At 40.1% G+C, this 57671-nt stretch carries 49 protein-coding genes and 1 riboswitch (2 of these 50 only partly in view); of the genes, 25 read left to right on the plus strand and 24 right to left on the minus strand.

Features of this window, described 5'->3' with window-relative positions:
* From AC0N32_RS04015 to AC0N32_RS04035, 5 genes are all read left to right on the plus strand, one after another.
* A protein-coding gene (locus tag AC0N32_RS04015; RefSeq protein ID WP_476392557.1) for a hypothetical protein crosses the window boundary here: on the plus strand, positions 1-689 show its 3' portion. 472 nt of this gene lie to the left of the window's left edge; only the last 689 of its 1161 coding nucleotides appear in the window; the start codon falls outside the window, past its left edge; its stop codon occupies positions 687-689.
* Between the two features lie 78 nt (positions 690-767).
* Entirely contained in the window at positions 768-1799 is a 1032-nt protein-coding gene (locus AC0N32_RS04020; RefSeq protein ID WP_476392558.1) for an AAA family ATPase, read from the plus strand.
* Positions 1800-1863: 64 nt separating this feature from the next.
* On the plus strand, positions 1864-2214 hold the full coding sequence (locus AC0N32_RS04025; protein ID WP_476392559.1) for a four helix bundle protein: 351 nt from the start codon (positions 1864-1866) through the stop codon (positions 2212-2214).
* 57 nt (positions 2215-2271) lie between these two features.
* The gene (locus AC0N32_RS04030) at positions 2272-3594 is read left to right on the plus strand and encodes a DUF58 domain-containing protein (protein ID WP_476392560.1); all 1323 of its coding nucleotides are present in this window, start codon (positions 2272-2274) and stop codon (positions 3592-3594) included.
* A 276-nt stretch (positions 3595-3870) separates the two neighbouring features.
* Positions 3871-4296 (plus strand): OsmC family protein, encoded by a 426-nt coding sequence (locus AC0N32_RS04035; RefSeq protein ID WP_476392561.1) that lies wholly within the window; start codon positions 3871-3873, stop codon positions 4294-4296.
* A gap of 71 nt (positions 4297-4367) precedes the next feature.
* Here AC0N32_RS04035 and AC0N32_RS04040 read toward each other — a convergent pair whose 3' ends face one another.
* Together AC0N32_RS04040 and AC0N32_RS04045 are read right to left on the minus strand one after the other, a co-directional pair.
* A complete protein-coding gene (locus AC0N32_RS04040; RefSeq protein ID WP_476392562.1) occupies positions 4368-6044 on the minus strand; it encodes a T9SS type A sorting domain-containing protein in 1677 nt (558 codons plus the stop codon).
* Positions 6045-6283: 239 nt separating this feature from the next.
* Positions 6284-8899 carry an MGH1-like glycoside hydrolase domain-containing protein gene (locus AC0N32_RS04045; protein WP_476392563.1) on the minus strand — a complete coding sequence of 872 codons (2616 nt, stop codon included), beginning with the start codon at positions 8897-8899 and terminating at the stop codon, positions 6284-6286.
* Between the two features lie 188 nt (positions 8900-9087).
* A riboswitch (SAM riboswitch) is annotated at positions 9088-9195 on the plus strand.
* Positions 9196-9252: 57 nt separating this feature from the next.
* Between AC0N32_RS04045 and AC0N32_RS04050 the strand changes: the two genes are divergently transcribed.
* The 8 genes from AC0N32_RS04050 (at position 9253) to metF (ending at position 20392) form a co-directional block, all read left to right on the plus strand.
* On the plus strand, positions 9253-10191 hold the full coding sequence (locus AC0N32_RS04050) for an alpha/beta fold hydrolase (protein WP_476392564.1): 939 nt from the start codon (positions 9253-9255) through the stop codon (positions 10189-10191).
* Positions 10192-10194: 3 nt separating this feature from the next.
* Positions 10195-11736 (plus strand): ACT domain-containing protein, encoded by a 1542-nt coding sequence (locus AC0N32_RS04055; protein WP_476392565.1) that lies wholly within the window; start codon positions 10195-10197, stop codon positions 11734-11736.
* Between the two features lie 119 nt (positions 11737-11855).
* A complete protein-coding gene (locus tag AC0N32_RS04060) occupies positions 11856-13016 on the plus strand; it encodes an O-succinylhomoserine sulfhydrylase (RefSeq protein ID WP_476392566.1) in 1161 nt (386 codons plus the stop codon).
* A 73-nt stretch (positions 13017-13089) separates the two neighbouring features.
* Positions 13090-14100, plus strand: a complete 1011-nt coding sequence (locus AC0N32_RS04065; protein ID WP_476392567.1) for a homocysteine S-methyltransferase family protein — start codon at positions 13090-13092, stop codon at positions 14098-14100.
* Positions 14101-14186: 86 nt separating this feature from the next.
* On the plus strand, positions 14187-15278 hold the full coding sequence (locus AC0N32_RS04070) for a fatty acid desaturase family protein (RefSeq protein WP_476392568.1): 1092 nt from the start codon (positions 14187-14189) through the stop codon (positions 15276-15278).
* 7 nt (positions 15279-15285) lie between these two features.
* Positions 15286-17946, plus strand: a complete 2661-nt coding sequence (metH, locus tag AC0N32_RS04075) for a methionine synthase (RefSeq protein ID WP_476392569.1) — start codon at positions 15286-15288, stop codon at positions 17944-17946.
* Positions 17947-17974: 28 nt separating this feature from the next.
* Positions 17975-19393: a Fic family protein gene (locus AC0N32_RS04080; protein WP_476392570.1), complete on the plus strand. Its 1419-nt coding sequence runs from the start codon at positions 17975-17977 to the stop codon at positions 19391-19393.
* Positions 19394-19432: 39 nt separating this feature from the next.
* Positions 19433-20392, plus strand: coding sequence for a methylenetetrahydrofolate reductase [NAD(P)H] (metF, locus tag AC0N32_RS04085; protein WP_476392571.1), 960 nt, complete (start codon positions 19433-19435; stop codon positions 20390-20392).
* A 30-nt stretch (positions 20393-20422) separates the two neighbouring features.
* On the opposite strand, the gene AC0N32_RS04090 is transcribed toward metF, so the two are convergent.
* A complete protein-coding gene (locus AC0N32_RS04090) occupies positions 20423-20920 on the minus strand; it encodes a hypothetical protein (RefSeq protein WP_476392572.1) in 498 nt (165 codons plus the stop codon).
* An 18-nt stretch (positions 20921-20938) separates the two neighbouring features.
* A complete protein-coding gene (locus AC0N32_RS04095; protein ID WP_476392573.1) occupies positions 20939-22138 on the minus strand; it encodes a hypothetical protein in 1200 nt (399 codons plus the stop codon).
* Between the two features lie 52 nt (positions 22139-22190).
* Here AC0N32_RS04095 and folE point away from each other — a divergent pair, with 52 nt between their 5' ends.
* The 7 genes from folE to AC0N32_RS04130 all read left to right on the plus strand — a co-directional run bounded on the left by folE (position 22191) and on the right by AC0N32_RS04130 (position 31286).
* Positions 22191-22856: a GTP cyclohydrolase I FolE gene (gene folE / locus AC0N32_RS04100; protein ID WP_476392574.1), complete on the plus strand. Its 666-nt coding sequence runs from the start codon at positions 22191-22193 to the stop codon at positions 22854-22856.
* Between the two features lie 171 nt (positions 22857-23027).
* The gene (gene cysS, locus AC0N32_RS04105) at positions 23028-24494 is read left to right on the plus strand and encodes a cysteine--tRNA ligase (protein ID WP_476392575.1); all 1467 of its coding nucleotides are present in this window, start codon (positions 23028-23030) and stop codon (positions 24492-24494) included.
* 253 nt (positions 24495-24747) lie between these two features.
* A complete protein-coding gene (locus tag AC0N32_RS04110; protein ID WP_476392576.1) occupies positions 24748-25914 on the plus strand; it encodes a T9SS type A sorting domain-containing protein in 1167 nt (388 codons plus the stop codon).
* A 123-nt stretch (positions 25915-26037) separates the two neighbouring features.
* Complete coding sequence (locus AC0N32_RS04115; RefSeq protein WP_476392577.1) at positions 26038-28689, plus strand: 4-alpha-glucanotransferase; 2652 nt, start codon at positions 26038-26040, stop codon at positions 28687-28689.
* Between the two features lie 136 nt (positions 28690-28825).
* Positions 28826-29821: a hypothetical protein gene (locus AC0N32_RS04120; RefSeq protein ID WP_476392578.1), complete on the plus strand. Its 996-nt coding sequence runs from the start codon at positions 28826-28828 to the stop codon at positions 29819-29821.
* Between the two features lie 180 nt (positions 29822-30001).
* Complete coding sequence (locus AC0N32_RS04125; protein ID WP_476392579.1) at positions 30002-30457, plus strand: hypothetical protein; 456 nt, start codon at positions 30002-30004, stop codon at positions 30455-30457.
* A 319-nt stretch (positions 30458-30776) separates the two neighbouring features.
* Positions 30777-31286 (plus strand): ferritin, encoded by a 510-nt coding sequence (locus AC0N32_RS04130; protein ID WP_476392580.1) that lies wholly within the window; start codon positions 30777-30779, stop codon positions 31284-31286.
* Between the two features lie 175 nt (positions 31287-31461).
* Here AC0N32_RS04130 and AC0N32_RS04135 read toward each other — a convergent pair whose 3' ends face one another.
* Positions 31462-34602 (minus strand): UvrD-helicase domain-containing protein, encoded by a 3141-nt coding sequence (locus AC0N32_RS04135; RefSeq protein ID WP_476392581.1) that lies wholly within the window; start codon positions 34600-34602, stop codon positions 31462-31464.
* A 181-nt stretch (positions 34603-34783) separates the two neighbouring features.
* On the opposite strand from AC0N32_RS04135, the gene AC0N32_RS04140 reads away from it, so the two are divergent.
* Both AC0N32_RS04140 and AC0N32_RS04145 read left to right on the plus strand, forming a co-directional pair.
* Positions 34784-35521, plus strand: a complete 738-nt coding sequence (locus tag AC0N32_RS04140; RefSeq protein WP_476392582.1) for a peptidase associated/transthyretin-like domain-containing protein — start codon at positions 34784-34786, stop codon at positions 35519-35521.
* A gap of 21 nt (positions 35522-35542) precedes the next feature.
* Positions 35543-36322 (plus strand): carboxypeptidase-like regulatory domain-containing protein, encoded by a 780-nt coding sequence (locus tag AC0N32_RS04145; RefSeq protein WP_476392583.1) that lies wholly within the window; start codon positions 35543-35545, stop codon positions 36320-36322.
* 15 nt (positions 36323-36337) lie between these two features.
* On the opposite strand, the gene AC0N32_RS04150 is transcribed toward AC0N32_RS04145, so the two are convergent.
* From AC0N32_RS04150 to AC0N32_RS04180, 7 genes are all read right to left on the minus strand, one after another.
* Positions 36338-36850 carry a GNAT family N-acetyltransferase gene (locus tag AC0N32_RS04150; RefSeq protein WP_476392584.1) on the minus strand — a complete coding sequence of 171 codons (513 nt, stop codon included), beginning with the start codon at positions 36848-36850 and terminating at the stop codon, positions 36338-36340.
* 2 nt (positions 36851-36852) lie between these two features.
* Positions 36853-37074, minus strand: coding sequence for a PspC family transcriptional regulator (locus AC0N32_RS04155; RefSeq protein ID WP_476392585.1), 222 nt, complete (start codon positions 37072-37074; stop codon positions 36853-36855).
* Positions 37075-37076: 2 nt separating this feature from the next.
* Positions 37077-38342 carry a DUF2851 family protein gene (locus AC0N32_RS04160; RefSeq protein WP_476392586.1) on the minus strand — a complete coding sequence of 422 codons (1266 nt, stop codon included), beginning with the start codon at positions 38340-38342 and terminating at the stop codon, positions 37077-37079.
* Between the two features lie 436 nt (positions 38343-38778).
* On the minus strand, positions 38779-39261 hold the full coding sequence (locus tag AC0N32_RS04165; RefSeq protein WP_476392587.1) for a hypothetical protein: 483 nt from the start codon (positions 39259-39261) through the stop codon (positions 38779-38781).
* A gap of 515 nt (positions 39262-39776) precedes the next feature.
* Positions 39777-40925 carry an N-acetyl-alpha-D-glucosaminyl L-malate synthase BshA gene (gene bshA / locus AC0N32_RS04170; RefSeq protein WP_476392588.1) on the minus strand — a complete coding sequence of 383 codons (1149 nt, stop codon included), beginning with the start codon at positions 40923-40925 and terminating at the stop codon, positions 39777-39779.
* Between the two features lie 18 nt (positions 40926-40943).
* Positions 40944-41582, minus strand: a complete 639-nt coding sequence (locus AC0N32_RS04175) for a hypothetical protein (protein WP_476392589.1) — start codon at positions 41580-41582, stop codon at positions 40944-40946.
* Between the two features lie 26 nt (positions 41583-41608).
* Complete coding sequence (locus AC0N32_RS04180) at positions 41609-43300, minus strand: glycoside hydrolase family 3 protein (RefSeq protein WP_476392590.1); 1692 nt, start codon at positions 43298-43300, stop codon at positions 41609-41611.
* A gap of 119 nt (positions 43301-43419) precedes the next feature.
* On the opposite strand from AC0N32_RS04180, the gene AC0N32_RS04185 reads away from it, so the two are divergent.
* Complete coding sequence (locus AC0N32_RS04185) at positions 43420-43935, plus strand: hypothetical protein (RefSeq protein ID WP_476392591.1); 516 nt, start codon at positions 43420-43422, stop codon at positions 43933-43935.
* Between the two features lie 73 nt (positions 43936-44008).
* On the opposite strand, the gene ribA is transcribed toward AC0N32_RS04185, so the two are convergent.
* The 8 genes from ribA to AC0N32_RS04225 all read right to left on the minus strand — a co-directional run bounded on the left by ribA (position 44009) and on the right by AC0N32_RS04225 (position 51037).
* A complete protein-coding gene (gene ribA / locus AC0N32_RS04190; RefSeq protein WP_476392592.1) occupies positions 44009-44605 on the minus strand; it encodes a GTP cyclohydrolase II in 597 nt (198 codons plus the stop codon).
* Between the two features lie 18 nt (positions 44606-44623).
* On the minus strand, positions 44624-45079 hold the full coding sequence (locus tag AC0N32_RS04195; protein ID WP_476392593.1) for a hypothetical protein: 456 nt from the start codon (positions 45077-45079) through the stop codon (positions 44624-44626).
* Positions 45076-45690, minus strand: a complete 615-nt coding sequence (locus AC0N32_RS04200) for a DUF4254 domain-containing protein (protein WP_476392594.1) — start codon at positions 45688-45690, stop codon at positions 45076-45078. Before AC0N32_RS04200 ends, AC0N32_RS04195 begins: the two co-directional genes overlap by 4 nt.
* A 15-nt stretch (positions 45691-45705) precedes the next feature.
* The gene (locus tag AC0N32_RS04205) at positions 45706-45912 is read right to left on the minus strand and encodes a twin-arginine translocase TatA/TatE family subunit (RefSeq protein ID WP_476392595.1); all 207 of its coding nucleotides are present in this window, start codon (positions 45910-45912) and stop codon (positions 45706-45708) included.
* A gap of 30 nt (positions 45913-45942) precedes the next feature.
* A complete protein-coding gene (locus AC0N32_RS04210) occupies positions 45943-47508 on the minus strand; it encodes a peptidoglycan DD-metalloendopeptidase family protein (protein WP_476392596.1) in 1566 nt (521 codons plus the stop codon).
* Positions 47505-48353 carry a lipoprotein insertase outer membrane protein LolB1 gene (gene lolB1 / locus AC0N32_RS04215; RefSeq protein ID WP_476392597.1) on the minus strand — a complete coding sequence of 283 codons (849 nt, stop codon included), beginning with the start codon at positions 48351-48353 and terminating at the stop codon, positions 47505-47507. Before lolB1 ends, AC0N32_RS04210 begins: the two co-directional genes overlap by 4 nt.
* A 113-nt stretch (positions 48354-48466) precedes the next feature.
* A complete protein-coding gene (locus AC0N32_RS04220; protein ID WP_476392598.1) occupies positions 48467-49483 on the minus strand; it encodes a sugar phosphate nucleotidyltransferase in 1017 nt (338 codons plus the stop codon).
* Positions 49484-49618: 135 nt separating this feature from the next.
* Positions 49619-51037 (minus strand): lipopolysaccharide biosynthesis protein, encoded by a 1419-nt coding sequence (locus AC0N32_RS04225; protein WP_476392599.1) that lies wholly within the window; start codon positions 51035-51037, stop codon positions 49619-49621.
* Positions 51038-51237: 200 nt separating this feature from the next.
* Between AC0N32_RS04225 and AC0N32_RS04230 the strand changes: the two genes are divergently transcribed.
* Positions 51238-52575 carry a dihydroorotase gene (locus AC0N32_RS04230; RefSeq protein WP_476392600.1) on the plus strand — a complete coding sequence of 446 codons (1338 nt, stop codon included), beginning with the start codon at positions 51238-51240 and terminating at the stop codon, positions 52573-52575.
* 106 nt (positions 52576-52681) lie between these two features.
* On the opposite strand, the gene AC0N32_RS04235 is transcribed toward AC0N32_RS04230, so the two are convergent.
* Positions 52682-53284, minus strand: coding sequence for an FMN-dependent NADH-azoreductase (locus tag AC0N32_RS04235; protein ID WP_476392601.1), 603 nt, complete (start codon positions 53282-53284; stop codon positions 52682-52684).
* 110 nt (positions 53285-53394) lie between these two features.
* Here AC0N32_RS04235 and AC0N32_RS04240 point away from each other — a divergent pair, with 110 nt between their 5' ends.
* Complete coding sequence (locus AC0N32_RS04240; RefSeq protein ID WP_476392602.1) at positions 53395-53778, plus strand: winged helix-turn-helix transcriptional regulator; 384 nt, start codon at positions 53395-53397, stop codon at positions 53776-53778.
* 112 nt (positions 53779-53890) lie between these two features.
* On the opposite strand, the gene AC0N32_RS04245 is transcribed toward AC0N32_RS04240, so the two are convergent.
* The 3 genes from AC0N32_RS04245 to AC0N32_RS04255 form a co-directional block, all read right to left on the minus strand.
* Complete coding sequence (locus tag AC0N32_RS04245) at positions 53891-54787, minus strand: helix-turn-helix domain-containing protein (RefSeq protein ID WP_476392603.1); 897 nt, start codon at positions 54785-54787, stop codon at positions 53891-53893.
* A 109-nt stretch (positions 54788-54896) separates the two neighbouring features.
* Positions 54897-55904, minus strand: coding sequence for an aldo/keto reductase (locus tag AC0N32_RS04250; RefSeq protein WP_476392604.1), 1008 nt, complete (start codon positions 55902-55904; stop codon positions 54897-54899).
* 256 nt (positions 55905-56160) lie between these two features.
* Positions 56161-57671 carry the 3' portion of a GH92 family glycosyl hydrolase gene (locus AC0N32_RS04255; RefSeq protein WP_476392605.1) on the minus strand. The gene runs 787 nt beyond the window's last position, so 1511 of the gene's 2298 nt are visible here — the last part of the coding sequence; the start codon falls outside the window, past its right edge — the gene reads right to left on this strand; the stop codon is at positions 56161-56163.

Raw genomic sequence — 57671 nt, forward strand, 5'->3', positions numbered from 1 at the left:
GGTTTACCTTTATAAAGCCCGGCGTTGAAGTACTGGGAAAAACCGTTGAAAAAAACAATTCCGATCAGGCCAATTTTATTAAAATTAAATTCGGAAAAGGAAATATATACGTTCACTGCGAACCGCTTTTTGTGACCAATTATTACCTTCTGAAGCGGGGAAATATAAAATATGCGCAGGATGTATTTTCATACCTGAAAGACCGGGAAACCGTTTGGTTCGTAGAAAGTGATGCAAAAGTGTCACAGTTTTTCCTGAGATTTATCCTTTCTCATGCTGCCTTGAAATATGCATGGTGGATACTCTTGGGCGGATTGCTTCTTTTCATTTTCTTCAATGCCAAAAGAAAGCAGCGTATTGTCCCGATCATAGAGCCTTTAAAGAATACATCCGTCGAATTTGTGAAGAGTATCGGCAACCTGTATCTGCAGGAAGGCGACTTTCATGATATGATGGCTAAAAAAGCCCAGTATTTCCTCAATAAAGTGAGAATGGATCTCCTGATTGATACCCAGCATCTGGATGAAGAGTTTGCGAAAAAACTTCAGCTGAAGACAGGGAAACCGGCAGATATGATCACCGAGGCCATAAACCTGATCAAAAAAGCACAGGATCCTTACGCCCAGGTAATGAAAGAAGATCTTGGCAAAATGAATACGTTACTCGACGAAATAATTAAAAAAATATAACAATCTGAAAATATAAAAATGTACCAATTCTCCTGATTGGTAAGTTGGTACATCGGTAAATTGTTAAATCATACATATATGGAAAATTTTGAAAACCCAAATACGGAAAACCAGAATCCTGTACCTCTTGAAAAAAAGGAAGATCAGTTTGAATCCAGGATTGATATGATAGAGCTTCGTACAAGCCTTGAAAAAGTAAAAGCAGAGATTTCAAAAGTCATCGTAGGACAGGAGAGTATGATCGATCATCTCCTGGCGGCGCTTTTGTCCAACGGGCATGTTCTTATCGAAGGGGTTCCGGGAGTGGCCAAAACCATTACCGCAAAGTTGCTTGCCAAAACCATAGATGTAGGCTTCAGCAGAATTCAGTTTACGCCGGATCTGATGCCTTCCGATATTTTGGGAACTTCTGTTTTCAATGTGAAAAACTCGGAATTTGAATTTAAACAAGGTCCTGTTTTTTCCAATTTTATTTTAATTGATGAGATCAACAGGTCGCCTGCAAAAACACAGGCTGCGTTATTCGAGGTCATGGAAGAAAGACAGATCACCATGGATGGCACCCGCTACCCGATGGATGAGCCGTTCCTGGTGGTGGCCACCCAGAATCCTATTGAGCACGAAGGAACGTACAGGCTTCCGGAAGCTCAGCTGGATCGTTTCCTGTTTAAAATAAACGTGGGCTACCCAGATCTTGCACAGGAAATCTCGATCATCAAAAATCAGCACGAAAGCAGGAATGAAGATAAAACAGAAGTCGTAAACCGCGTGATCTCCGCACAGCAGCTGAAAAACTACCATCAGCTCGTCAAAGAAATTATTGTTGAAGCACAGCTGATAGAATACATTGCCAAGATCATTGTAAACACAAGAGAAAACCAGTTTTTATACCTGGGAGCTTCTCCAAGAGCCAGTCTTGCCCTGTTAACCGCTTCCAAAGCCTTTGCCGCATTAAGAGGAAGAGATTTTGTAACGCCTGAAGATATCAAAGAAGCAAGCTATGCCGTATTGAGGCACCGGGTGATCGTATCGCCTGAAAGAGAAATGGAAGGCCTTACTGCAGATGAAATTATCAGACAGATTTTAGAAGGAATAGAGATCCCAAGATAGATTACAGGTTATAGGTTGTAGATCAAAGGTTGCAGTTTAAAGATTTAAGTTTTGCATTTTCAATATGGCTAATTTTAAAGAGCTTTTAGTTTGGCAGAAATCGATAGATTTTGTGACGGAAATCTATAACGCAACTTATGCTTTTCCAAAAGACGAAACATTCGGTTTACAATCTCAGATCAGAAGGGCTTCTGTTTCGATTCCGTCTAATATTGCTGAAGGGAATTCAAGAAGAAGCAAGCCAGATTATTTACAATTTTTAAAAATAGCAAGGGGGAGTTGCGCTGAAGTTGAAACACAGTTAATTATTTCCAGAAATCTTAATTTCCTAAATCCGGAAATCTATTTAAAGTTAAATCAGGATATTATTGAAATTTCTAAGATGTTGAATGGACTAATTAACTCCTTAAAATAAAGGAGCTGTAAACCAATTATACTGCTACCTGCAACCTTAAAACTTGTACCTTAAAAAATGAAAAACTTATACATCAATACCCGTTTTTTCTTTTCGCTCATTGTGGCGGGCATTCTCTATGTCTTTGCTTTTTTCTTCCCTTTTCTGATGTGGGCTGGTCATGTCGTGTTGCTGGTGGTTTTTCTGGCCGCCATGGTCGATTATCTTTTTATCTTCAAAAGGAATAAAGGGATTTCCGCCCAAAGGATCCTGCCCGAAAAGCTGTCAAATGGAGATGAAAATCCGGTGAAAGTCGACATCAAAAACAATTACGATTTTAAGATTAATGTGAAAGTCATTGATGAAATCCCGTTTCAGTTTCAGAAGCGCGATTTCCTGATCGAAAAACAGATTGCGCCGGGAAGAAATACTTTTTTTCAATATATCCTTGAGCCGAAAGAACGGGGAGAATACAATTTCGGAAGCCTCAACGTATACGTTTCTTCGCCATTGGGTTTTGTTTCCAAAAGATTCAGGTTTCAGAAAGACGCCAATCTGCCTTCTTATCCATCCTTCATTCACCTGAGGAAATATGAGCTGATGGCCATTCAGAGCGAGTTTTTATTAGGCGGAATTAAGAAAATCAGAAAGCTGGGGCATACCATGGAATTCGAGCAGATCAAAGAATACGTTCCCGGCGATGATATAAGAACCATCAACTGGAAAGCGACTTCCAAAACCAACCGGCTGATGGTAAATCAGTTCCAGGACGAAAAATCCCAGCGTATCTTTATGCTGATCGATACGGGGAGAACGATGAAAATGCCGTTCAAAGTCTTAAGCCTTCTGGATTATTCCATCAATGCGACCATGGCTTTATCCCATATTATCCTGAAAAAAGGCGACCGCGCAGGAATGATGACCTTCTCCAAAAAAACGGAAAATAAAATTGCGGCCGAAAACAAATCCGGTCAATTAAGGAAAATCTCGGAAGCCCTTTATAATATTAAAACAGATTTTTTTGAAAGCGATTTCAACCGCCTGTACCAGGACGTTAAGTATTCATTAAATCAAAGAAGCTTAATCCTCTTGTTTACCAATTTTGAAACGCTCGACAGCCTCAACCGTCAACTGAAATATCTTCGCGGAATTGCCAAAAACCATTTGCTGGTCGTGGTATTCTTTAAAAATTCCGAGCTGCAGAATCTGATCCATAAAAACCCTGAAAGCATGCAGGAAATCTATGATGAAATTATCGCAGAAAAATTTGAATTCGAAAAGAAACTGATCATTCAGGAGCTTAAGAAGTACGGCATTTACACGGTTTATACATTGCCGGAGAACCTGAATGTGGATGTTATTAATAAATATCTGGAAATCAAAGCCAGGGGGATTTTATAAATTGCAGTAGGCTGTAAGCAGTAAGCAGTAGGCAGTAAGCAGTGAGCTCTGGTCGGAAATTTTAGGTCTTACAGGGAAAAATTTAAGTCTTGAGGCTAAAGTTTTAGGTGTTTTGCCTAAAGTTTTGATTAAAATACATATAATTTTAATCATTGCACTTAAACTTTTTATAATAAGACTTAAAATCTTCATCAAATCACCTAAATGCCGGGTTCCGGAGTTTAATCATTTAGCATAAAGATATAATCGATAAACAGTAAGTAAAGCATACCAATAATGAAAATAACACTAAACCGAATCAACGACGATTTTTTATTTGAATGCACCAATTCCCAGGGGAACTCAATCCTTCTGGATAATACGACGCAGCCAGGCGCGAAAGGAGTTTCTCCGATGGAAAGCGTTTTAATGGCGGTGGCGGGCTGCAGCGGTATTGATGTGGTTTCGATCTTAAAAAAGCAAAGACAGGAAATTACAGGATTTAAGGCTGAAGTCGAAGGGGAAAGAATTCCCGTTGATGATGCAAAGCCTTTCAAATCGATGAAAGTGAAATTCTTCCTGGAGGGGAGTATTGATCCCAAAAAGGCATACAAAGCCGCTCAGCTCTCCTTTGAAAAATACTGCTCGGTTTCTAAAACGCTGGAGCCCAATGTGGAAATTGGGTACGAAGTGTATGTAAACGGAGAAATTGCAGAGGCATAAATTGAATTCAATTTAAAAGAAAACCCCGGTCAGACAGCTCTGGCCGGGGTTTTTGTATGAATGTTTAAATGCTACTTTTTAATCGTTTTCATGCTCTTTACAGAACCGTCTTTCATCGTTAAGGTAAGAATATACATTCCTGATTTTATTCCTCCTAAATAGATTGATGAAGAAGGGTTTTCAACCGTTTTTACGACAACTCCCGAAAGATCTGTGATCACGGCTTTTTTCACATTTTCTGCCTTTTCAAGATACAACGTATCCGCGAATGGGTTCGGGTAGGCGATTCTTTCTTTTCCTTTCGCCGCTACTTCGCTTGTCGCAAGAGATAATGGTTCTAAAGTAACCGTTACGGTGAAAGTATTGTTGTCAACTTTATTATAAGTCACGGTACAGGCTGATCCGCCATAGGTTCTCCATGCTCTCAGCTCGAAGTTTACGGTTCCTGTAAGGTCATTGGCGATCGTAAGTCCTGCCCTGTTGTAAGAATATGTACCTGAAGATTGTCCTGATCCGGAGGTGACAGAAGATTCCGTTGTGTTGTTTGTGGTACAGGCCAGAAGACTTCTCTGCTCACTCATCCACCCGTTTCCGGCTGTAGACATGTTATAAGAAACTGCAGTGGATTTTATTTTATATCCTGCCGGAACATTAATGCTTAGACTTCCCGCACAGTCTGTAGTCGATGAAGTGGTAACTCCCGAATTGTTAAATTGCGTATTGATATCTCCGGCTGTATAAACGGTGCTGATCTGCCCCGGTGTGAATTGTTTCATCTTCCAGAAGCTTTGGGAAGAGCCGCCACAGTTGGATCTGATCCAGATATAATAAGTCTGCGCGGTCGTAAGTTGGTCGAGCGTCACTGAAGTTCCTGAAGTTACATTGCCTGTTGGCGTTGTGGTTGCAGTAGGTGCCGTAGGAGAAGTACTGTAATAGTATTGATATCCTGAAGCCGGAGCGTTGGCCGGAGCTGTCCAGCTGATGGTTGCTTCAGTTGGGGTAGTCGTGGCGGTGATGTCGGTCGGGGCAGCACATGCATTATACGCATCTGCCGAAAAAGCAAAGATATTTGGGATTCCTCCTGTTCCTGTTTTAGTCACCGTTACACTTTGTACGCTTTTCGATTGGTTGGCAGCGCTGATGGGTAAAGCGATCTGGTATAATCTAGGATTCGTTCCGAAACCGGATTCCAGGTTGTCATTGTCTGTGTTGATCCTTCCGATACCCTGAATGGCATAGTTGCTTCCTCCGTACCAGTCGGAAATACTGATTCCTGTGAATGTTTCGGAGGTGCTATCGGTGAAATTTACGTCCACGTCTACCGTGCAGTCGCCGCTGCCTCCGGTGGCAAGCATATATACCGTAAGCGCCTGAAGGGGTGTTGAAAATACCAAAGTTCCATTATCACCGGCACCTTCCAGTCTCAGGGAATTGTTTGAGCTGTAAGGAGCCAGCTGGTAAGAAAGTCCCGGTGTTGAAGATACCACCGAATTAATAATACCACCAGTCGGTAATCCGTAGGTAAGAGGTGTACTTGTGGCGGTCAGCTGAAAATCTTGTGAGAGAAAAGCATAGTTCACTCCGTCAACGTCGTTGTTTGTGGAAGAGGCAGACGGGCCTACTCCGTTAGCAATGACATCGGCATTGAAGCCGCTTTGTACTGCCAACGGCTGATATTCCTGAGCTTTGAAATGTGTACATGCAGCCGATAATACCATAGCTGCAAGAGGTAGTAATTTTCCTTTCATAAAGTCTATTATTAGGTTTATTCAGCTAATATAAAGATTTTATTAATAGAAAATCATCATATAATGAAAATTAATATTAATTTTTTACATATATATAGAATAAAATGCTGTTTGTTTAATTTAAATAGATTCTGGCTATGGTATTGCTAAATATGTATTGAAATAATAAATAGGAAGTGTTTAATTTATAAAAAAAGCCTCTGCGTTGAGAGGCTTGTATTGGAATTTAAAATATATGTTTAAAGTGTCATTCTTGGTTTCATGAGCTTTGCTACGGTAGCGGTCCAGCCGGTCTGATGCGAAGCTCCGATCCCGCGGCCATTATCCCCATGGAAATATTCAAAGAAAGTAATATAATCCTTAAAGTTTTCATCATAATTGAATTTTGGATTGCCTCCGTTAAAAGCTCTTTGCCCGACATCATCTTTCAGGAAAATAGAACATAGCCTGTTGCTGATATTTTGTGCGACCTCATCAAGATTCTTTTTATTTCCGCTGCCAGTGGGAAGCTCAACTTTAAGGCTGTTGCCATAATAAAAATGGAATCTCTGTAAACTCTCAACAATCAGGAAATTGATCGGGAACCAGATCGGTCCTCTCCAGTTGCTGTTTCCGCCGAACATCCGGCTGTCGCTTTCTCCCGGGGTATAATAAACAACATTCTCGGTTCCGTGTACGGAGAATTTAAACGGATTTTCTTCGTATACTTTAGACATGGCACGAATTCCGTAATCGCTTAGAAATTCTTTTTCGTCCAGCATGCGGCTCAAAACTTTTGTTAGCCTTGTTTTGCGGAGAATGCTCATCAGATGTTTTCTTCCCTGGCCTTCCTCTTCCCAATGGGACACAAGTTTGGTCAGCTCGGGTTTATTTTTTAGGACCCAATCCATTCTTTCCACGAAATTCGGCATTTTGTCGAGCAGGTGATGATCGATGATTTCTACGGCAAACATCGGGATAAGTCCTACGATACTGCGGAGTTTCAAGGAGACACTATCGCCGTTTCCGAGCTGCAGGACATCATAGAAGAAGCCGTCTTCCTCGTTCCAGAGTCCTTTCGTTCCTTCGCCTAAATTTTCCATGGCCTCCGCAATATAAAGATAATGCTCAAAAAATTTAATCGCCATATCTTCATATACCTGATAATATTGGGCGAGTTCCATGGCAATACGCATCATATTCAGCGCATACATGGCCATCCAGCTGGTTCCGTCGGCCTGTTCAAGGTGCTGGCCGTCTTTCAGAATCATATTCCGGTCGAAAGCACCGATGTTATCGAGCCCGAGGAAACCTCCGCCAAAGATGTTTTTCCCGTTTTTATCTTTTCGGTTTACCCACCATGTAAAATTCAAAAGAAGTTTCTGAAATACTTTTTCTAAAAATAAAAGATCAGGTTTTCCGTTTTGTTTCTCATCAATTTTGAAAACCCGGAAACAGGACCACGCATGTACCGGCGGGTTTACATCACTGAGATTCCATTCATAAGCAGGGAGCTGCCCGTTGGGATGCATATACCATTCTTTCGTTAAAAGAAGAAGCTGTCCTTTGGCAAATTCCGCATCAATGATCGCATACGGCACACAATGGAAAGCCAGATCCCAGGTGGCATACCACGGATATTCCCACTTATCGGGCATTGAAATAATATCTTTATTGTGAAGGTGATTCCATTCGGTATTCCTTACGTAATGGTCAAAATCTCTGGGCGCCTCAAAATTTGGGTCGCCTTTCAGCCACTTTCCTACGTTATAATGGTAAAACTGTTTATTCCAGAGCAATCCCGCAAAAGCCTGCCTTTGCACATTGCGCTCATCATCATTTTGTACATCATTCTGAATTTCATGGTAAAATTCATCCGCTTCGGCAATTCGGGTATTGAAAATTTGATCAAAATTCTCAAACGGATCCTCCAGATCATCAGGAGAAAGCCTGAATTCAAAAGATTTTGAACTTCCTGCTCCAATAATTTCTTCTAAAAGAAATGCGGCTTTTGTTCCCCTTTTATCAGGATTCACGGTATTGCTGCCGTAAATGATATAGTCATTAATTCCGTCTTTGAAATAAGTGTTTCCGGGATAAGGTGCACCATAAAGTTTTGGAGTGTTGGTTTCATTTTCGCAAAAAACACTCTCGGCTTTAATATTTCCGGAATAAAACTTTTTAATGGAAATACTGTCGTGATGGATGTTGATACAGCCTTCCCGGGAAGTGCTGGTCTGTCCTTTATAGGTATTGTAGCCCCATTTCCAATTGTTTCTGAACCAGACCGTAGGTGCCACTACAATCGGCGCATCGATCTGGCTTCTGTTGCAAACCGTAACGCGGACTAAAAAATCATTGTGATCCGCTTTGGCGTATTCAATGAAAATATCGAAATATTCATCTTTGTCAAAAATTCCGGTATCGAAGATTTCATATTCCCGTTCCTTTTTACTTCTTCTGGCATTTTCAGCACGGATCTCATCATAAGGAAATTCGTTGATGGGATATTTGTACACCATCTTCATATAGCTGTGCGTTGGCGTATTGTCGAGGTAATAAAAGATTTCCTTAATGTCTTCGCCATGATTTCCCTGGGGATTGCTGAGCCCGAAGAAACGCTCTTTTACCATTTTGTCTTTTTTGTTCCAGAAGGAGAGGGCAAAACAGAAAATCTGCTTGGCATCAGAGATTCCGGCGATCCCTTCTTCTCCCCATCGGTAGGCGTAGCTTTCTGCGCTGTTGTGATTGGCAAAATTCCATGCATCGCCGTTTGGGCTGTAATCTTCACGTACATTTCCCCACTGTCGGTTGCTTACGTAAGGTCCCCAGTTTTTCCAGTCTGTATCTTGTAATCTTTGTTGTTCAGCAGTCATATTTCGTCACTTTTCATTACGAAGTTAGTTTTTTTGGGAAAAAATTCCAACTTCACTGATTTGAATTAAACTTAATGTATTTCTGCAAACAGCCTGCCGATAAGCATTTGCTATATTAAATTAAATTTTTATAAAATTTTAAAAGAAAAGTTTTATCTTTGCACCATTCGTTCATTCAAATATTGAAAATGTTATCAAGAAAGGTTGAGGGATTAGACCCTATGAAACCTTAGCAACCCTTTGCGCAAGCAATGAAGGTGCTACGTTCTACCAGAATTATTTTGGACAGATAACTTACTGAAGTTCTTTCAGCCATTTCCTGTGGCATTTTCAATTGTATTAAAATAATAGAATTGAAAGCAGAACTAAAACATATTAATTTGTCGTATCACACCCATTCCGGTAAGGAATACCAGATCCCGTTGAGCTATCAGCTTTTCGGGAAAGAGCTGTTTTCTGCGCCCATCATTCTGGTGAACCACGCGTTGACCGGGAATTCGGATGTTGCCGGAGAAAAGGGCTGGTGGAAAAACCTGATCGGTCCGGATCAGGTGATCGATACCGACCGTTATACGGTGCTTTGCTTTAATATTCCCGGAAACGGCTATGATGATTTTTTTATCGATGAATATGAAAATTTCACCGCTTCGGACATCGCCGGAATCTTTTTGAAAGGTCTTGAGATTTTAAATATTAACAGTTTACACGCCATCATCGGAGGTTCTCTGGGCGGCGGGATCGGCTGGGAAATGCTGGTTAAAAATCTGGAACTTACCGAAATTTTTATTCCGATCGCCTGCGATTTCAAAACTCATGACTGGCTTCATGCCCAATGCCTGGTTCAGAAATTTTTACTGAATCAGAACCATGAACCTTTGCAGAAAGCCAGAATTCATGCGATGCTGTGTTACCGTACTCCTGAATCGTTAAATGACAGGTTTAAAAACAGATACAATCAGGGAAAACAAAGGCTGGAATCGGAAGACTGGCTGATCTATCATGGCAATACGCTTAACGAAAGGTTTAGTTTAAAATCCTATAAGCTGATGAACCATCTGCTGATGAATATTAACGCGGAAGAATTAAAGCTCAAGAATATCCGGGCGCAAATACACCTGGTTTCAGTAGATACCGACTTATTTTTCCCCGCATCCGAAATCCGGATGTGCTTTCATAAGTTGAAAGAAAATAAAGAAGATGTTTTCTACCACGAAATAAAATCAATTCACGGGCACGATGCCTTTTTAATGGAATACGAACAATTAAATACGATCATAAAAAATATTTTGTAGAAGATGAAGAATAATGCAAACGAGATAAAATTTTTGAAGAACAGGTCCATCATCAAATTTGAAGGCGAGGATTTTCTTGGGGAAATCGGGATCGACGGACGGATTTTTAAAGCACTTACTTTAGCAAGGATCAGCGTGGGGGTCATTTCCCAGCAGGCGATTGAAAACGGGATTTCTATTCTGGTTCAGGAAAGCGATTCCGAAAAGGCAGTAAATTGCCTGATTGACGAATTTGAGGTGGAAAGAAAATCGGGGAAAGTGTCCCAGATTTATAGCATCAATAATGTATCGGTTATCGGTTTTGTGGCTGAAGATTTTAATAAAGTACTGGCAGAGCTTGCAAGAAATAATGTATTTCCGTTGCTTCTAAATCAGATCGCTGCGGAAAAGCGGGTGAATATTGTCGTAACCTCTTCTCAGGATGAAAAAGCAAAAAATATCATCGAATCTGAAATTTCCAAAAAGCCGAAAACCGTACATTTGGCGATTATCGGCCACGGAAATGTAGGAAAGACTTTAATCGAGCAGGTGCTGGAGTCTTCCGAAGAAATCAAAAGACGGAAAAAAATCGATCTGAAAGTGGTGGCCGTAGCCAACTCCAAAAAGATCGCCTTCAATAAAAAAGGATTCGGAACCAACTGGAGCGATGAGGTTTTAACGGCGGAAAATCCATCCAATGTTCAGGAGCTGATCACTTTTTCAAAGCAAAATCAACTGGAAAACTTAATTGTTGTAGATAATACCGCAAGCAAAGATTTCGTCCACAATTATCATGCGTTGGCCGAAAATGGTTTCGACCTGGTGTCTTCCAACAAAATATTCAACACCCTTCCCATCGAGGAATACCGTAAACTAAGATATACGTTGAACAAAAACAACAGGCGTTACCTGTACGAAACCAATGTAGGTGCAGGTCTGCCGCTGATTGATACCATTAAGCTTCTGCATCTTTCCGGGGAAAATATTACAAGAATCAAAGGGGTATTCTCCGGTACGCTGAGCTATGTTTTCAATAATTTTTCTTTAAGGGACGAAAAGTTTTCCACCATCATCAATGAAGCGTTGGAAAAAGGATATACCGAACCGGATCCAAGGGAAGATTTATCAGGAAACGACGTAGCCAGAAAGCTTCTCATTTTAGCGAGAGAATTGGATCTGATCAATGAATTCGATGATATCAACATCCAGAATCTCGTTCCCGAAAGCCTGCTGGATGTTTCAAAATCGGAATTTCTTTCAAGACTGAATGAGCTGGATGAGGAATATCAAAAGATCAAGGAAAATCAGGAGCCGGGGTATGTGTTAAGATACGTCGGGGATCTTCACGGTGACTTACAAAAAGACAAAGGCGAACTGGATGTAAACTTAATTTCCGTACCTGCAGGTTCCGCTTTAGGACAATTAAAAGGTTCGGATTCGATTTTTGAAATTTATACTGAAAGCTACGGCGAAAACCCGATTGTCATCATGGGCGCCGGAGCCGGAGCCAAAGTGACGGCAAGAGGCGTGTTCGGAGATATTTTAAGAGTAAGTGAAACGAAATAATAATTAATGTAACAATATAACAGTGTAGCAGTTTACCAATGATTTTGAATGTGATGCTTAGCTTATCCAGGCGTTTCATTGTTACATTGATAAACTGTTCCATTGGTAAATTTATCTCTATGGAAAATTTTGAAACCTTTGCCATAAGAACCCAGACGGAGAGAACGCAGTTTGATGAGCATTCTACACCGCTTTTCGTAACCTCAAGCTTTGTGTTTGAAGATGCGGAAGATATGAGGGCGAGCTTTGCCGAAGAAAAACCGAAGAATTTATACAGCCGTTTCTCAAACCCGAATGTAACGGAATTCACCGATAAAATCGTAAAAATGGAAGGGGCAGAAGCCGGATATGCTTTTGCGACAGGAATGGCAGCGATCTATTCCACTTTTGCCACCTTGCTGAATGCGGGTGATCATATCGTAAGCTGCCAGTCGGTTTTCGGTTCTACCCATACACTGTTCACGAAATATTTTCCGAAATGGAATATTGAAACCACTTATTTCAAAGCGGAAGATGCGGAAAAAGTAGAACAGTACATTCAGCCGAATACAAAAATCTTATATCTGGAAACCCCGACCAATCCGGCGATTGAAGTATTGGATCTGGAATATTTCGGACAGATTGCAAAAAAGCACAATCTTATTTTTATTGTGGACAACTGTTTTGCAACCCCTTATCTGCAGCAGCCGATAAAATACGGTGCCGACATCGTCGTGCATTCCGCCACCAAGCTGATTGACGGCCAGGGCAGAGTACTAGGCGGTGTCGCAGTCGGGAAAGCTGATCTGATCCGTGAAATTTATCTTTTTGCCAGAAACACGGGTCCGGCCATGTCACCGTTCAATGCGTGGGTTTTGTCTAAAAGTTTAGAGACCTTAGCGATTCGTGTAGAAAGACATTGTGAAAATGCCCTGAAAGTCGCTGAATTTTTGGAAAATCATCCAAATGTGGAACTGGTAAAATATCCTTTCCTGAAATCCCATCCGGGATATGAAATTGCCAAAAAGCAGATGAAACTGGGCGGAAACATTGTGGCTTTTGAAATCAAAGGCGGTATTGAAGGCGGCAGGAATTTTTTAAATAAAATTAAAATGTGCTCACTCTCTGCCAACCTGGGTGATACGAGAACCATTGTCACCCACCCGGCCTCCACAACGCATTCCAAATTAACGGACGAAGAGAGAAATGAAGTGGGGATCACGGCAGGATTGGTTCGCTGCTCGGTCGGTTTGGAGCATGTGGATGATATTATTGCGGATCTGAAACAGGCGTTGGATTAATTCATCACTAGGAATAGGCTTTAGCCCATTTTTAAAATCAACAAAACAAAACGGGCTTTAGCCTAAACATATAATGAAAAACTCAGAACAACTATACAAAGCACTATCCGAAAGGATTTTAATCCTCGACGGTGCTATGGGAACCATGTTGCAGCGGTACAAATTTGAAGAAGAAGATTACCGCGGCGAACGTTTCAAAGACTGGGAACATCCGGTAAAAGGAAACAACGATTTGTTATCCCTTACCCAGCCCCATGCCATTGAAGAGGTTCACAAAAAATACCTCGAAGCAGGCGCAGATATTATCGAAACCAATACCTTTTCCGGAACGACGATTGCGATGGCCGATTACCATATGGAAGATTTGGTGTACGAGCTTAACTATGAATCGGCAAAGATTGCAAGGAGAGCCTGTGATGAATTTACGGCAAAGAATCCTGACAAACCGAGATTCGTTGCCGGTTCCATCGGGCCAACCAACAGGACGGCCAGTTTAAGTCCTGACGTAAATGATCCCGGGTACAGGGCCATCACTTTTGAAGAACTGAGGGTAGCGTATAAACAGCAGTGTGAAGCATTGCTGGATGGAGGATCGGATATTTTGCTGGTGGAAACCATCTTCGATACCTTAAATGCCAAAGCGGCTTTGTTTGCCATCGATGAGATCCAGGACGAAAGAGATATCAGGATTCCCATTATGGTCTCAGGAACCATTACCGATGCATCGGGAAGGACCCTGAGCGGGCAGACGGCAGAGGCTTTTTTAATTTCCGTTTCCCATCTGAACCTGCTGAGTGTAGGCTTCAACTGTGCGTTGGGAGCCAATCAGCTGACACCATACTTGGAAACGTTAGCGCACAATTCGGAATTCCATGTTTCCGCATATCCGAATGCCGGATTGCCGAACGCTTTCGGGAAATATGACGAGACCCCGGAGGACATGGCCGGACAGATTAAAGAATATGCCGAAAAGGGCCTCATCAACATTATTGGAGGCTGTTGCGGTACCACGCCGGAGCACATTAAAGCCATTGCCGATCTGGTGGCGGAGTATCCGCCGAGAAAAGTAAAGGAAAATGTCTGAAATTAATTGATCTTTTGATGAATTAGTGAGCAAAAGGGAACAATTTTTACTGTTATATTTTATTCAGTCACACAAAATTAGATATAATGGAAAAACCTATTTACTTAAAAGATTCGGAAGATGCAAAATTGTTTAATGAACTAAGGAAAAAAGTGAACCGGAGAGTAGAAGCCATTCCTGAAAACCGCGATGTTTATATTCAGATCAAAGCAGTCATTCTGCCTTTGGTCTATTTCGGTTTATATGTATTTGCCCTTTTCAATGCAGACAGGCCATGGGTGTACATTTCAAGTTTTGTGCTGATGGGACTTTCCTTGGTTTTGATTTATTTGAATCTCATTCATGAAGCGGCACACAACAATATTTTTAAAAGCAAAAAACTCAATGGTCTCGTGCTGCAGATTTTTGATTTCGTAGGAGCCAATTCTTACATCTGGAAGAAAAGGCATATTGCGAGCCACCATGCGTATCCTAATGTTGACGGCTGGGATACCGACATCGAGCAGAGCGGATTGCTGCTGATCGTTCCCTGGATCAAAGCGAAAGGCATTCAGAAATACCAGCACCGGTTTTTCTTTCTGGTGTATCCGCTGTATTTATTCAACTGGATGTTCATCCGGGATTTCCGGGACTTTTTTGATAATGAAAGAGTAATCCTGAAAACACAGGGCGCGATTCCGGTAAAAGAAAAGGTTAAAATGGTGGCGTATAAGCTGTTTTATTTTTTCTACCAGATTGCCGTACCGATTCTGTTTTTTAAAGTTTCGATCGGGCTGGCTTTGGGCGCATGGTTTTTACAGGTGATTGCAGCGAGCATTTTTGCCCTGTTTGTCCTGTTGCCGTTGCATCCGCTTCCGGATAATGCTTTCCCGAAGCTGGATGAAAAAAACGGATTGCCATTCAGTTGGATCAGACACCAACTGGAGGTCACCAACGATCTAAAAGAAAATAACTGGTTTGTACGGAATGTACTGGGGAATTTCAACTTCCATGTGGCCCATCACCTGTTCCCGAATTACAGTTACGCTTATTATAATGAAATCACCGAGGAGATCGAGGAATTTGCCAGGGAACACAACCTGGGCTACAAACGGTTTCCGATGGTTACGGCTTTGGGCAAGCATGTGGATTTGCTCAGGCAGAATGCGAACAACGCATATTATATTTTAGAAGAATAATAAATTGATGAAATATTTAAGATTATCAGGGCTGGAGCCATTGATTATTACACCGGAAAGTAACTTTATCAACGTTGGGGAAAGAACCAATGTTGCCGGGTCCAAAAAATTTTTAAGATTAATAAAAGAAGAAAAATTCGGGGAAGCGCTCGATATTGCACGTCACCAGGTAGAGGGCGGCGCACAGATCCTGGACGTTAATTTTGATGACGGACTGATCGATGGGAAAGCTTCCATGATCAAGTTTTTAAATTTGATTGCTTCCGAGCCGGATATCGCCCGGATTCCCCTGATGATCGACTCGTCGAAATGGGAGATCCTGGAAGCGGGTTTACAGGTTGCCCAGGGAAAGTGTGTGGTGAATTCCATCAGCTTAAAAGGCGGCGAAGAAGAATTCATCAAGCAGGCCAAAGCCATTAAAAGATATGGTGCTGCCGTGATTGTCATGGCCTTCGATGAAGTTGGGCAGGCCGATACGTACGAACGGAGGATCGAGATTTCAAAACGGTCTTACGATATTCTGGTCAATCGTTTAAATTTCCCGGCGGAAGACATTATTTTCGATTTAAATATTTTCCCGGTGGCAACGGGAATGGACGAACACCGTCGGAATGCCATTGATTTTATCGAAGCGACGAGATGGGTTCGCCAGAATCTTCCTTATGCATCGGTGAGTGGCGGAGTTTCCAACGTTTCGTTTTCGTTCCGTGGAAATGATACCGTAAGAGAAGCGATGCACTCGGTATTCCTCTACCACGCCATTCAGGCGGGAATGAATATGGGAATTGTAAATCCGGCGATGCTTGAAGTTTATGATGAAATTAATAAGGAACTTCTGGAGTTGGTAGAAGATGTGATTCTTGACAAAAGAGAAGACGCTACCGAAAGGCTTCTGGATTATTCCGAAAAACATAAATCCGTTAAAAAGGAAAAAGTTGAGGAGCTGGAATGGCGTACGAAACCTTTACAGGAAAGAATCACCCATTCTCTGGTTAAAGGAATCGACCGTTTCATCGAAGAAGATGTGGAGGAAGCGAGGCAGCAGGCCGCAAAACCTTTGCACGTTATCGAAGTGAATTTAATGACCGGAATGGGCGTTGTCGGTGACCTGTTCGGAAGCGGTAAAATGTTCCTGCCGCAGGTGGTAAAATCAGCCAGGGTCATGAAAAAAGCGGTGGCCTATTTACAGCCGTTCATCGAAGCGGAAAAAGACGGGTCCAAACCGGCCAACGGGAAAATCCTGATGGCTACCGTAAAAGGTGACGTTCACGACATCGGAAAAAATATTGTGAGCGTGGTTCTGGGTTGCAACAATTATGAAATCGTGGATCTGGGCGTAATGGTTCCGGCGGAAAAGATCATTCAGACCGCCATTGAAGAAAAAGTGGATGTGATCGGACTGAGCGGACTGATTACGCCAAGCCTGGATGAAATGGTATACATTGCTTCGGAACTGGAAAGACAGAACCTTAGTTTCCCTCTTTTAATCGGAGGAGCAACCACCTCAAAAGCGCATACCGCTGTAAAAATCGATTTAAAATATAAAAATGCCGTAGTCCATGTAAACGATGCTTCCCGAGCCGTAAACGTGGTTAGTTCATTATTGGGCGACCGGAACAAAGAATATGTTGCCGATTTAAAGAACGACTATTCCGAATTCAGGGAAAAATTCCTGAACCGGCAGGTGGAAAAAGATTACGTATCTATAGAAGAAGCCCGTAAGGATAAATTCAAAATCGATTGGGAACATGAAGAAATCTTTACCCCGAATCAATTGGGAATTACGGTCGTTGAAAATCAGGATTTACGGGAGTTGCTGCCGTTCATCGATTGGTCGCCGTTTTTCAGAAGCTGGGACCTGCATGGCAAATACCCGAATATTCTGGAAGATGAAATAGTGGGTGCGCAGGCAAAAGAACTGTTCAAGGACGCACAGGTCATCCTGAAAAGAATTTTGGATGAAAAATTATTAACGGCAAAAGCAGTTTTCGGAATTTTTAAAGCCAATGCTAATGAAACTGATGATATTCTGATCTATGATGAAAATGATAATCAGCAGGTAAAATTCATCACTTTGAGACAGCAGGCACAGCGTTCCAAGGGAAAAGATTATCTGGCTTTAAGTGATTTTATTGCTCCCCAAAGTTCCGGAAAAACGGATTATATGGGAGCCTTCTGTGTAACCACGGGCTTTGGAACCGACGAACTCGCTGAAGAATACGAAAAAGCCAACGACGATTACAATGCCATTATGGTAAAAGCTCTGGCCGACCGTTTTGCAGAAGCCTATGCCGAATTTTTACACAAGAAAGTCAGAACTGAATATTGGGGATACGCGAATCAGGAAAACCTGACCAACGAAGAACTGATTGCAGAAAAGTATAAAGGAATCCGTCCCGCTCCGGGCTATCCGGCTTGTCCCGATCATCTGGAAAAGCATGCCATCTGGGATCTCTTGAAAGTAGAAGAACAGATCGGTGTCTATCTTACGGAAAGCCTGGCGATGTTCCCGACGGCTTCGGTTTCCGGGTATTACTTCGGAAGCCCGCACGCCAAATATTTTGGGCTGGGGAAAATTGCAGAAGACCAACTGAAAGATTATACGCAACGAAAAGGGATTTCTTTGCAGGAGGCGAGGAAATGGTTATCACCGAACTTAGCGGATTAAAATCTATTTTTGTAATTAAAATAGCATCATGAAAAATATCAAAATATTAGAAGGTTTAGCCGAAATACAATCTGTTGATGAACAAAAAAAGTTAATCGATGCACACCGCCCGTTTTCTAAAGAATTGGAAAATAAAATTTTTCAGAAATTAAAACTGGACTGGAATTATAATTCCAATGCTATTGAGGGAAATCAGTTGAGTTATGGAGAAACCGTTGCTTTTTTAAATTTTGGACTGACTGCTAAAGGAAAGCCTTTCAAAGATCATTTAGATATTAAAGGACACAATGAAGCGATAGGATTTATGCTGCAACTGATCAAAGAAGACCATCCGCTTTCAGAAAGTGATATTAAAGATTTACATAAAATCATTTTGGTTGAGCCTTATTATTCAACAACCGCTTCTCCTCAGGGAATCGAATTTCAAAAAGAAATAAAAGTTGGGCAATATAAAACCTCGCCCAATCATGTAAAAACGGTTTCGGGAGACATCCACTATTACACAAATCCGGAAGAAGTGGCTTTTGAAATGAATAATCTGCTGGAATGGTACCGGAATGCCGAAGAACAAAACCTTCATCCTGTAGTGATGTCCGCACTTTTTCATCACAAATTTACTTCCATCCACCCGTTTGATGACGGAAACGGCCGATTGGCAAGAATTTTAAGCAACTTTATTTTGTTAAAGCATCATTATCCTGTACTTGTTATCAAGAATAAAGAAAAAATTCAATATTACGCGGCTTTAAATATTGCCGATAATGGAATTTATGAAGATCTGGTAAAGCTGTTTGCTGAAAACATCAGTCTTAGTTTTAATATTATTCAGAAGGCTATTAATGGGGAAAATATTAATGAGCCGGATGATTTGGATAAAGAGATTGAGCTTTTTACTAAAGAAATGCATCTACAAAATGTTAAGACGGTAGATTTTGAAAAAGACAGAGACTTTTTGATTGATATTTATATAAAAGGATTTTTAGAGTATTTATTACCAAAATTGAATAAAATTGGAGAGTTGTTTCAAGAATTCTATATTAATTTTAATTCTGAACGTGAAAATTCTCGCAATTTTTCTGAAAAGATGATAAACTACACAACTGATTTTATCAATAATAATCTATATAAAATTAATAGCAGTCGATTTCATTACCATTTTTACTTTAATGAGATTATTAAAGGAGGGGAGCTTTTTGGAGGAGGGAAATACAGTTTAGGATTTTACATTGAATTTAATTTTAGAATTAAAAAGTTAGAAATAAAAGTAGTTAAACAAAATCCCAACTTTATAAATTATCAAAATCTTAGTACTTATGATTTGGCTAAAGTAACAATATTTTCAGAGGAACTTTTGTATACAGATTTTACACAACCAATTTTTGAGGAAATAACAAAAAATATCATTAACTATTTAATGAATGAAATAAAAAATCATTCTAAAAACTAATTCAAAAATCTTGAATGTTTTGAACACTGAACAAATAAAATGAAAATCACCGACCATATAAAGAACGCAAATGGAAAAACCTTATTTTCCCTCGAGGTTGTTCCGCCACAGAAAGGAATTGGAATTGAAGACCTTTACAGAAACATTGATCCGTTAATGGAATTCAAGCCGCCTTTCATAGATGTAACCACTTCAAGAGAAGAATATATTTACATCGACAAGGGAAACGGGCTGATGGAACGCCGGATCACCAGAATGCGTCCGGGAACACTGGGAATTTGCGCTGCCATTCAGCATAAATATAGCGTAGATACTGTGCCGCATCTGTTGTGCGGAGGATTTACCAAGGAAGAAACCGAATATCTTCTCGTAGACTGTATGTACCTGGGAATTGATAATGTGATGGCTTTACGCGGAGATGCGATGAAAGGGCACCAGTATTTTGAGCCGACTGCCGGCGGACATTCCAGTGCAATGGATCTCGTGCATCAGATCAATGATCTGGGAAGAGGGAAATATCTTCACAATCAGGATGAAGTCTGTGACGAACACAACAAATTCTGCATCGGTGTAGCTGGCTATCCGGAAAAACATATGGAAGCACCCTCCATGAACTACGACCTGAAATGGCTGAAGCAGAAAGTAGACGCCGGCGCAGATTATATCGTTACCCAGATGTTTTTCGACAATAAAAAATACATCGAATTTGTAAAAAAAGCCCGTGAAATGGGAATTACTGTTCCGATCATTCCGGGGATCAAACCGATTGCCACGAAAAAGCATTTAAAAATCCTGCCCCAGATCTTTAAAATCGATTTACCGGAAGAGCTGATCAATGAAGTGGAGCATGCCAAGAATAATGAAGCCGTCAAGCAGATCGGAATCGAATGGGCAATTGCACAATGCCAGGAACTGCTGGATTTCGGAGTTCCGGTGCTGCATTTTTATTCCATGGGGAAAAGCGACAACATTAAAAAAGTAGCCGGAGCGCTATTTTAAATATAAAACCTTGCCTAAGCAAGGTTTTTTTTATTGAAGGTATTCCATGTCGTTCTGGTATTTCAAGAGCCTTTCGAAAACACTTTTTGTGGTTGGCTTCGATGAGTCAAGATTGAAAATAAGCATACCGCTTTCGATATTGAAAAAATACTTTTTTTCCTTGTCTTCGATCGAAAACCATTTCAGAAGGCCGTTTACAATGTTGATGTCTTCCCACCGGATACTGCTTTCGTCCATAGGGAAAACATGAGGGTTTTGGTAAAGGGTATCTGCAAAATGGATTTCCCTTCCTTCGACGTAGATGATTCCGCTTCCCTGAAAGGCTTTAATCTTAAAAAATTCGTTTTGTGTGCTACCCATGTTATAGCGTACAAAGGCATAATACTCAGGAGTGCCGATCTGTGCAAGCAATGCCTGCTGTTTCTTTTTCCGGCTTCTTGCAGCAATGTAGGCGATCAGGAAAATAAGCGCAGGAATTGAGAAAATAATGATAAGAAATAAAACAATTAAAACAAAAACTGAATTCATAATCTTTTTATTTTGAAATTATAGTGTCGGATGTCTTTCAAATTTTTTGCTTCTGTCAAAAAGGTAGCGATAGGTGGCCAGCTTGCTGGTGATTTTAGTGTCAAGATTTTCGGCAATCTTGATCATTTTAGGATTGAAATCACCGATCCACTGCATTTCCGTGACTTTAAAATCGGTATGCTTCCTCAGATGCTGTGTTCCTTCCCAGATCATATACCCTTCCAGACCCTTTCTTTGCCACTCCGGAACCACACCAAAAACAAGACCAATCATTTTCTCATTTTTTCTGAATTTTTTAATCCACAGAAACTTCAGCTTTTCCCACCAGCCGAATTTTCCGTTGAGGTATTTGAACCATTGGTTGGTATCCGGAAGGTTCATCCACATGGCGACAGGCTTTTCCTTATCGTAAACAAACCAGGAAATATGCTCGTTGATGATAGGTTTCATCATTTTAAACATTTTCAGAACTTTGGACTCCTCCATCTGCTTCCCCTCGCCGTGGGCCGCCCAGGCTTTATTATAAATTTCGGTAAAATCTTTAGCAAATTTCTCCAAGTGGCTCTTCGTCATGGGCCGTGCGGAAATATCGGGATTTTTGCTGTGTTTGGCATGCATTACCGTGAACACCCTTGAAACTTCTGCAAAAATCGGCCTGGAAAAGCAAAGCTGTTCAAAATAAATTTTAAAACCATAGTTTTCAAAGAGATCTTTGTAGTACGGAAAGTTATAATTCATTCCGTATAACGGTTCAATAAATCCTTCGATCACAAGCCCCCAGAATTTATCACGTTCCCCGAAATTGATCGGTCCGTCCATGGCTTCCATGCCTTTCTGCTGCAGCCAGTTTTTACAGTAATCAAAAATAAAATCAGCCGTTTCCTGGTCATTGATGCAGTCGAAGAATCCGATTCCTCCGGTAGGCTGTTTCTGCTGATAGGTCTCATTGATGAAAACCGCTACTTTCCCAACCGTCTCCTGTTGTTTATTTCTGAATAAAAAACGGGCACATTCTCCGGTTTTGAACGCCTTGTTTTTTTCGGGATTAAAAATATCCTCAATATCGATATTCCGCGGTCTGATGTAGTTTTTGTCGTTCTTGTAAAGCCTGGCCGGAAACTCTAAAAATTCCTTCTTCTGGGAGTCGTTTTGTACTTCTTCAGCGGTAATCATGATGTAAAAAGATGGTGTAGGTGAAAGATAATGTTTTTCAGCCAAATTAAATATGACGAATAGATTTTATCCGTATTTTTGTGCAAATTAAATAAAAATGGTTGATTTTACGGATAACGATGATGATATTTTCACGGGAAAAGAACATACGCCTATAAGAAAAGATGCTTTTGATCAATCACCGGAAGAGAAGATCGAAAAAATTACCGGACTGTTCGGGGAGATCATGGAAACCCTGGGTCTGGACATGACCGACGATTCGTTAAAAGACTCGCCGAGACGGGTGGCCAAAATGTATGTGAATGAAATTTTCGGAGGGCTGCTGCCGGAAAACAAGCCGGGAATTTCCACCTTTTCAAACAAATATAAATACCGCCAGATGCTGGTGGAAAAAGATATTACCGTATATTCGTTCTGCGAACACCACTTTCTGCCGATTATCGGAAGGGCACATGTAGCCTATATTTCCAACGGTGAAGTGATCGGGCTTTCAAAAATCAACAGGATTGTAGATTATTATGCGAAAAGACCGCAGGTTCAGGAAAGGCTGACGATGCAGATCGTAGATGCTTTGAAAGAAGCGCTGGGAACAAAGGATGTCGCTTGTATCATCGATGCAAAACATCTTTGTGTCAACTGTCGAGGAATAAAAGATACGGCAAGTTCGACCATCACGGCAGAATTAAGCGGGATTTTCAGGACCAATCCGATTACCAGACAGGAATTCCTGCATTATGTGGGAAGCCATGCGAAATTGGATTAAATGAAAAGAGTGGCTTCGGAAAAAAGTTTTTTAAAAGTAAAAAACATTAAAGTTAATCATGATAAAATTTAAAAAAGTTTCACACAAAATTTTTATTACAACCATTATTTGTTGTAGCTGATGACCTGTGGAACAACTTTAAAATTTTAAACCAGAACTTTGAATACAATCATGCAATTAAAAATATACAACTCGCTTGCTGGCGAAAAAGAAATATTTAAACCTATTTTAGAAGGAAATGTTGGAATGTACGTTTGCGGACCCACGGTTTACAGCAATGTGCATTTGGGAAATGTGAGAACTTTCCTGTCCTTCGACTTCATCTACAGAAGCCTGATGCATCTTGGGTATAAAGTGAGGTATGTAAGAAACATCACCGATGCCGGGCACCTTACAGATGATGGCGACGTCAACAACGACCGTTTCGTAAAGCAGACGCGACTTGAAAAGCTGGAGCCGATGGAAATCGTACAGAAATACACCGTCGATTTTCATAAAGTGCTGGATCTTTTCAACCTCTTACCGCCGAATATCGAACCTACGGCTACCGGTCACATCGTAGAACAGATCGAACTGACTCAGAAATTAATCGAAAGAGGATTTGCCTACGAAAGCAACGGATCGGTTTATTTCGACGTGTTGGAATACAACAAAAGAGGCCTGAATTACGGAGAATTATCCAAAAGAAATATTGAAGAACTTTTTGCCAACACCCGTGATCTGGACGGACAGGGAGAAAAGAAAAACCCGCAGGATTTTGCCCTTTGGAAAAAAGCTTCCCCGGCGCATATTATGCGGTGGAACTCGCCTTGGGGTGAAGGATTCCCGGGATGGCACCTGGAATGTACAGCTATGAGCACGAAATACCTCGGTGAAACCTTCGATATCCACGGAGGCGGAATGGACCTTAAATTCCCGCACCACGAATGTGAAATCGCACAAGGGAAAGCCTGCAATGATGCCGCTCCGGTAAATTACTGGATGCACGCCAATATGCTGACCATGAATTCCCAAAGGATGAGTAAATCTACCGGAAACTACATCCTGCCAATGCAGCTGGTCACCGGAGAAAACGATTTCTTTGAAAAACCTTTCCATCCGTCAATCGTGCGTTTCTGCTTCCTGCAGGCCCATTACCGAAGTGTCCTGGATATTTCCAATGATGCGATGCTGGCCAGTGAGAAAGGGTTTATCCGGTTAATGGAGGCCATCAAAGTAGTGCAATCCATCACGCCAAATGATGAAAAACCATCCGGTTTCAGTCTGGAAGAATGGAAAAATAAAGCTTACGATGCATTAACAGACGATTTCAATTCACCGGTGCTGATTGCCCATTTATTTGAAGCGGTAAAATATATCTTTGCTTTGAATGATGGCAAAGAAACCATTTCAATAAAAGATTTAGAGGATTTAAGATCTACGTTAAATGCTTTGGTTTTTGATGTATTGGGACTTCAGACGATTGAGGAAAACAACAACGAAAAACTTGACCAGACTTTAAAAGTATTAATCGAGTTAAGAAACCAGGCCAGAAAATCCAAAAATTTCGAGCTCTCGGATCAGATCCGTGACAAGCTCCTTGCCGAAGGCATCGAACTGAAAGACGGAAGGGATGGAACTTCTTATGTGTTGAATTAGAATTAAAAGATAAAGCTTTTATATACATCTCTCGCAGATCTTACAGATTAAGCAGATTTTTAACACAATCATCTGCCAAATCCGCCGGATCTGCAAGAGTTTTTTATGTACTGACATTTCCATTTAAATAAAAGAAAAATCTTTTTTAAAGTTTAGCTTTATCCTTAATCTTAGTATAAAAAAAATTACAATCCAATTTAAAAAATGTGTAACTTAGTCATAATAAAATGATTAAAAATTAAATTTATATACTATGAAAAAACATCTATTCCCTTTATTTTTACTTTTCATCGGAGTTAATGCTTCTGCGCAACAGGATTTTTTTGCATTAGTCGGTAAAGACAGTCCGAGTATTGTCTTTAATGATTTTCGTGCCATCGATCTGACAAATGGAAGTTCAGGCGAGAAAATTTTTACGGCGGATTCTTCCTCAAAAGTCTTTTCCCAGACTGGACGTAGCATGATTGCTGAGGATAAAAACACGTACAATAATGCTCAGGCCGTAAACATGGCGACACTGGCCTATGATCCTTCCAGTAACAATCTGGTGTATATGCCGATGTTCTCTTCCAATATTTATGTGCTGAATGCAAAAACCAAAGAAATCACTTTAGTAGAAAACAATACTGCCCGAGTGACCGCCTGCGATATCAATTCCCAATTTACGAGAATGGCGACAGGCTATGACGGCAATATTTATGCGGTCAACAATGCGGGGACACAGTTTCTGAAGATCAGCAGAAAAGGAAATCAATATACGGTAAATGACCTGGGAATTATTATGGATGATGCTTCTAACGGTAAAAATTCCTTTACATTGATGGAGACAGGCTTTGGAGGGGATATGATTGCCGACGCGGATAATAATTTCTATGTCTTTTCAGCCTCGGGAAATGTTTTCAAAGTTTCAACGAAAGAGATGAACGCTAAATTTATGGGTAAAATTACCGGGATACCAGACACTTATTCAGTTAACGGATCTGCCGTAAATTCCAGAGGGAAAGTCGTAATTGCCAGTGCAAAAGGTGCTCCTTTATACGAAGTCGATCTTAATACTTTACAGGCCAAACAGCTTCCCGGACAGGAAAATCTCCACATTTATGATCTGGCAAGTAAATATTTTGCCAACGATAGAGCGATTACAAACACGGTTTTTGTCAATCTTGATATTTATCCGACCAGGGTGGATGAAAAGCTGATTAATATAAATGTTAATGACAAATCTGTAAAAGGAAATATCAAAATGAATATTTTTGATCTCTCCGGAAAAAATGTGATGAGTCAGAATTTATCTGTGAAAAACGGTTCTCTGAACCAGCAGGTTTATCTAAGGAATCTCATCAGCGGTGCTTATCTCGTGAATATCACCGATGAATCCGGCAAAGTACTGCTCAATAAGAAAATTGTTGTCACGGAATAATTTTTCTTTCCGATAAAACTTAGGCCTTTTCAAAATCTTTTGGGAAGGCTTTTTTAATGAATATTTGATATTCAATAAGTTTTATTTTCCGATATTATGATGTATTTTTATAAAAAAATGTAAATGAAACTATATTTTAATGTAGGGTACGGTACAAAAGTGGGAGAGAGACTTCAGTTGGCCATTAGCGAAGAAGGTACTGTATCACAGATTCATCCTATGTTTTATGCCGAAAACAGCCTTTGGAAATGTGAGGTTGATTACTTTTCAAAATCTATTTCCTATCAATATCAACTTGTGGATGACAGGGGCGCTGTTCTTCGTGAAGAATTTGTTCCACACCGTTTGAATTTTCCTCATAATTATAAAGAGTTTGTCATATACGATCAGTGGAATAATAAGAATTTTCCTGAAAATTATCTCAACAACAAGATTTTACATAATAAGCTCAATACCTTTAAACCTGAAAAAATATCAGTTTTAAAAAAACATACTCACCTGTTCAGGATCGAGGCGCCGATCTATAACTCAAACTGGGGAGTAGTTCTGTTCGGAAGTACGGCCTCTCTCGGAAATTGGGATTACGAAAAAGCAATTCATTTATCACAAACCGATTTCGGAATCTGGGAAGCTTCCGTTGAAATTTCCGAAAATGAATTTATCCAGTATAAATATTGCCTTTATGATAAGCAGACCGGAAAGGTTGTTGATGTAGAAACAGGCGAAAATCGTTTTGTCCTGCCCAATAATTCCAAAGATACTCTGCAGATCGTTTCGGATCATTATTTTAAATTTAAGTTGTACCAGATGTATCATGATGCCGGTGTTGCCGTTCCTATTTTTTCCCTGAGAACGGATAACGGTTTTGGCGTCGGTGAATTTTCCGACCTGGAAAAGCTTGCAGATTGGGCTAATGAAGCAGATCTGGGGATCATTCAGATTTTGCCGATTAATGATACCACTGCCAATTATACATGGACAGATTCTTATCCTTATGCCGCCGTTTCGGTGTATGCATTGCACCCGCAGTACATTTCCCTTGAAAATCTTGATTTTCCTCTGCCGGAAGAGTATGTAGAAGAATATAAAACAGAAAAGGCGGCCTTAAATTCACTGGAATTGATCGACTACGAAAAGATGATCACCTCCAAATGGAAATACCTGAAAGCGGTTTTCAATGAAGATAAGGATAAAATTTACAAAGACCGGAACTTCAAAAAATTCATTAAAGACAACGAATCCTGGCTGGTGCCGTACTCTGCATTCTGTGTTTTAAGGGATAAATATAAAACCCCAAATTTCAACGATTGGAAAACACACAAAAAATACATACCGGGAAAAATTGCTCCGTTTTTTACCACAAAAAGTAAGGATTATGATGCTTCGATGCTTCATGCATGGGTGCAGTACCAGCTTCATAAGCAGTTGAAGGCTGCAGTCGATTATATGCATGGTTTAGGTATCTCGATAAAAGGAGATCTCCCGATCGGAATTTACCGGTATTCTGTGGAAGCGTGGACAGAGCCTGAACTTTTCGGAATGGATTTCCAGGCAGGAGCACCACCGGATCAGTTTACCGAGCTAGGGCAGAATTGGGAATTCCCGACCTACAACTGGGAAGCAATGAAAGCAGACGATTACACCTGGTGGAAAAACAGGTTCAAGGCCCTCGAGCAGTATTTTGATGCGATGAGGATTGATCATATCCTGGGCTTTTTCAGAATATGGAGAATGCCGGTTTCCGCTACACAGGGAATTCTCGGATATTTTTATCCTGCCGTTCCCGTGACACTGGAAGAATTCAGTGCGTGGCATATTCCGTTTAATTTTGACCGGTACTGCAAGCCTTTCATCAATGACCAGATTCTTTGGAAATACTTTGGCGAAAATACCGAGAAAGCCTTTGAATTCATCAGCAACAATCATGACGGGACGTATTCTTTTAAAGAAGAATTCAATACACAGAGAAAGCTGGCAGATTTCTTTAAGAAAAATCCGCGAGGCCCCATAGAAGAGCGGCTGATTTCACTTTGTGCCAATGTTTTGTTTCTCATTGAAGAAAGAAATGGACAGGTGGTTTATCATCCGAGGTTCAATGTATATCAGACAGATTCTTATCAATTCCTTTCAGATTGGGAAAAGAAAGCCATCTATGATCTGTATCATGACTATTTCTTTAAAAGACAGGATGCTTTGTGGTACGATAAAGCGATGGAAAAACTTCCTGTTATTCTCAATGCTACCAAAATGCTGATTTGTGGTGAAGATCTCGGGCTTGTTCCGGATTGTGTCCCTGTGGTAATGGATGAGCTGGCAATCGTTGCTTTAAAAGTTCAGAGGATGCCATCGGACAATATCCCTTTCTACAATCCTAAAAATGCAGGGTATCTCAACGTTGTGACAGCTTCGTCCCATGACAGTTCAACCCTGAGACAGTGGTGGAGGGAAAATCCGGCTTTAACGCAGCACTATTTTAATGAACAGCTCATTCAGTTTGGTCCGGCGCCTGAGGATCTCGATCCGCATCTCGCTGAGATCATTATGAAGCAGCACCTCTACAACGATGCGATGCTTGCCATCTTTCCGATCCAGGAGTTCCTGGCTACCGACAAAGACCTTTTGAATGTTGAAATGGATCATGAAAGGATCAACAATCCTGCGGTTTTCCCGCATTACTGGAGATACCGTATGCATCTTAAGCTTGAAGATCTGAAGGACAGGAAAGATTTTAATGAAAAAATATCCGATTGGGTAAAAGATAGCGGAAGAATGTAAATTTAACATTTGATTATCAATTAATTAATATGAAATTAAAAGAAGTTTTATCATAAGATTTAACTTCTTTTTTTCATTTATATCAAAAAGACAGAAAAGAAATTCGGCTATATATTAACCAATAACGACTATAAAAATGAAAAAAATATTGATCGGTTTTGCTTTGAGCCTCGGAACGTTCGCCCTCGCTCAGCAGTATCCAAACAACGGTTGGGAGGATGACGGATATTATCAGAACGATGGAGGCTATTACAGCGATGAAGATGATCAGAATTATTTCCCTGATGACTATTATTACAACTATCCCCAGGATTATTATCCGCAGGATTACTACCAGAGCAATTATAATGACTACAGAAACAGTATCGTTAATATCAACTGGAATGTTTTCTTCAATCAAAACAGATTGAGTCCATGGCAGGTTGATCAGATTATAAGATTAAATAATCTTTATGTAAGCTTTTCATCATGGAACCGGTTTTACAGATACAATCCGGACAGATGGTATTATGACAGATTCTACGCGTTACAGAGAATTATGGGGCCAAGGGTTTTTGTTGTTTTCCAGAACAATTACTACAGAGGATACAGCCCGGTGGTTTACTTCCAGAACTACAGAAGAACGCATTATGCAGCGATCTGCAGACCGATGCCGAGATACAGAAATGTAAATATCAATATCTATAGGGTAGACAGGGCGAGATTCAGAAGGATGGATAACCCTACCTTTAAAATTGTAAGATCCGACAGGCCGAACAACGGTTTCAGAGGTCCGGTAAGAGATGGGAATAACGGAGGTTTCCGTAACCAGGCAGATAAGAGAAATAATGACAATTCCGGGTTTAGAAATGATAATGCCGCACCGAGAAATAACGGGGGCTTCAGAAATGATAACCCGGGAAACAGAGGCAATGAAGGATTCCGTTCTGAGCGCGCCGAAAATAATGGAAACAGAGGCGGCTTCAGAGGGGGAGAAGTAAGAAGAGAAGAAGCACCGAAAAAAGAAAACAATGGTGGTTTCAGAAATGAAGGCAGTTTCAGAAGGAGTGAAAATCCGGCCCCAAGGCAGCAGAATAACGGAGGTGAAAGAAAAAGCAACGGTGGTTTCAGAAACGGATTTGCAAAGAATTAATTTTCATATATTATATTTAAGTGGTGTGAAGGGCAGGTTTTTTAAATCTGCCCTTTTTTTTATTTATTTAATTGTTGTATTAATATTTAATTTTAACAAAATTTATGAATTTCACTCTTTAACTTTTATTTTAACGGATAATCAAAAAGATATAAAAGAAATAATTAAAGATTTTAGAATATGAAAAAATTAGTATTAGCGATAGCATTTATCGGATTTGGAGGTTTCGCAATGGCTCAACAGACCACTACTCCTCAGGACAGACAGACAAGAAAAGCGGAGATGCAGCAGAAGTTTCAACAGAAAGAGCAGGAACACTTAGCGCAAATGCAAAAAGATTTAAATCTAAACCAGGCTCAGGTCGATAAAATCAAAGCGTTGCAGGATAAAAGAAAAGCAGAGATGAAGGCCGATTTCGAAAAGAATAAAGGTGAAAGACAGGCAAAAATGGAGCAAATGAAAGCCAAAAGAGCACAGATGGATGCCGATATGAAACAGATCCTGACGCCTCAGCAATATGATAAATGGCAGGCCGACAGAAAAGCTAAAATGGAACAAAGAAGAATGGCAATGAAAGAGAGAGGAGCAAAAATGCATAAGCCTATGAAAACGGTTGCTCCGGATCCAGCGAAGTAGTTTATAATTTTGATTTTTTTAATGTGTGTAGAGCGGGATTTGTCCTGCTCTTTTTTATTAATTTCTAATTAGGATTTCGTTAGGAATTATGACTGTTCAATATCATCCTGAGCTGATTAAAGGAAGTCCATTGATGCTATGAAGTATGATGACCGGCTTTAGATCCTAAAATTATTAATGCTGTTCTGACAGAAAAACTTCCAGCGGCATTCTTCTTCCCGCCCGTCAACCTGGTTTCTGCTTAAGATTCACGTTAATTTTATTTAAAACTTTTGATTTTGAGGTTTTATCCCTAATTTTGAAGGTAAATTTATTACTTATGGTTAGCGAGAACATTGCGAAATTACTTAACGAACAGATAGCTCACGAACAATATGCCGCTCAGTACTACCTGTCAATGTCTGCCTGGTTTTCAGGAAAAGATCTTGATGGTATTGCCAATTATTTCAGGGTACAGAGCAAAGAAGAATTAATGCATGCCGACAAAATGTTCGATTATCTTAATGACGTAGGAGGAGAAATCATCATTGGCGAAATCCCAAAACCGCCACACGAATTCCTCGGAGCCATCGATATCTTTGAAAAAGCATTGGAGCACGAAAGAAAAGTAACAAAAAGTATTTTCAACATCGTAAAAAATGCCAATGACGAAGGTGATTTTGCAACGACTTCATTCCTGCAGTGGTTTATCAATGAGCAGGTAGAAGAGGAAGCTAATGCTTCTCAACTGGTAACCAAAATAAAAATGGTAAGTGATAATCCATCTGCACTTTATCTGTTTGACCAGGAATTGGCGCAGCGGGTTTTCAGTCCGGATGCAACGGCTTAATGTATGTCAACATAAAAAAGTTTCGGCGGCACCAAAGGTGCCGCCGAAACTTTATCTCTACAACAAAATCTTCTGATGTAAGTTCTTTGTTCACTTAGGAAGAATTCCTTTAGTTAAGAAGATTTTTTGCGTCGTTACAAGAAATTTTGTCTGGTTATGGAGGTTCACATTCATCTTACAGGTAGATGAGCTGTGTCTTCAATACCTTTTTTCCCAGCTTTTCAAGAATATTCTTATAATTCTCGATCTGGCTTTCATTTTTAGCAGATTCTTCTCCTGTTTTAAAGTCAACAATAATGTAGCCTTCGTCACTTTTTAAAATACGGTCCGGTCTGTACACTCTGCTTTCTCCGTTTTCGGAAATCATAATGTCTTTTTCATTAATCACTTTCCATTTTTCATCGAAAAATTCAGCGTAGTTTTCGATGATCTTTTCCAGTTCGATCTGGATTTCGTCGCTTTCAGTAATGGTGATCTGGCCTTCCAGAATATAGCGTTCAAGAACTTTGGCAATATCATTTTTGGTATTGATCTGCGACAGAAGCTCATGAACAAAAAGCCCGATCCTTACCTTTTCATTTCTTACCTGGTAGTTTTTGGATGGTGTGGCGATTTTAATGGATGTATTCTTTTCGCTGATGTTTTTCAAAACCCGGATGTCCTTGGTTTTAAAGGATGAGGTTTTTTCCTTAGAATGTTTCTTCAGCGATTCAGGGTTCAATTCATACAGATCAAATTCATCAAGATTTTCCGTATTCTTTGATTGGAGAAATTCCAGAAGCTCAAGATTATTGGACGTTTTATTGGCCTTTTGGATATAGAAAAACAGCTGCTCTACCGGTCTCGTTGTAGCCACGTACTGCAGGCACAGCCTGTCGATAAAGTTTTTGTAAGAATTTTGCTTGTTGAATTTCTCAATTTCTTCATCGTAAACCTCCAGGTTTTTATTGAATTGATTGATGTTGACCGATTTCAGCGGAGTATCCTGAGAGGTCTCAAACCAGTTGGTAAATTCGGCATCGCGGTTTTTATTCATCATCGGAATAAAGACAATGGGAAATTCAAGGCCCTTCGCCTTATGGATTGTCATGATCTGTATCGCATCAATATTCTCGGAAGCCTGAATGGTGTATGCGGAAGCTTCTTCGTCCCAATATTTCAAAAACTCTTTCGTGCTTGCGCCGGCATTTTGGGTGAAGTTAAAGAGCATTTCAAGGAAATTCAGCAAAAAATCAGTTTCTTTGTTCTCTACTGAAAATTCGTTGATGTAGTATTCCACAAAATTATAAAGGTTAAACCTTGGAAAATGGTCTTGTTTAAGCTTTAAAGAATAACGGTTCTGGATAAACATTAAAATACCCTCATGGGAAGGAATGTCAAGGATTTCTTTCATCTCAAGGGTAAAGTCTGCCATGTGAATTCTTCCGAGTTTATTGAGGAAATACATCATCATAATCAGGTTCGTCCTGTTTTTCGGGTTTACTTCCCATTTGAGAAATTCAATAACCGCTTTCAGAGTATTGGAAAGCTCGAGGGTAAGTCCTTTGTCGGAAATGGTTTTGATGTTGGTCTCTTCACCCTTATAACGGACTTTCAGGTTCCCCAGTTTCTGGGAGTAGCTGAAGATATCAAAATTCCCACGGCAAAGAATGGTGATGTCCGAAAATTTAAACCCGTTATCCAGACTTTCCTGAATGTCTTTTCGCATTCTTTCGGAAGTATCGTTGTAGAAATCTTCGTTGGTAAGATTTTCAATAAGGTTTACTTTTACTCTTCCTTCCAGCGAAGATTTGGGGTTTTGTTCGGCATCGGTTCCGAAAATATTTTTATGTTCTTCCTCCAGATTCCCGGCATGGAAACGGTAAAGATCGTTGTTGAAAAGCACGATATTTCTGGCACTTCGCCAGTTATCCTTTAAAACCAGAAGTTCCGCTTCCTTTGGAGTCACTTCTTTTTTGTTGATGATGTCGAGCATCAGCTTACTCTCGCCACCACGGAACCGGTAAATACTCTGTTTCGGATCGCCTACTAAAGTGAAGGACGTATTCTCCGTAGAAATGGAATGGTCTCGCAGCGGAAGGAAATTCTGCCACTGAAGTTCCGAAGTGTCCTGAAACTCATCAAAGAAATAATGCTGAAACTGTGATCCTACTTTTTCGTAAATAAATGCAGAAGGCTCATTTTTTAAATTTTCATTGATAAGAATATTGAATTTTGACAGGAGGACCAGGTCATTCTCTTCCTCGATCTTTTTCAGCTCATCCTGAATATCTTTGTTGACTTTCAAAGGTAAAAGCGCCGATAATATCTTCTCTTTTTTCTGGGTTTCGATGTAAAGGAGAATCAGTTTCATTCTGTTTTCCAAGAGTTGATCCAGGATTTCCAGAATGTCGGCTTCCTTGTGTTTCGACTTCGCAGAAGTCCCTTTGCGGTAATTGTTGATGACCGATTCTTCGGCTGTCGTCGGGAAAGGAAAGCCCGGCCTCTTCTGCTGATAAAAATCTAAAACTTTGCTGAAGAATCCTCCGATCCCGTTTTTTCCCTGCGCAAAATCTTCAATCTCAATATTTCTTGATCTGAATAATTCTATAGACTGCGTGGCAAGATCGGTTGCCTGTTTCTTATGTAGGGCAATCTCCTTTCGCAGGGTGTTTTTTATATTTTCATAATTGGTGCTGTCGAAATCTTTATTGTTTTTAAGGTGTTCATAATGAATGTCTTTCACAAATTCCTTCGCCGAATCGTACAGGTTTTTGTTTAAATTAATTCTTTCGTTATTCTCAAGGCTGTAATCTACGTAATCCATGAAAGACTCGGAGATCACTTCATTTTCGCCGATCTGGTCGAGCATTTTATCTACTGCTTCGATCAGGAAGGGTTCCGCTTCAATTTCAAGATTGAAATTCTTAGCCAGTCCCAATTCATAAGAGAAACTTCTTACCAGCCGCGAATTAAAACGGTCGATGGTTCCGATATTCAGGGTGGAATAATTATGAAGAACATAATCCAGGAGCTTTTTGGCGCGGATATGAAGCTCGTCAATAGTAATTTTCAATCCTTCCTGCTCAAATGCTTTCTGGATATTCTTAAGGTCTCCGCTCTCCGCAAAATTTTCCGAAGAGAAATTTCCCAGCCAGCTCAGGATTCTTTCCTTCATCTCATTGGCCGCCTTATTGGTGAAAGTGAGGGCCAGGATATTCCTGATCGACTGCTGCTGATTGGGATACCTGAGACAGATCATCAATAGCCGCTGTACCAGGGCATACGTTTTTCCTGATCCTGCTGAAGCGTTGATGACGGTGTAAGAATTTTGCATTTTTGAGTAGAATTCAACGTGCAAGTTAACTAATTTTTCAGTGAAATTTTAACAATTCTGAATGTGTATTTAACACTTTTCACCGCAGAAGCTTAAAAGAAATGCTAAAACGAGTTAAGTGTGGTTAAACTTTCTGTAATATTTAAAAATAATTTTAGTTTTGCTGTATAAAAAACTTTCCGTGAAAATTAAACTACTCTTTCTTTTATTTACCGTTATCTTCATCAATAGTCAGGCGCAAGGCTATATTTTCGGAAAAGTAACCTCTGAGAACCAGGCTGAGCTTCCCGACGTTACGGTGATCAACATCAGGACCGATGAAAGGGTCTCAACCAACCGCGACGGTCATTTTATGATCTCCGGACGAAGCGGGGACGAGCTGCGGTTTATGAAGAACGGATACGACAGGGCAAACCGGAGAATTACGGCTGAAAATATCAGCTCGCCCGTCAATGTCACACTGGTCAGGGCAGCGACACTTATTGCAGAAGTTGAAATTAAAAAAGAAATCACCGGCGATCTTAAAACAGATACGAAAGCCCTCAGCCCTCCCAGAAAAGTTCAGAAACTTAAAAATGATCTTGCTATTTATATGAAACAAAGATCAGATCCTTCCGTTTTGGCACCAAGAGCCGGCGAGTTTGTGCAGCCGGTCACCAAAGGGGTGTTCTCTTTCGGAAAAATCAAAAACAAATGGGATGATGTTGATCTGCTGAATTATCTTCAGAATGCCCTTGGAGACCGGTTTTTTGAGGATCTTAAAATTGATAAGCCCCAGATTCAGCATTTCATCCTTTATATCCTGAGAACGGGCTTTGAAAGAAAAAATATCCTCAAGTACGGCTACGTCACCGATGCTGATTTAAACCGATTTAAAAGCGCAGTGCTGAACAGGATTTCTACGTATAAAACTCCTTAATTTTGCGAATATAATTTGAAAATGATGCGAATAAGGCTATTGGTTTTACTTTTATTTCCTTTTTTGAATGTATTTTCACAGGAAACCGCAAGAGGAACGATCACCGATGAAGACGGTGTTGCACTTCCTGCCGTTACCATCATGAACGTTTCTTCAGACCGGAAATCATACACAGACTCAGACGGAACATTTTCCATTGAAGCAGATCCCGAAGATGAACTGCGTTTTGTGCGTTCGGGTTTCGAAAGATCATCCATAAAGGCAAAATATCTTTTAAATAATAACCTGAACATTAAACTGGTGAGAGTGGCACAACCTATTGAAGAGGTGAAAGTAGCCAAGATCACCGGAGATATTTCTAAAGATTCAAAAGCTGTGGCCAAGATTGATAAAGGGCAAATCGTAAAAGATGCCGTGGGACTTCCGGAACCGGTAGGTAAAATGCGCGAGAAGCCGGCCGAAGTAAAACAGGTTCTGCTTCCGATGCTCCTGGGAAGCCTGGATATCCAGGGTTTGTATGATCTCATCAGCGGGGATGCCCGCAGGATGAAGCGCCAGTACCGGTACGACGACTTGCAGGAAGATATTCTCTGGATTCGTGAAAGGGTAGAAGACGACTACTTTACGAAGGAAGGAATTCCAAAGAATAGGATTTCGGAATTCATAGAATTTGCTTTCATTAACAAACCCCAGACACGAACTTTTGCCCGGGCTAAAAATTTAACGGGTGCCCTGGCCAGAATGGAAGAAAGCTTTCCCATTTTCGTTAAAAGATTAAAAGAAAGTAATGACAAAAAGTAGATTCAACAAAGTCGTTTAATGATAAACAACGTCGTAAATTTCATCCCTGATCTCTTTTAAATTTTCAGGGGTATAGTTGGAAAGCAGCCACAGGTCAAGAGGCTTTTTGCCTTTTCCGTAACTTGGCTGTACATACATCTCGTCGATCAGGTGAAAGCCGTTTTTCTGATAAAAGGCGTAACGTCTTGCTGCATCTTCGCCGGTATGTTCCGGCTCGATCTCCAGAATAATCCTCGGATGGTTTTCAAAAAGATATTGGGTGATGTGTGATCCTAGTTTTTGACTTCGGAATTCTTTAAAAACCTCGAAATGTTCCACAAAAGTATAAGTGCTCATCTCCCAAAGGATGAGGTAGCCGATATTTTTAGATTCATGGAGTACGGAAATGATTTTCACTTTGGGATGTAAAAACAGCGTGGAAAGCTTATCCCGGTCTCTTCGCTCATCTTCAGGAAAAGTAGAGCAGTAGGCTTTGTAAATTTCCTCAACTCTGTAATCTTCGGAGGATGTAATCTGTAAAAATTCCATGGCTAAAGATCAAAAACGTTAGGCCTTCTGGTGATGAAAATATCTTTCACCCATAGTATAAATGCCAGTCCGAGATAGATTAAAAAGAAAAAGCCGGCCGTCGCAAAGGTAGAGTAAATAAAGAACACTCTCAGTTTCGACACGGGAATACCAAGTTTCGCACCGGTTCTGGTCAGTACACCGAACCATTCTCTTTCCATTTTGTGGCGGATGTTATCTAGCATTTTTAAGGTTCTTTTAAAAGTTTAAATCCAATACTGCAATGTAAGCAATTTTTCTGTAAGCAAAAATGATTGAAATGATAAATGAAGCTCTGGCTTTCAAGAGAAGTATTCACCGGTGTTTTGAGGGTTTTCCAGCTTTCTACGACAGAGTTCTTTTCTGCCGGCAGGTTCTTATATAAAGCCAGAAGATCACCGGCAATTTCTTCATCATGGTATTTATGATATGTGTATTTCAACGGCAGAACGGTATTCAGGATAATGAGCTCCACAAAATCCCGGCTTACTACTTTCGGCTGATCTACACTCGAAATTTTCCCGAAATTGAAACGGTTGTCCCAGTATTCGGAAGCCTTTATATTTTTAAATGAATCAAATAACTCTTCGGTAGATTTCACATGAATGATCCGGGAGAATAAATTCTGTTGCTGATGGTAGAGATCGGCAAGCTGTGCCAGGCGAATGGTCGGGAAGTTGGGCGGACGCAGCCTTAGAAATTTAGGACGAAATTTCAGATCGGCAATATTGAATTTAACCTTTAAAAAATCAAACTCTCTTTTCCAGATTTTCATCGCTTCGTCTTTCGGATCCTCCAGCCAGCCTGCCATTCCGAAGAGCAATGCTTCAAGCTGCAGTCTGTTCTGGCGGATCTTGATAATAATGGTGAAATCTATGCTTTCTGCCATCTGCCGGAAGAGATCAGCATTCACTTTCAGACCGAAAGAATAGGCGAGGCTGTGAAACAGTACCGCTTCAAAATTGTTTTTAAACCTTTCAAGGTTTTTCTCCTGCTCGATGGATTTGTCGTTTAGTTTTTTAATTACATTCTGCTCATGAAAATGTAGCGGAATATGATCGGGATTAAAGATATTCTCACAAGGAATAAACTGGTTTCCGCTCAGCAGCTTCTCGTATTTCCAGAGAATATGCTGGTCGATGTAATGGATGAGTTCCAGCGTCGGAACATTTTTCTTTTTCAGCTCATCTATTTCTAGATCGTTTTGGTAAACGACATGCAGGATAATGTTCTGATAATTGGGATCGTGGGTGTGATGGTGAAAAATCCAGTCGGAAGATCTTACGTGAAGTTCTATATGGCCGGCTAAAGTAATGTTTCCGATTTTAATTTTTGCCGTTAAAAAATCCGGCCCGGAATCGGAATTCCATTTTCCGAAGTCTAAAATCTCGATAGATTGCCCTTTAGCATCTCTGAAGTTGAAATCTTTAAAAACCTTATGGTTCCAAAGATATTGGAGTAATTTTTCGGTCATGAGTGTTTTTTGTTTTGAGCTAATTTAAGGAATTTGTATTATTTGTAAAACAAAAAAAGACAGCCCAAAAAATTTAGACACCGTTAAGAAATGGCTTTTTGTGAGGCTTTATTCATAGAATAATAATCTTACAGTATTTATATAACTTTTTTCGGCTGTAACCTCCGTCTCTTATGATCAAATAAACAACTCCAGCAAGAAAACCATCTGTTGCGATCTCAACAAAAAACAGACTGAAACATTCTCCGTTCAGGCAAAAAGACTGGAGATCCAGTCTTTTTATCTCAAAAACGAGTCTTTGAGACTGGTTTTTGAGTCTTTTTACCTCGTCGGTAAGTCTTTTTGTGACAACGTTGAGTCTTTTACATTCAAAAACGACTCTTTTATACTCGATGGCGAGTGTAAAAGAGTCGTTTTTTAGGTAAGGAACGATAATTTATTCCTTTTTAGGAACAGCTTTGCTTCCCTTTCTTACAAATCTTTGGCTAAGATCGTCATAAATGGGTTTTGCAGAAGCAATTCCTTTATCGGCAGCTTCTTTGGTCGTTCCGTAATAGAACAAAGCAGAGACTAAAGCCTCACTTCCCGCGATCGTTACGGTGTCGGCTATGTCGGAAGCCAGTTGAGTGGCCAGATTTCCTAATGGACTGAGACCGGTAACCACGGCTTCATCTTTCAGAAACTCTGTTTTGTCCATATAGGCCGGTGCAAATTCAGGATTGGTTTCAAGGTAGTCTTTTACTTTCTGTACGGTGGCCACGGTTTTGTCGCCCATTTTGAAAAGTTTTTTTCGCTGGTCTACCGTTAGCCCCTGTAGATAGGGAGCCAATACTGTTTTGCAGTCCTGTAGCTTTTGCGCTACTTCCTCAAGTACGGCTTTCGGGATTTCAACACTGATTTGATTGTTTGTACTCATCATTTATAATTTTTAATTGAGGAAACTAAAATACTAAAAAACTTTTTGTATTCATTTAAATATTTAAAAATCAGCGAAATAAAAAATTTATTAGTTTAAAATATCAAATGGAATTATAATTTTAATGAATCTTCAGATTTGTATTTAAAAAATAAGTCTAATCGGGGTAAAACAATAAAAAAGAGACTGTCTTAAAAGTTCTGCGGTTTCTTTTTTGCTACCGGAAATGGATGAAGTATTTCTTATGTTCCAGGAGGAGCAATATCTGTATAGTAGAAAAAACAAGATAATATTGCAAGCACGCCTTAGGTGTGGTATAATAAGATAGAACTCCTGTGGAGTTCCGGTACAGGGTACTGATATTGATCTACACATAATTTGCTCCTATGGGGCAAATCCTGCTCTGTATAATAAATCCTTATTTAAAAACCCCTACTTTGAGATAAAGTAGGGGTTGTTATAAAAAAGGACTATCCGGAATTTAGGACAGCGGCCTGTATTGAATTCTGTGAAAAAGCCTATGCTTTGGTCAGTTCGTTCTTAAAATTTTCGATGGTCGTTCTGTACATCGCTTCGTAGATAGGAAGAATGTTTTTCAGATCAAATTTTATCGCCTGCTCTTTGGCATTCTTTTTCATTTGGGTTAAAAGTTCTTCATTGCTCAGCAGCTTAATGGTATAGTTGCTCATGGCTTCCACATTTCCGATTTCGGCTAAAAATCCGGTTTCTCCCTGGATGTTTACTTCGGGAATTCCTCCTGCGTTGGAGCTGATTACCGGGGTGTTGGCGGCCATGGCTTCCAATGCTGCGAGACCGAAACTTTCCTGCTCCGAAGGCAATAAGAACACATCGGAAAGCTGAAGAATTCTGTACAGATCATTTACTTTCCCGAGCAGACGGATCTTTGAGATCAGATCAGAATTTTCTTCCAGGAACTGGTTGACTTTTTCCATATCGGGCCCTTCACCGATGATGATTAATTTTGATTTTACTTTTTTCTGTACATTTTTGAAGATCTGCAGTACTTCATCCACCCGTTTTACCGGCCGCAGGTTCGAAACGTGAATCAGGATCTTTTCATCCGGATTGGCAAATTGTGTCCGTTGGCATTCATTGCATTCATCAAATTCAGAATTATCAATAAAGTTGGTAATGACCTGGATCTCTTTTTTAATTTTAAAAAACTGTAAAGTATCTCTCTTTAAGCTTTCAGATACGGAAGTGATGGCATCAGACTGGTTGATGGAAAATTCCACCGCGTGCTTATAGCTTGGATGCTGGCCCACCAGCGTAATATCCGTTCCGTGGAGAGTGGTCACCAAAGGTATGTCGTTGTCATCCTCTTTCAGCATCTGCTTGGCTGTAAAGGCTGCATAGGCATAGGGAATAGCGTAATGTGCGTGAAGAAGATCCAGTTTGTAAAGATTGACAACCCGGTAGATCATCGAGCTCAGGGCAATATCATAAGGCTGATACTGGAAAAGCGGGTAGGTCTGAACATTTACCCTGTGGAAGAAAATATTAGGATTCGTAATATCCAGTCTCGCCGGGAGCGCATTGCTGATAAAGTGAACTTCATAGCCTTTATTGGCCAGTGACATGCCCAGTTCTGTTGCTACAATTCCGCTTCCACCGTAGGTAGGATAGCAAAGGATGCCTATTTTCATTTATATTGTTGGTATTTCTTAATTGTTTGTACTGCAGTTCTTGTTATAATACTCAATGAGTATTTCCGGATTATTATTTTTAATCTTAATTTTTTCTTCTTCAAAGTCATGAACCAGCTGAGGACATTTATCGCTGAAGAATTTCCTGATATGTCTTTTCAGGATTTTATTTTTATTGATCGTTAAAATACTCGTATCAAAATAAATCAATTGCGGTTTTTCGTTTTTATACTGAAGAAAAAAATTAACTACTGAAGACGGTACGGAAGTATAGTGATTTCCACTCATTATTCCGCCATCGTATCCATAAGCGGTATACATAGTGAAGTTCTCATCTGTATATACTTTGCCCATCCAGCAATACTGGGTCTTTGGTTTCTCGGATAAGAAATAATAGGTATACTCCTTTAATTCAGCCGTTACAGACTGATTGTTTTCCGGATTGATATATTCTACTTTATCCAATACATTAATTTTTATCTTTTCCTTCTTTTTAGAGCCATTTTCTATGAATGCCAGTTTGGGCTCTTCGTTAGATACCATATCTGCTTTTCCTGTTCTTTGGCTGCCGTCCAGAAAATACAAAGTGGCATCAAATTGCTGCGCCTTTACATTGAAGGAAATAGTAACCACTAAAACCGTCAAAAGTTTACTCATCTTTAACATCATTTGTTTTATAGAAATTATTTTTGTGAATTATCTAAATCAATTCCCATTCCCGGTTTTAAGGTGTCATTGACCAAAACCGGAAGGCGTCCCCATATTTTGGTCTGCCCTTTTAAGGCTCTGGCCGTAGCCGTCATGGAATCATCATTGTTTTCATAAGAAATCAATACCGTGGAAACCTTTGAGATATCGATGTCTTTTAAGGCATAGGCACTTCCGAAAACGGTGAGAATCACATTCTGATTCTTGGTGAGTTCTGCCAAAACCTTTTTTGAAGCTTCTGAAATTTTATAAGGTTTGTAAGCGGTCGAATTGTCTTTATGGAATCCGACAATCACGGTAGAATTTGCCGGAATTGTATTGATCTCTCCGGCTCTTTTGATGATCACGTCCGGTCCCATTTCATTGGCGAATGTCTGGTAAGGAGCTTCTTCTAAAGGGACGTAATACGTCTGTCTTCCCTGTACCGGAAGCAGTTGTTTATCATCTTTTATTAATGTCAAGGCATTGGCGTATAAGTCCTGAACCAAAGTTTTGTGAGATTCATTATTTAAATCTGAATTGATATTCTCAGGATTTCTGGGATTGTATTGGTTTAATCCTAAAAAATATTTCGTCAGAAGAATCTTCTTTACACTTTCTTCCACTCTCGACTGCGGGATTTCGCCGTTATCGATTGCCTTTTGAATCAGTTTTTTACCTTCGGCAACGCCTTGTGAAAACAGCATGATGTCATTTCCGGCCTTAAAAGCCATGGCATCCAGTTCGCCGGGTTTGTATTTATTCGCTACGGCACCCATGTTCAGGGCATCGGTGATGATTAATCCTTTATACCCCAGTTGATCTTTCAGTAAGCCTGTAATGATGTTTTTAGATACGGAAGCCGGAATCCCTTTTCCCGATTCCAAGGCTGGAACATATAAATGCGCTACCATAACACCCCCAATGCCTTTATTCATTAATGCTTTGAAAGGAGCGAGCTCAATAGTATTCAGCCTTTCTATACTATGGGAAACAACAGGAAGGTCAAGATGCGAATCTGTGCTGGTGTCGCCATGCCCGGGGAAATGTTTAATGGCGGCCAAAATATTATGATCCTGAAGTCCGTTCGCATAAGCCAAAGCGGAAGTGATGACATTGCTTACCTCAGATCCGAAGCTTCTGTTCCCGATTATCGGATTATCGGGGTTGGTATTCACGTCTACAACCGGCGCAAAATCCCAGTTGATACCCATTCTGTGGCAGTCTTCTGCAATTTTGGCGGCCATCTGCCGGATGAGATTCTTATCCTGAATGGCTCCGAGCGTCATTGCCCATGGAAATTTATGTGCTTTGGCAATCCTTTGGTATATGCCCCATTCAGCATCCATTCCGATCATTAGAGGAACCTGAGATTTTTGCTGAAATTCGTTGACCAGATTGATTTCTCTTGCGGCATCTTCCTGCATCAGGATCAGGCCTCCGATTTTTTCGTTAACGACAATATTTCTGACGTTACTGATTTCATTTTCACCTTTATTGGTATACAATGCAACAATGAATAACTGCCCGAGCTTTTCGTCCTGGGATAGTTTTCTATAGGTTTTATCTACCCAGTGATTGGCTTTTTTAAGGTCTTCTTTCGACAGATTCTGAGGGATATACTGCGCTGTAATTTTTAAGCTCAACAATAAAAAAATACAAAAAGATGTACGAATCAGTTTCTTCATGATTTTGAATAATAACAAAAATACAATTAAAAAGATGAGGAAAACAATGTTTTTGAAATTTTTGGTATATGATTTGAATACGCTTTATAAATAATAAACAATAACTAAACTTTTATAAAATGAAAAAATTTCTTCCAATTTTACTATTAGCCATTGTCGGCTTATTTATATTCAGTTGTAAGGATGATAATACAGATTACGATACATATTCACAATCCAGAGATGCAACAGGAACATTTACCAGTGCAGGGGGCTGGACATTATCACTAGATATTAACATTCAGAGTACAGACGTTGTTCTGGTATACAGAAGAGTTGCCAATACTTGGCAGAGTATTCCTAAGACCTATTATTTAGATGATGTTTCAGGATATCCTACAGGAAGAGAGCTTGATTACAACTTTGATTTCAATACACAGGAAGTTAACATCAGAACAGCTGCAAACTTTAATCAGCAAACACAGATGTCTCCTTCGGAAGCGACGCAGTATTTGGCAAACCAGACTTTCAGAATCGTTTTGGTTCCGGCCAGTGCAGGAAAAAATGTAAATACTGTTGATAAATCCGATTACAATGCAGTAATCAAATATTACAATATTGATGAATCAAGAATAAAGACTTATTCATTTAAATAAAAATATATCTTTTCAGTTTTTTATAATTACAAAAAAGCTCCGGAATAATTTATTCCGGAGCTTTGCTTTATTCTTATTTACCATTGTCATCTAAAATATGTCCAAAATATTCTTTTTTTGTCTGTAGATATCCGCGGCTGATTTCATTGGCCGGAATCTGCAGAGGGATTCTCGAATTGAGATGTACATTACTTTCTTCTACGTATTTTACCTTTTCAGGGTTATTGGTCAGAAGATTGATGTCTTTTATTTCAAGTAAATTCAGGATTTCAATAGCGACCCCGAAGTTCCTGTCATCTGCCGGCAGTCCCAATTTAAGATTGGCTTCTACGGTGTCAAATCCTTTTTCCTGTAAAGAATATGCTTTTAATTTGTTGATGATCCCGATATTTCTTCCTTCCTGTCGAAGGTAGATAATAACTCCTCCATTTTCATGGATATATTTCATGGCAGCATCGAGTTGCTGGCCACACTCACATTTTTTTGAATGAAAAACTTCTCCGGTGATACATTCTGAATGGAAACGCACATTGACAGGCTTTGAAAAATCTGTTTTTTCTGCGATGATCGCCATGTGAGGCATCCAGTCGTTTTCGTTTTCGGACAAAGCTATCATTCGGAAAGTCCCGTATTCCGTAGGAACATTGGACTCTGCCTGAATTTTAATCATTGATACCCCTTAATTTGTTTAATTTCCCTTTATGTAGTCTTCAATTGCAGAAACATTTGTTTTAAGCCTTACGAGATAACGGTTAAGAATTTCATTATCATCCTGGCTAAGATCTGTTCTTAGTTTCTGAACTTTTTTATAAGATTTTTCGAAGTCTTTTATCGCTTTGTTTTTTCCGTTCATATTATCAGCGTCTATAGCATAAAGGTAGTTTTGCAGGCTATACTTTAATGCGGTAATTTCACTGTTTAGAGCTGTATTTTTGAATTGTGGAAAAGTAGAGATCAGATTAGAAATTTCAGAAGCATTTACGTTACCTTTTACATTAATATTGATGCTGTTTTTTGCTCCTTTATCTGAATCGGATGTTTTGGTTTCGCTATAAAACCCATTGGACAACGGAGAAAAATTTGGTTTTTCCGTTGCGCAAGATGCTATAATTAATAATACTCCAAAAAAAAGAAATCGTTTCATTTTTGCTGCCCCTTTTGATATAGGACTGGGTTAAGACTTTCATCATTGTACATTTTCATTTGTTTGTACACTTTCATCTTAACATCACCGTTCTCAATATCAGCAAGCAACTGATTAATAGAAGTAGACAGATCTTCATGTTGTGCAAGGAGTACGTCTAATTTAGCCTGACATGTGGCCCTGTGCTCTTGCGATGCCGAATCTCTATTAGCTTCTAACGACATATGATAAACCTTGAGCGCGAGAATTGACAACCGGTCTACCGCCCATGCGATAGTCTCTGTGTTGATTTTTGCGTCAGGTTTAGGAGTTACACTTTCATACTTTTTAAGAAACCAGCTGTCTATAAATTCTACCAGATCAGTTCTTTTCTGATTGGAAGCGTCGATAGCCCTTTTAAGTTGGAGGGCTTCAGCCGGATCAATATTTTCATCTCTAATTATATCTTCCAAATGCCATTGAACGGTATCAATCCAGTTCTTTGCATACAAAATCCGTTCCAAAGTGTCTTTTTCGAACGGGTTATTAATTAGGGTGTTAACGTCATCAGACACGTGATAATCTTCAATAGATTGATTGAAGACTTTCCATGCAGTCTCTGTAAAATTCATCGAATGATAAAATGTTTAGTTGGTAGAAGAATTGTTGTTTGTGGTCTTGTTTTCAGAACCAGGTTTGTCCTCTTCCTTCACTGCATCTTTAAATTCTTTAATACCGGAACCTACTCCTCTCATTAATTCAGGGATTTTTTTACCTCCGAAAAGTAAAAGAAGAATGATGGCTACGATAAGGATATGTTGCCAGGATAATGACAATATTGTTAATGTGTTCATTGCTAAATTTTTTACAAAGTTAATCTTTTTTTAATAAGAAACCCAACCTAAAGGATCAACCGGTGTGCTTCCGTTCCATACCTGGAAATCAAGGGTGTAGGTGCCGTCGAAGTCCTGTCCTATCACTCCTACGGGAGTTCCGGCAGAGACCTGCTGTCCTTTGGAAACGCTTACACTTCCCAGATTGGAATAAATGGTGAAATAATTGCCATGTTTAAGGATAACCGTTTTGGTTCCGTCGCTGTTTGCCAGAACAGATGAAACGGTTCCCGGAAATACTGATTTTGCTCTGGTTCCGGAGGGTACGGATATTTTAATCCCGTTGTTCTCTTCATCGATATTTTTAAATACCGGATGGGGGTGTCTTCCGAAGCGGTGCGTGATCTGTCCTATTTTATCCGCAGGATAACCAAGCCTTCCTTTACTGTCTGCAAAGTTGCTTCCGGCAACGGTCGTAACGCCATAACTGGTCATTGCTTTGCTTTCTGCGGCTTTTTTGTCGTCTTCCTTCTTTTTGGCCAGTGCTGCTTCTGCTGCACGTGCTGCCGCTAGTTTTTCAGATGCTTCTTTTGCTCTTGTTGCAGCCTCATCAGATGCCTTTTTAGCGGCTACTTTTCGGGCTTCGTCTCTGGCGGTGGCTTCTGATCTTGCAGCATCCTCATTACGTTTTCTCTCTTCTTCAGCCCGTTTTGCAGCAAGCTCTGTTGCTTTTCTCGATTCGGCTTCTGCGGCTAATCTTTCTTTTTCAAGCGCTGCGGCCCTTGCTTTATTTTCGGCTTCAATCCTTGCTTTTTCTCTTTCGGCTGCAATTTTGGCAAGACGGATTTTTTCAGCTTCAGCTTTCTTTCTTGCCTCTTCTTCTGCTTTTGCAATTCTTATTTCTTCAGCAATAATAGACCTGATCTGGCCTTCCAGTGCTTTAGACTGAGACTGTTTTTGTCTGAGTTCTGCGGTAAGTTTAGATTCATTTTTCTTAAAATCAGCCACAAGTTGCTCCTTCTGGGTTCTTTCGGCATTGATTGTCGTTAAATCTTTCTGTTGATTCGCCAAAAGATTCGCCTTTTCTTTCACAGAATTCTGTTTCTGTGCAATAGACTGTTTTATTTTGGCGGCCGCAGTAGTGATCTCTGCCGCTTTCTTGTCCTGGTAATCGGAATATTGCTTTAGGTACTGAACTCTTCGTATAGCCTCACCAAGATTTTTAGCAGAAAGGATAAAGGTTACCTTATTCTGCACGCCTTTATTCTTATAAGCATTTACCAGAACCTTTGCATAATTCTCCCTCAGGATTTTCAACTCTCTGTTCTGGCGGTTGATTTCCAGCTGCCGAAGATAAATTTCATCCTCAATGAATCTCTTTTCTTTCTGGGTATTATTATATACCTTTTCCCTGAGTACCAGTTTTTTATTAACATTATCAAGATAGGCTACAGAGAGCTTTGATTCATTTCTTGTTTTTGCTAAATCTGTATTTATCTGTGCAATTTGTTTTTTAAGTTCAGCATTTTGTTTTTGCAACTGTTCCTTTTTACCGCTTTGCCCATAATGCAGTGTGAACAATAAAATACCTATTAAAAAGCTAAATTTTTTAATCATTTAATCTCAATTTTCTTATAACTGGATGGCACAGAATAGGGTGTATCCATCCTCGAAAAGTCAAATTTCGTATTTTCCAGTAAAATCTGACTGCTTTTTGAGCCTTTTATAATTATTTTAACACTTTTCGGCAAGCGGATTCCATTGATTTCTTCCCAGTTGCTGTAGGATACATTAAGCTCATCGGGCGACAGGACGTCTTTAAGATTAACATTGAAGAGATCATAATTTTTATCGTAATTCAACTCAATTTTATACTCTCTTGTTTTTTCATCGGTCACGATTTTCTGGTTGACATTCGAAATCATTTTGAAGCCCTGCGCATTCTGGGTAAGGGTAAACTGAGAATCGTTGATTTTAACGAAAGTCCTACCCAAAAGAATTTTTTCCAGGGATTTATAATCAATAAAATTGACATTCAGAAGATTATTAAGATAATCAAAGTCGGAATCGATATAGGTTTTGCTGGTTTTATCCTGGCCTTTAATTCCTTCGGGAGTTGCAATTCCGCGGGCAACGGTGATAATGAAAGCCGTAAGATTCATCCATACTTTTTTATCTTTTTCGATATAAATGGTAGCATCAAGCGTAGGAACAAAACTTCCCGTTTCTACATTGACTTTACTGCTTATTTTAATCTGCTCGAATTGTGGCATCGGGATGACGTGCTCAAAAAACGGAAGCTTATTTCTGACTGGTTCATTAGAGTCTTTCGGATTTTGATCTTCTTCCATGACGAAAGCACTGTCTATTTTGATATTTTTACTGGTTTTTCTTGCTGCATTTCTCGTCTTGCAAGAGGTGGCAACAAACATCAATAAGAGTACTATGATCCAGTTTTTCATGTATTTACCTTTTTTCAATTTTAAAAATTAGGGTGCAATATTAACGCCAAACCACACAAAATCTTTTGTGTGGTCTGAAGATAGTTATTTTACGTTGATAATTTTTTGTCAAATTATTTTGATAAAAAATCCAGAACCGAATAGTCTCCCAGAGAAATTTCCCTCGCCACACCAAAATACTGTGCAGAATTTCCGATCATGGAATTGGAAAGGTTTCCGTGGTTGATTTTTGTATTTTCCTGAATTAAAGAGTTTTCAATATTTGAATTAACGATAATCGTATTATTCCCCAGTGAAACTCCCGGGCCTACCTTTGAATTGGATATTTTTACGTTTTCCCCAATAAAACAAGGCGGAATGATCAGTGAATTTTCGATCTGAGCCGAAGCCGGGAAATGCGACATTTCTTCCTGCTCATAAGCCAGGATCTTGCTGTTGGTTTCCACGGTAGCATTTTTGTTTCCGCAATCCATCCAGTCATTTACTTTGCCTAACGTGAATTTTGCCCCTTTTGCCCTCAGGTTTTCAAGAGCTGTCGTAAGCTGGTATTCTCCGCCGTTCTTGATGTTATTGTCCATCAGGTAATTAATCTCATCCATTAGCTTCTCTGCGCTGTTGAAATAATAGATTCCGATGATGGCAAGATCTGAAACAAAAGTCTGTGGTTTTTCAACGAAATCGGTAATAAATCCGTAATTATCGAGTTTTACAACACCGAAAGCAGAAGGGTCTTCTACGCTTTTCACCCAGATCACACCGTCAGAATTTTTATCCAGAATAAAATCGGCACGGAAAAGGGTGTCGGCAAAAGCGATGACCACATTGCCGGTCATTGACTGTTCCGCGCATTTGATGGCGTGTGCTGTACCCAGCGGCTCATTCTGATAATAAATGCTGCCTTTTGCGCCCAGTTTTTCAGCAATCTGAAGCAGTGATTTTTCAATTTCAGGGCCAAAGTCCCCTATAATGAAGGCTACTTCCTCAATTTCTTCTCCTGCAACCTTGGCGATATCTTCTACCAGTCTCTGTACGATCGGTTTGCCTGCAATCGGAATCAGTGGTTTCGGAACGGTAAGAGTATGTGGACGTAATCTGGAACCACGCCCAGCCATAGGAACGATAATTTTCATAATTATATAGTATATTTTTCGTTTAGTAAGTAATTTCGTATAAAGATAATAATAAAACGCTTGTCAGGGTACCCTTACTTGTTTAAGTATTATTTAAGTTAAATGAAACCCAATGCAACAAATACAGGACCAAAGTTATTTTCTGATTCTCGAAAGCAGCATGTTTTTTTCTGAATAGATCAGAATTCCGGCGTATACGATGAACAGCAGGTTTCCGATCCACAAATTGTAATCGAAAAATTTCACGATGATGTAGCTGAAAACAATCAGAAGGATCACAAAAAAAGAGATCTTTTTCATTCTGTAGGGAATAGGGTAATATTTCTGACCTAAAAAATAAGACAAAATCATCATCGTAAAATAAGCAGCAAGCGTTACCCATGCAGAAACCATAAAACCATATTTTCTCAGAAAGGCGAAGTTTAAAATGATCGTAATGATGGCACCTGTCCAGGAAATATAGGTTCCCACTCTGGTTCGGTCTGTCACTTTGTACCAAGTAGAAAGATTGTAATAAATTCCAAAAAATAAATTGGCGATAACTATGATCGGAATAATATTAAGCGCAACCCAGTATGAACTATTAGGAACGAGTAAATGCTTAAGCCAAGAAACATTCGCAATAATGCCCAAAGCAACTATTGATGCAAAGAATGAGAAATACTCTGTTACTTTGGCGTAAGTATGCTTAGCATTTTCATTGTTCATCTGTTTAAAGAAAAAAGGCTCGATTCCCATTCGGTAAGCTGTGACAAAGAGTGTCATTAAAACGGCCATTTTGTAACACCCTCCATAAGCTCCGGCATCACCATCATTAATAATGAATTTCTGAATGAATTTATCGAAGTTCTCATTGACCATAAACGCCAGACCTGCAATCATGATCGGCCAGGAATATTTGAGCATTTCAAAAAAAAGATGTTTTGAAAACTGTAATCTTACTTTAATAATAATGGGCAGAACAAGAAGAATTCCTAAAAAACTCGCCGCCAGATTACTGTAAAAGGGATAAGAAACCTTTTCTTTTAAGCCAAACTTTAAACTGAACTCTTGCGGAATATAAAGAAATAAAGCAATCGCGAAAGCACTCTGGAAGACTGCCTGGATGACTCTTACGGTAGTATATTTTACTGGCCTGTTGTGAAACCTGAACCAGGCTAAAGGAATCACCATGATATTATCAAAAAATGCGATCCAGGCAAACCATCTGATATATTCAGGAGTGGTCGAATATCCAAAAACATTGGCAATAGGCTGGTTAAAAAATAAAACCAAAATCAGGAAAACTGTTGATAAGCCTGTTAAGAACCAGAAAGAGGTGTTGAAAACTTTTTGTTCGTTATCTTTATCCGATGAAAATCTGAAATATGCAGTTTCAAAGCCGAAAGAAAGAACAATATTGACAAATGATATCAGCGCATAGAGATTGGTGAAAATGGCAAATGCACTATTGTCTATATTTTTAATAAATAGGTAATTCAGCAATACGACAATTATTCTCGGCATAATCGCCCCGATTCCATAAATAATAGTCTCATTAAGAAGCTTCTTCAAAATCTGAAATTTTATGCAAATGTAAATATTTAGAAATTGATTTGTTGTCGGCTGGATTAAAATTCATTCATAAACCTTAATTTTGCTTTTATAGAAGCTAGAGATTAGAAGTTGGAAATGAGTGATCAATATGATGTCTTATTAATATGTATAATCTTAAAACTAACTTCTAATTTCTAACATCTAATTTCTAAGTAAAAATGAAGACCTTAATCAAAAATGTAAAAATCGTCAACGAAGGAAAGATCTTTGAAGGCGATATTTTAATTGAAAATGATTTAATCTCCAAAATAGATACTCGAATTTCTGAAGAAGCAGATCAGATCATTGATGCTTCGGGGAAATATCTTTTGCCCGGCGTTATCGATGACCAGGTGCATTTCCGCGAACCCGGGCTTACCCATAAAGGAGATATAGAAACCGAATCTAAAGCGGCCATTGCCGGCGGCACAACCAGCTTTATCGATCAGCCCAATACCGTTCCGAATGCCGTAACACAGGAATTATTGGCCGCTAAGTACGAAATTGCTGCCCAAAAAGCCTATGCCAACTACGGTTTTATGATGGGCGGAACCAATGACAATCTGGAAGAGGTCCTGAAGACAAACCCGGGAAATGTTCCGGGAATCAAATTATTCCTAGGATCTTCAACAGGCAATATGCTCGTGGACAACCCCGAAACGCTGGAAAAGATCTTCAGCAATACCAAAATGCTGATCGCTGTTCATTGTGAAGACGAAGCGACCATCAGGGCCAATACACAAAAATATATTGATCAATATGGAGAAGATATTCCGGTGAAATTCCATCACCTGATCAGAAGTGAAGAGGCTTGCTATAAATCTTCTTCAAAGGCGATCGAGCTTGCCAAAAAGACCGGCGCGAGGCTTCACGTTTTCCACTTGTCGACCGCAAAGGAGACGGAACTTTTCAGGAACGACATCCCCTTAAAAGATAAAAAAATAACCGCGGAAGTCTGTGTGCACCACCTTACTTTCACCAACGAAGATTACGACACCAAAGGCGGGCTGATCAAATGGAATCCTGCCGTAAAAACCCAAAAAGACAAAGACGGTCTCTGGGAAGCACTGCTGGATGACAGAATCGATGTTATTGCGACCGATCATGCGCCGCATACCTGGGAAGAGAAGCAGAATGTTTATACCAAGTGTCCTTCGGGAGCGCCTTTGGTGCAGCATTCTCTGGTGGTAATGCTGGAAAATTATAGAAACGGTAAGATTTCTTTAGAGAAAATCGTTGAGAAAATGTCTCATAACCCGGCCATTTTGTTCAGAATAGAAAAGCGGGGTTTTGTGCGTGAAGGGTATAAGGCAGATCTTGTTTTAGTGGACCTCAACGAAAACTGGACCGTTGCCAAGGAAAACATCCTTTACAAATGCGGATGGAGCCCTCTGGAGGGTATGAATTTCCATTCTAAAGTGACCCACACTTTTGTGAATGGAAACCTCGTTTACGAAAACGGAAAGATCAATGAACAGAAATTCGGGGAACGTTTGCTTTTTGAAGTTCAGGAGTAATTATAAAGCGTCGTTGTATCAAAGGAGTGACCTTTAGCCAAAGCCGATCTTAAAACAAACGGCAGCCTTTTCAATCTGAAAAAGCTGCCGTTTGTTTATATTTAAATTAATTTATCGTAATGCCTTCAATGGCTTTTTCTAGTGAATTTTCCATAATTCCGGGAATTGACAGGCCTTCTGCACGGAAAACGGTGACGTCTGAAACACCATAAAATCCAAAAACATTTTTAACATAAGGAACATTAGAATCATATACCTGATAAGGACCTTCCGAATAAACATTTCCGGATGTAAAAGCAATATACAGTTTTTTGTTATTCAGTAAACCTTTAGGGCCGTTTTCATCATATTTAAAAGTATATCCTGCTCTGGAAGTAAAATCAAAATAAGATTTCAGCCCTGCCGGAACCGAAAAGTTATACATAGGAGAGTCTACTACAATAATATCTGCTTCCTGCAGTTCTGTAATTAATCCTATTGAATATGCATTGATTTCTGCCTGCTCCGGAGAATGGTTTTCCGCTGGTGTGAAAAAAGTATTGATGTGAATTTCTTCTAAAATGGGAACCATATTCTGGGTAAGGTCCCGCTCTTTTACAACGGCATCCGAATATTTTCCCTTTATTTTTTCAATAATGGCTTTGCCCAGTTTTCTGCTTGCGGAAACTTCCGTTCTCGGGCTTGTAATAATATGAAGTACGTTTTTCATTGTTTGAATATTAAAAATTTCTTCAACAAAATTATGTACATTTGCTTGTGAAAAGTAAGTAGTGAACAAAAGGTTAGTAGTAACTTTTAGGTTAGTTGAAAAAGAGACTTATGAAAAATACGGAGTTTTTAGAAGAAACTATAACTGCTCAGGGATGCACCGAACATCTTTCTGCTGTTGAGGATGCCATTTATGTCATTGGCGGAAAATGGAAGCTTAAGATTATTATTGTTTTGCAGGAAAATGGGAATATCAGGTTCAATGAGCTGCAAAGGAATATTCCGGGAATTTCGGCAAGGGTACTCTCCAATGAGCTGAAAGACCTCGAGCTGAACGGATTTGTAAAGAGAGTCGTGCATGCCGAACAGATGCCGGTCGTGGTAGAATATATTTCCACCGATTACAGCAAAACCTTGAAAGAAGTGATCATGTCACTTTCCAATTGGGGAAAAAATCATAAGAAGAACATCAAAGAAGATATTTTCGAAAAGTAAGATTTACTTGATTCAAAATGTAAATTTCACGCAGGTTGAGTAAAACCTACAAATCACCAGGTTCCGAAAAATCTGCGTGATCAGCTCGATCTGCGAGAGAAAATTTCCATACTTAGTTAAAAGACTGCCTGAATTCCAACGGCGACATATTCGTTTTCTTTTTAAACAATGTGCTGAACGACTGTGAATGTTCAAACCCCAGTTCATAGGCAATTTCACTCACCGAAAGCTCTGTGGTCGAAAGTTTCTCTTTGGCCTTGCTGATCAGTTTTTCGTGAATATGCTGCTGGGTATTTTGTCCGGTATGAACTCTTAAAAGGTCACTTAAATAATTCGGGGAAAGATTCATCATTTCGGCGATCTGGTGAACGGTTAAAAGGCCTTTTTCAGAAGACTGGTTTTCAAAGTATTCATTCAGGAAAGATTCAAATTTGGTTAAAAGCTGGTGGCTGCCGTTTTTCCGGGTGATAAACTGCCGTTCATAAAAACGTTTGGAATAATTCAGCAACAATTCAATCTGCGACAGGATAATTTCCTGGGTATGGTGGTCGATATGCCGGCACTCCTTATCTATTTTGAATAAGATCTGAAGCAGGTCGTTCTCTTCATCTTCAGATAAATGTAAAGCTTCATTGACGGCGTACGAAAAGAAACCATAGGAAGAAATGCTCTTCGCCAGGGGATGCCCCAACAGGAAGTCTTCGTGAAAAACCAGCAGGTAGCCGGTGTTTTTACAATCCATGGTGGCCAGATCCAGATACTGAACCTGGTTGGGTGCCGTAAAACTGAGGACGCCTTTGTCATAGTCGTAGTGCTGTTGTCCGTATTTTATTTTTCCTGTTGCTTCCCGCTTCAGGGCCACGCAGTAATAACGGCTTACAAAACCTTTCCATACTTCATCCTCAAGGAAAACACTTTCATGGAGGTTCACGACGCTTACCATAGGGTGCTTTGGTTCCGGAAGCGAAAGCAGCCGGTGAAACTGGGAAATAGATTGTATGGTATTCATGATCTTGGTTTAATGAGTAAATATAATAATTATAAGGCTGACAGTATCACGTTTTAAACCTCACAGGTTTCAAAAACCTGCGAGGTTTGAATTATTTTAAACGATTACGCTAATAATCCAGCAATCCCATTCCGAATTCGTCGTAGGTAGCCCCGGTATCCGTTCCCAGGGGAACAATACTTTCCAGTTGCTGAACTTCAGAAGTACTCAGCTGAATATTGGCCGCTTCGATATTCTGTTCGAGATACTTTCTGCGCTTCGTTCCGGGAATCGGGAGAATGCCTTTGCTGATGATCCAGGCCAGGGCGAGCTGGGATGAGGTGATGTTTTTTTCTTTAGCCATACGTTCGATAGCATCCACCAGCTCGATATTTTTATAGAAATGCTGTTCCTGGAAGCGTGGGATCCCTCTTCGGAAATCGTTTTCCGGCAAATCGTCAATGGTCCGGATCTGACCGGATAAGAACCCTCTGCCCAGAGGCGAGTAGGCTACAAAACCGATTCCCATTTCGTTCAGGGTGCTCAGAACTCCTTTTTCCTCTACGGTTCTTTCAAATAAAGAATATTCACTCTGTACTGCGGAAATGGGGTGAACGGCATGTGCTTTTTTCACGGTTTCCGAAGACACTTCCGACAGGCCGATGTATCCTATTTTTCCTTCCTTTACGAGATCGCTCATAGCGCCTACGGTTTCTTCGACTGGCGTATTTTTATCCAGGCGGTGCATATAGTACAGATCGATATAATCTGTTTTTAAGTTTTTCAGAGAACGCTCTACAGATTTTTTTACATAATCTCTGGTTCCGTTGATCTTCCAGGTCACCTGGTCGTTGTCATCGATCTCCCATCCGAATTTGGTGGCGATGATGTACTGGTCCCGACTCCCTTCAATCGCTTTGGCTATTAATTGTTCATTTTTAAAAGGGCCGTACAAATCTGCGGTGTCAAGAAAGTTGCCGCCCAGTTCTAAAGAGCGGTGAATGGTGGCGATGGCTTCTTTCTCATCGGTTTTGCCGTACATGTCTGCATCTCCGAATCCCGTCATTCCCATACATCCCAGGCCAATATTCGGAACGGTTAGTCCCTGGCTTCCTAATTTTACATGATTTAATTTCATATCGTTTTATTTTTACTGATACAAAATTCAGCAGAAACTCAAAAACCGGTGTATGCAAAACGCTGATTGTCGTATGCAAATTACAGATTGTTGTTTTTTGAATTTTAAGAGCAACAAATTTACAACAGAATTATCTGCACAATTAGCAAAATCAGCGGGAGATGAATTGTCAATAGAGATTCCCATTTGTCATGCCTCCATTCAGAATGACAAACAATTATTTGTAAAAGACATCCGTGCTATTTGTGTCAAAGAATTACTTTTTCGCTTTAGCACTCATATAAAAGCTCAATTTCCCTCCATTCGTCAGATCAGAATGTTTCAGCGTGAAGTTTTTTATCTCTTTGCCATTCAAAAGAATTTTCTGTACATACACATTCTTCGGACTTTGATTGATCGCTTCAATGGTAAATGTCTTTCCGTTTTCTAAATGTAATACGGCATGGTCTACTGCCGGGCTTCCGATCGCATACTCTTCCGAGCCTGGCGCCACAGGATAAAACCCGAGCGAGCTTAAGATGTACCAGGCACTCATCTGTCCTGCATCGTCATTTCCACCTAATCCATCGGGTGTTGCTTTATACTGCATAGCCAGTATTTTTCTGATCTGTGCCTGGGTTTTCCAGGGCTGCCCTGCCCAGTTGTAGAGGTAGGCCACATGGTGTGCCGGTTCATTACCATGTACGTAGCCGCCGATAATACCTTCTCTTGTAATATCTTCGGTGTCTGCGAAAAATTCGTCGGGTAGATGCATGGTAAACAGTTCGTCCAGTTTAGGGGCAAACTTTTTCTTTCCGCCCATCAGCTGAATGAGTTCCGACGGATTTTGCGGAACGAAGAACGTATAATTCCATGAATTCCCTTCAATAAACCCTTGTCCGTGGGTGCTTAAAGCATTAAAATCTTTTTTAAAGCGGCCGTCTGCCAGGCGGGGACGCATGAACCCGACCGACGGATCAAAGTTGTTTTTCCAGTTTTCGGAGCGTTTGATGAACTGATTGTAAATTTCCGTCTCACCAAGATGCTTTGCTAGCTGCGCAATGGCCCAGTCGTCATACGCATACTCCAGGGTGTTGGAAACCGATGTGCCGTTTTTCTCGGCGGGAATATATCCCAGGTCTATATACGGTCCGATGCCTTCGTAGTCCCTTTTGTTGGCGGTTTCCACGCAGGCCATCAATGCTTCCCGGGTGTCCCCGGAGTAGTTTCCTTTTATAATGGCATCAGCCACCACACTGACGCTGTGATACCCGCTCATACACCAGTTGTCATTGGCGTAGTGGGACCAGATGGGCAGCATTTTCATCGAAAACTGATCGTAATGTGCCATCATCGATTTTACCATATCGTCATTTCTTTTAGGTTGTATGATATTAAAGAAAGGATGAAGCGCTCGGTAGGTATCCCAGAGTGAAAACGTGGTGTAATTCGTAAAACCTTTTGCCTGGTGAATGTTTTGGTCCAGCCCTTTGTACTCTCCGTTGGCATCCATATAAGTGGTTGGGTTGATGAACGTATGATAGAGGGCGGTATAAAAATTCGTCATCTCTTCTTCGGTGCCCTTGATGACGATTTTATGGAGTTCCTTATCCCAGTTTTCCTGGGTCTGTGCTTTGATCTGGTCGAAAGATAAACTGCCTGTTTCTGTCTTTAAATTCTCCATCGCATTGGCCTGGCTTACCGGTGAAATAGCGAGTTTTACCTCAATCGCTTCATTCTCTGCCGTATCGAAATCGAAATACATTCTCAGGTTTTTGCCTGCGATTT

Source organism: Chryseobacterium endophyticum (genome assembly GCF_056333165.1).

What these genes read in the sequence shown, in the direction of transcription:
- AC0N32_RS04250 (WP_476392604.1), bottom strand. Translation starts at nt 55,904, where the DNA reads ATGAAATTAAATCATGTAAAATTAGGAAGCCAGGGACTAACCGTTCCG.
- AC0N32_RS04145 (WP_476392583.1), top strand. Translation starts at nt 35,543, where the DNA reads ATGATGCGAATAAGGCTATTGGTTTTACTTTTATTTCCTTTTTTGAAT.
- AC0N32_RS04235 (WP_476392601.1), bottom strand. Translation starts at nt 53,284, where the DNA reads ATGAAAAACGTACTTCATATTATTACAAGCCCGAGAACGGAAGTTTCC.
- AC0N32_RS04130 (WP_476392580.1), top strand. Translation starts at nt 30,777, where the DNA reads ATGGTTAGCGAGAACATTGCGAAATTACTTAACGAACAGATAGCTCAC.
- AC0N32_RS04045 (WP_476392563.1), bottom strand. Translation starts at nt 8,899, where the DNA reads ATGACTGCTGAACAACAAAGATTACAAGATACAGACTGGAAAAACTGG.
- AC0N32_RS04210 (WP_476392596.1), bottom strand. Translation starts at nt 47,508, where the DNA reads ATGATTAAAAAATTTAGCTTTTTAATAGGTATTTTATTGTTCACACTG.
- AC0N32_RS04200 (WP_476392594.1), bottom strand. Translation starts at nt 45,690, where the DNA reads ATGAATTTTACAGAGACTGCATGGAAAGTCTTCAATCAATCTATTGAA.
- AC0N32_RS04245 (WP_476392603.1), bottom strand. Translation starts at nt 54,787, where the DNA reads ATGAATACCATACAATCTATTTCCCAGTTTCACCGGCTGCTTTCGCTT.
- AC0N32_RS04175 (WP_476392589.1), bottom strand. Translation starts at nt 41,582, where the DNA reads ATGAGTAAACTTTTGACGGTTTTAGTGGTTACTATTTCCTTCAATGTA.
- AC0N32_RS04135 (WP_476392581.1), bottom strand. Translation starts at nt 34,602, where the DNA reads ATGCAAAATTCTTACACCGTCATCAACGCTTCAGCAGGATCAGGAAAA.
- folE (WP_476392574.1), top strand. Translation starts at nt 22,191, where the DNA reads ATGGTTGATTTTACGGATAACGATGATGATATTTTCACGGGAAAAGAA.
- AC0N32_RS04160 (WP_476392586.1), bottom strand. Translation starts at nt 38,342, where the DNA reads ATGACCGAAAAATTACTCCAATATCTTTGGAACCATAAGGTTTTTAAA.
- AC0N32_RS04115 (WP_476392577.1), top strand. Translation starts at nt 26,038, where the DNA reads ATGAAACTATATTTTAATGTAGGGTACGGTACAAAAGTGGGAGAGAGA.
- AC0N32_RS04120 (WP_476392578.1), top strand. Translation starts at nt 28,826, where the DNA reads ATGAAAAAAATATTGATCGGTTTTGCTTTGAGCCTCGGAACGTTCGCC.
- metF (WP_476392571.1), top strand. Translation starts at nt 19,433, where the DNA reads ATGAAAATCACCGACCATATAAAGAACGCAAATGGAAAAACCTTATTT.
- AC0N32_RS04125 (WP_476392579.1), top strand. Translation starts at nt 30,002, where the DNA reads ATGAAAAAATTAGTATTAGCGATAGCATTTATCGGATTTGGAGGTTTC.
- AC0N32_RS04025 (WP_476392559.1), top strand. Translation starts at nt 1,864, where the DNA reads ATGGCTAATTTTAAAGAGCTTTTAGTTTGGCAGAAATCGATAGATTTT.
- AC0N32_RS04240 (WP_476392602.1), top strand. Translation starts at nt 53,395, where the DNA reads ATGAAAAATACGGAGTTTTTAGAAGAAACTATAACTGCTCAGGGATGC.
- AC0N32_RS04070 (WP_476392568.1), top strand. Translation starts at nt 14,187, where the DNA reads ATGGAAAAACCTATTTACTTAAAAGATTCGGAAGATGCAAAATTGTTT.
- AC0N32_RS04180 (WP_476392590.1), bottom strand. Translation starts at nt 43,300, where the DNA reads ATGAAGAAACTGATTCGTACATCTTTTTGTATTTTTTTATTGTTGAGC.
- lolB1 (WP_476392597.1), bottom strand. Translation starts at nt 48,353, where the DNA reads ATGAAAAACTGGATCATAGTACTCTTATTGATGTTTGTTGCCACCTCT.
- ribA (WP_476392592.1), bottom strand. Translation starts at nt 44,605, where the DNA reads ATGATTAAAATTCAGGCAGAGTCCAATGTTCCTACGGAATACGGGACT.
- bshA (WP_476392588.1), bottom strand. Translation starts at nt 40,925, where the DNA reads ATGAAAATAGGCATCCTTTGCTATCCTACCTACGGTGGAAGCGGAATT.
- AC0N32_RS04020 (WP_476392558.1), top strand. Translation starts at nt 768, where the DNA reads ATGGAAAATTTTGAAAACCCAAATACGGAAAACCAGAATCCTGTACCT.
- AC0N32_RS04055 (WP_476392565.1), top strand. Translation starts at nt 10,195, where the DNA reads ATGAAGAATAATGCAAACGAGATAAAATTTTTGAAGAACAGGTCCATC.
- AC0N32_RS04195 (WP_476392593.1), bottom strand. Translation starts at nt 45,079, where the DNA reads ATGAAACGATTTCTTTTTTTTGGAGTATTATTAATTATAGCATCTTGC.
- AC0N32_RS04150 (WP_476392584.1), bottom strand. Translation starts at nt 36,850, where the DNA reads ATGGAATTTTTACAGATTACATCCTCCGAAGATTACAGAGTTGAGGAA.
- AC0N32_RS04155 (WP_476392585.1), bottom strand. Translation starts at nt 37,074, where the DNA reads ATGCTAGATAACATCCGCCACAAAATGGAAAGAGAATGGTTCGGTGTA.
- AC0N32_RS04165 (WP_476392587.1), bottom strand. Translation starts at nt 39,261, where the DNA reads ATGATGAGTACAAACAATCAAATCAGTGTTGAAATCCCGAAAGCCGTA.
- AC0N32_RS04230 (WP_476392600.1), top strand. Translation starts at nt 51,238, where the DNA reads ATGAAGACCTTAATCAAAAATGTAAAAATCGTCAACGAAGGAAAGATC.
- AC0N32_RS04090 (WP_476392572.1), bottom strand. Translation starts at nt 20,920, where the DNA reads ATGAATTCAGTTTTTGTTTTAATTGTTTTATTTCTTATCATTATTTTC.
- AC0N32_RS04030 (WP_476392560.1), top strand. Translation starts at nt 2,272, where the DNA reads ATGAAAAACTTATACATCAATACCCGTTTTTTCTTTTCGCTCATTGTG.
- AC0N32_RS04065 (WP_476392567.1), top strand. Translation starts at nt 13,090, where the DNA reads ATGAAAAACTCAGAACAACTATACAAAGCACTATCCGAAAGGATTTTA.
- AC0N32_RS04035 (WP_476392561.1), top strand. Translation starts at nt 3,871, where the DNA reads ATGAAAATAACACTAAACCGAATCAACGACGATTTTTTATTTGAATGC.
- metH (WP_476392569.1), top strand. Translation starts at nt 15,286, where the DNA reads ATGAAATATTTAAGATTATCAGGGCTGGAGCCATTGATTATTACACCG.
- AC0N32_RS04110 (WP_476392576.1), top strand. Translation starts at nt 24,748, where the DNA reads ATGAAAAAACATCTATTCCCTTTATTTTTACTTTTCATCGGAGTTAAT.
- AC0N32_RS04060 (WP_476392566.1), top strand. Translation starts at nt 11,856, where the DNA reads ATGGAAAATTTTGAAACCTTTGCCATAAGAACCCAGACGGAGAGAACG.
- AC0N32_RS04040 (WP_476392562.1), bottom strand. Translation starts at nt 6,044, where the DNA reads ATGAAAGGAAAATTACTACCTCTTGCAGCTATGGTATTATCGGCTGCA.
- AC0N32_RS04205 (WP_476392595.1), bottom strand. Translation starts at nt 45,912, where the DNA reads ATGAACACATTAACAATATTGTCATTATCCTGGCAACATATCCTTATC.
- AC0N32_RS04080 (WP_476392570.1), top strand. Translation starts at nt 17,975, where the DNA reads ATGAAAAATATCAAAATATTAGAAGGTTTAGCCGAAATACAATCTGTT.
- AC0N32_RS04220 (WP_476392598.1), bottom strand. Translation starts at nt 49,483, where the DNA reads ATGAAAATTATCGTTCCTATGGCTGGGCGTGGTTCCAGATTACGTCCA.
- AC0N32_RS04185 (WP_476392591.1), top strand. Translation starts at nt 43,420, where the DNA reads ATGAAAAAATTTCTTCCAATTTTACTATTAGCCATTGTCGGCTTATTT.
- cysS (WP_476392575.1), top strand. Translation starts at nt 23,028, where the DNA reads ATGCAATTAAAAATATACAACTCGCTTGCTGGCGAAAAAGAAATATTT.